Here is a 57671-nt window from a genome sequence, read left to right as displayed (position 1 = left end):
CCGAGATCCAGCGCCTGCGGCAGCGGGTACGCCGGAGCGCGGGTGATCTCCGGCAACGTCTTGAGCGACGTGACCGTCATCCACGCGTACGGCCCGAGCCACACGACCGCCACCACGACGAGCAACAGGTCCGAGGCGAGGCGCCGCGCGCCGGTGCGCCCCCTGGTCGTCATCGCCCGGGTCGTCACGACGCCCGCCTCTCCTCGCGCGGCGCGCCCGCCCGGAGCGCCCGGAGCTGCAGGACCGTCAACAGCAGGAGCAGCCCGAAGAAGATCACGATCATCGCGCTCGCCCGGCCGACCCGCAGGTTCACGAAGACGTGCTCGTAGATCGCATAGACGAACAGGGTCGTCGATCGCACCGGCCCCCCCTGCGTCATCACGCGGACCACGTCGAACGCCTGGAAGGAGAGGATGAGGCTCGTCGTCGCCACGAACGCCGCGCTCGGGCGCAGCAGCGGCCACGTCACGTGGCGGAACCGCCGCCACGGGCCCGCGCCGTCGAGCGCCGCGGCCTCGTGCAGCGCCCGCGGGATGTCCTGCAGCCCCGCCAGGAAGATCACCATGGCATAGCCGGTGATCTTCCAGACGCTCACCGCCGCCAGCGCGAGCAGCGCCGAGCGAGGGTCGCCGAGCCAGCTCATCGTCGGCAGGCCGAGGCCGCGGAGCGCCGCCGAGAAGACGCCCTCGGCGTCGAGGATCCACATCCAGAGCAGCGCCACCGCGACCCACGACACGACGTACGCGCTGAACACCGCGCCCCGCACGAACGCGTACACCGGCCCCGGGCGGTCGAGCGCCACGGCCAGCGCGAGCCCCAGCGCGCCGGAGAGCGTCACCACCACGGCGCTGTAGCCGAGCGTGCGGAGCAGCGTCCCCGCGAGCTCGCCGCTCCCGGCCAGGACCTCGTAGTTCCGGAGCCCGACGTACCGCGGCGGCGTGAGCAGGTCCCACGCGTAGAAGCTATTTTTGGCCGCGAGCAGGAGCGGGACCAGGAAGAACACGGCCAGGAAGGCCGCGGTCGGCAGGAGGAGCAGGTACGGCGAGAGGGGGTGCCTGGGCTTCATCGCTCACGCGCCGCGCGGACGGCCTCGGAGAGGGTCTCGGCGGCGTCGCGCGGGGCGAGCACCGCCTCTTCCAGCCGGGGCTGCACCGCCTCGCGCTGGACGCGGAACAGGTCCGGAGACCACGGCCAGGGCGCCGCGTGCGCGAGCTGGTCCACGGCCACGCGGTCGTTCGGGTGCGCGGCGTAATAGCCGCCCCGCGTGAGCGCCTCGAGGCCGCGGCGCGAGACCGGCATGTAGCCCGTCCGCGTCGCCCACGCGTTGGCCTGCTCCGGCTGCATCATCCAGCGCAGGAACGCGAACGCCGCCTCCTGCGCCGCGGGCGCCGCCCCCCGCGGCATCACGAACATCGTCCCGCCCGTGGGCACCGAGGCGCGCACGTCGCGCGGCAGCGGGGCCGCGCCCACCTCGAACCTCCCCGCGCCCGCCTGGGCCGCGTTCTCCTCCAGGTAGCGGAGGAACGCCGTCGAGGTCCAGATCATCGCGACCCGGCCCGCCAGAAAATCGGTGTTCGTCACCTGCCACGCGTTGTAGTCGCGCCCCGGCGGCGGCTTCATCGTGCGATCCTCGTGCACGAGCGCCTGCCAGAACCGGAGCGCGCGCACGCCCGCCTCGCCGCCGAACGCGGGCGCGCCGTCCGGCGAGAGGATCTCGCCGCCCGCCTGCCCGACGAGCGCCGCCCAGAACCACCAGTCGATCGGGCACTCGAACCCCCACCGCCGCGTGGCCCCGCCGTCGCGCACCACGAGCCGCGACGCCACGCCGCGGAGCTCGTCCCAGGTCGACGGCGGCGACAGGCCGAGCTCGCGGAACACGTCGCGGTTGTAGTAGGCGATGGGCGTCGAGCGGTTGAACGGCAGGCACACGAGCGGCCGCTCTCCTCCCCCGACGAACGTCCCCGACTGCCCGAGCGCCTCGACCACGTCGAGGTCGCCGGCGGGCCCCGCGTCCACGAAGCGCGAGAGCGGCTCGAGCGCGCCGGCCTCGGCGAGGTACGGCACCACCTCGCCGACCACGTGCGTCAGCGCGGGCGCGGCGCGCGCCGCGAGCGCGGTCCTGAGCTTGGCGAGCGCCTCGAAGTAGTCGCCCTGGTACACCGCCTCGATGCGGTAGCGGCCCTGCTCGCGGTGGAACCGGTCGACGAGCGACAGGAGCACCTCGCGGTTCTTGCCGCCGTACGCGAACCACAGCGACGCCGCGAGGCGCCCGTCCGGCGAGCGCCGCGCGCAGCCGGGCGCGCCCGCCGCGGCCGCGGCGATCGACGCCGCGAGCGCCCGGAGCGCGTCGCGCCGCGAGCAGCGCGCGCTCGCCCCGGGCCGCGCCGCACCGCGCCCCCGCCCGCTCATGGCGCGGCCCGCGGGGCGATCCGCGCGCCGGAGCCCGCGTCGAACCAGAGCACGGCGCGCGGGTCGAGGCGCGCGCGCACCGCCTCCCCCGGCGCGGGCGTCGCGAACCCGTGCGCCCGCGCCCGGAGCCGCGTCCCCGAGGCGTCGAGGTACAGGAACGTCTCGGCCCCGAGCGGCTCGGCCACGACGACGCGGGCCTCGACCACGACCTCGTCGGTCGCCCCGGCGCCCGCCCCGCCCTGCGCCCCGGCCTCCAGCCCGACGCGCAGGTGCTCGGGCCGCACGCCGGCGATCACCCGGTCGGGCAGCGCCACGCCCGGCGGGGCGGGCAGCGAGAGCGCCGCGCCCTCGTACCGCGCGCCGGCGCGCTCCAGCGCGACGAGGTTGATCGCCGGCGCGCCCAGGAAGCCGGCGACGAACGTGTTCGCCGGCGCCTCGTAGATGGCGCGCGGCGGGCCGACCTGCTGGAGCTCGCCCGCGCGGAGCACGGCGATGCGGTCGCCCATGGTCATGGCCTCGACCTGGTCGTGGGTGACGTAGACCGACGTCGTGCCCAGGCGGCGCACGAGCGCCGCGAGCTCGACCCGGAGCTCGGCGCGCAGCGCGGCGTCGAGGTTCGAGAGCGGCTCGTCGAACAGGAACGCCGCCGGGGCGCGCACGATCGCGCGGCCCATGGCCACGCGCTGCCGCTCGCCGCCCGACAGCTCGCCGGGCCGCCGGTCGAGCAGGTGGCCGATGCCGAGCAGCGTCGCCGCCTCCTCGACGCGGCGCGCCCGCGCAGCCTTCGGGACCCCGCGCATCCGGAGCGGGAACGCCATGATCTCGCGCGCGGTCATGTGCGGGTACAGCGCGTACCCCTGGAAGACCATGGCCACGTCGCGGTCCTCCGGCGCCACGCGGCTCACGTCGCGCCCGCCGATCGCGATCGCGCCGCCGTCGGGCGCGTCGAGGCCGGCGATGAGCCGGAGCGCCGTCGACTTGCCGCAGCCGGAGGGGCCGACGAGCACGAGCAGCTCGCCGTCCTCGACCTCGAGATCGAGGCCCGCGAGGGCGGGGCGCTCGGCGTTCGGGAAGCGGCGGGTCAGGCCGCGGAGCGAGAGGGTGGCCATGGCGGCGAGCTCAGGTGGCGAGCAGGACGAGCCCCGGGATCGAGTCCGCGACCGCGAGCAGCTTCGGGCTCGGGGCCACCGCGACGGGCACCCGGGCCGTCCGGAGCAGGGCGGCGTCGTAGGCGCTGTCGCCGAAGGCCGCAAGCACGGCGAGCTCCGGGAAGAGGCGCCCCAGCGCGCGGATCTTCCCGTCGCCGTAGGTCGCGGGCGCGCCGAGCTCGGGGGCGAGCCGGCCCTCGCGGACGGCCGGGCTCATGGCGGCCACCTGCGCGGGCGCGATGCCGAGCCCCGCGACGGCGCGCTCGACCGCGATGCGCGGCGAGGCGGAGACGACGTACACCGGCGCGCCGCGCGACCGCGCCCAGTCGAGGATCGGCAGGAGCGCCGGCCGGATGCGCCCCGCGTGGCCCTTCTCCTCGAGCACGCGGTCGACGAAGCCGGCGAGCTCGTCCTCGCGCCACCCGGCGAAGGCCCAGGCCATCATGGCGAAGGCCCGGTCCTCCGGGTACCGCTCGTCCAGGAACGCCGCGTGGAGCGCGCTCGCGATCGCGTGCGCGCCGCCCCCGGCGTCGACGCCGAACGCCTCGGCCTCGCGGCGCAGCGCCTCCTCGGCCTCGGGCCGCGCCGCGCGCTCGGCCAGGAACGCGTCGAACAGGTCGAAGCCGATGTCCCCTTCCCAGAGGGTGCCGTCCGCGTCGAAGGCGAGCGCGGCGCCCGCGCCGAGCGCGCCGTGCTCGGCCTCGATGCGCCGCAGGAGGTCCCCCGTGCTCTCGCGAGGGATCGGCGCGCTGCCGCCCAGGATCGCCGCTGTCATGTCTCTCCCCTCTCCCCGGCCGGGCGCGTGGGTCGTCCCGTCCGAGGCCCACGCCTACAGCGGACCTCGCGTCGCGTCACGGCCCGTCAACGTCCCGTCACCCGAACGGCGGCCGGGCGTCGTGTTCCGCAAGCGGCGTCACCGCGCCTGCTCGAAGAGCGAGCGGTGCAGCACCCCCACCGCCGAGGCGACGCTCGCGTCGTCGATGACCATGCACAGGTTCACGCTGCCCATGGCGTAGCTCAGCATCTCGACGTTCACGCCGGCCTGGCTCATCGCCTCGAGCACCTGCGCGGCGACGCCCTTCTGCCGGGGCAGGCCGTGGCCGACGATCACGAGCGTCGTGTGGTCGGGCAGCACCTCGCAGGCGCCGAACCGCTCGAGCTCGGGGAGCGCCCGGCGGAGCTTCTCGAGGCTGTCGGTGGTCATCGAGACCGAGACCTCCGACGTGGTGATCACGTCGATCACGACCTCGTGCCGCGCCAGCACGGCGAGGACCTGCGCGAGGAAGCCGACCTCGCCGAACATCCGCGTCGAGCTGAGCTTGAGCACGACCTGCTTCTCGCGGTACGCGATGCTGGTCACGGCCGGCGACGCCGCGTCGGTGTTGAAGTCGATGACCGTGCCGGGGTGATCCGGCCGGTTGGTGTTGAGCACCCGCACCGGGATGCGCTTCTCCATGGCGGGCAGGAGCGTCGAGGGGTGCAGCACGCGGGAGCCGAAGAACGCGAGCTCCGCCGCCTCCTCGAAGCGCATCGTCGGGATGTTGCGGGCCGTCTTCACCACGCTCGGGTCGGCGGTCATCACCCCGTCGGTGTCGCTCCAGATCTGGGCCTCCTCGGCGTCGAGCGCGGCGGCGAGCAGCGTGGCCGTCAGGTCGCTCCCGTTGCGGCCGACGGTCGTGATCTCGCCGGCCTCGTTGCGGCCGACGAAGCCGGTGACGACCGGGACGACGCCCTCGGGGACGTGCTCGGCGAACGCGGCCTTGACCCGGGCCTCGAAGCCGGGCAGCGGCCGCGCGCGGCCGAAGCTCGAGTCGGTGATGAAGCCGAGGTCCCAGACGTCGTAGGCGCGGGCCGGGACGCCGCTCCGGGAGAAGAAATCGGCGATGCAGCGGACGGCCATGCGCTCGCCGAAGCTCGCGATGTAGTCGAGGCTCCTCGGGCTGAGCTCCTTGACGAGGCTGATGCCGCGCAGGAGGTCCTCGATCTCCTGGTAGAACGGCGCGAGCAGGTCGGGCGCGCAGCCGAGGGACTCGGCCACGGCGCGCTGCTTGTCGATGGGCACGGCCGGGTCGAGGCGCCCCGCGGCGGCGCCCCTGGCGGCGTTGATCAGCGCGTCGGTCATGCCCTTGTGCGCGGAGCTCACGAGGACGGGGCGGCGGGCCAGGCGGGCCCTGGCGATGTGGAGAACCTTCTCGATCTGATCGCGGCTCTCGACCGAGCTGCCGCCGAACTTCATGACGATCATGCGCGTGCCTCCATGGGCCTGTCGGCCCGGTGGAGCGCGAATGATAGTCACGGCCGGCCGTGACGCGACAAGGGGGGTCGATCTCGTCCTGAGGCCCGGTCCGCCCGGCGGGAGAGCGTCAGGCCTCCGTCTCCAGCACGCCCCGGAAGCTCTCGCGCTTCGTGAGCAGGAGCCAGCGCAGGTTCTTCATGAGCCTGCCTTGCTCCGAGAGGGCGGCGTGGCTCAGGAGGACGAGCTCGGCCACGCTGATGCCCTCCCGCACGTCCTCCGCGGCGACCTGGGTCCTGCCGTCCGCCGCGGCGCGGCAGCGGGCGAAGCGGGAGATGACGGCGGTGGCGAGCGAGAGGTCGAGCACGGCCGCGAGGAGGTGCCGCGGCGCGGAGAAGATGTGCCGGCGCTGGAGCGCGAGGCGCAGGTAGTCCCGGACGAGCGCCCCCTGTTCGCCGTCGAGGAAGCGGTCGACCGTGCGCACGTGCTGGAGCTTGAACGGCCTCGGGATGAACAGCATGTCGACGGTGCCTCGCCCGAGCATCCAGGCGGCCTTGTTGCCGAGGCTGCGCAGCCCCTGGAGCTCCGCGAACGGCGCCGTTCCGACCCGGTGGGCCTGCCGGACCCGCGACGGATAGCAGAGGTTGCCGAGCAGGAAGGCGAACAGCACCCGCGCGTGGAACGAGGGGCGCCGGCGGGGCGCGAGCGGCGCGGCCTCGTGGGCGTGGGCCTGCTGGAAGGCGGCCTCCAGCGCGGCGTCCGTCGCGCGCTCGCCGCCCGCGGGGAGCGCGCGCTCGAGGGCGGTCGTCCAGTCGTAGAGCCGCGCGAGCGTCGACGCCGGCGACGCGTCGACCGCGAGCTGCTCCTCCCAGTGCCGCGCGATGCGCAGGTACTGGGGCCGGGAGAGGATGACGCCGCGCAGCGTCGCCAGCGCCGTCGACATCCGCTCCGACTCCCCCCGCTGCTGGAGCTTCGCCCGGAGCTGGCGGTCGACGGGGTCGCCGTAGTTGTCGCGGATCGAGGGGCAGAGCTGCGAGAGCTGGGCGACGACGACGTCCTCCTCGTCGCGAACGAACCCGAACGGGAACGCCTGGCACGACCGCGGGATGTACTCGTGGCCGAACCGCTTCTGCAGGCTGCAGAGCAGGTCGTCGTCGAGGAAGACGCATTGCAGCCGGCGGTCCTTCTCCAGCATGGGCAGGACGCCGCGCGCGATGACCACCGCCGCCTCGCTCCCGGCGCGCTCTCGCACCCAGGGGTCCTCGAGATAGCGCCTGGCCTCCTCGTTGCTGAAGCGGATGTTCCAGGGCATCCGGCAGCACCGCGCCGGGCAGTCGCGGCACGCGAACCGCTGGTTCGGGGGAGAGGAGAGCTTCGTCGCCGAGGAGCGCTTCGTCGCCATGGGGCGGCGGACCATACAACGCGACACCGAGCGGCGCTCACCGCCATCGTGCCGGACGGCTCCGGCCCGTCCCTGCCGCACCAGGCGGACTCGACCTGCGCGCCGTGCCAGGCGGACCCGGCCCCGATCTGCGCGTCGTGCCGGGCGGACCCGCCCCCCACCTGCGCGTCGTGCCGAACGGGCCTGGTCCGCCAGGAGCCGCGGGTCGGAAATCAGGCGCGGCAGGGGACGCGGACAAAAAGACAGCGCCGCCGGGGCCTCAGGGGGGCGAAGGCCGCGCCGGCGGCGCTGCTGTCCGTAGAAGCACCGACCGTGCCATCCGGGATCTCCCTAAAATTGCGGCGATGCGTCAGGAACGTTCCCTCCCGGGTTTCGATTCTGAAACGGCGGGGTCGCAGCATTGAACGATTGTTAGAAATATTTCTTTACTAACCAACTTTCGACTTGAACAGAATTATCCGGTCAGGTTGAGCTCCTGCATTTCTCACTTGTGACGTGTTCGTGGCGTTCTCCGTGATACGAGCACGTGAAGCGCCGGACAAAACCTCCCGTCGTCATGCAGCCGATGGCGGGCGCATCGCGTCGTTGCTCCTCGTCGCCCTGCTTCCCTGGGGCTCCTCGTCGTGCCTAGCGCTGCCCCCCTCGCTGTCTGGCTCGGTCCGTTTTTGTTCAGCGCTCATCCCCACAAGGAGAACGGGCCATGCGACCTGGTATTTCCCTGACGGCAGTGACTGCGATGTGTCTGGCGCTCGCTGCGTGCGGCGATGACGAGGGGGAGCCGCGGCCGGTGACGTCTGGCACCGGCGGAGAGGGCGGCGACCAGGGCGGCGAGGGCGGCCAGGGCGGCCAGGGCGGCCAGGGCGGCGCGATGGAGGCGAGGGCGGACGGCGAGCCCTGCACATCCGACGACGAGTGCAGCGGCGGCCTGTGCATGACCGAGGACGCGTTCGGCTGGGCGGGGGGGTACTGCTCGTCGCTCTGCGCGCAGGAGCTCATCGAGTGCGAGGCGGGCTCCGTGTGTCTGGCTGCGGGCAGCGACTTCTCGCTTTGCATCAAGACCTGTCAGGACACGGCCGACTGCACGGGCGCGGCGCAGGGCTGCGTCGAGCTGACCGAGGCGGCGGTGTGCCTCGGCGGCTGCGATAGCGACGACCAGTGCCAGGGCTTCTGCGACAGCGACTCGGCGCTCTGCTCCACCCTCGACGAGGACTGCGACAACGAGCGGGACGACGACGGGGACGGCCTGCAGGACTGCGAGGAGCTCGACTGCTCCGACGCGTGCGCGGCCAGCGTCGCCGCGGCGTGCACGGAGGCCATCGACGTGTCGGAGGGGGGCACGTTCACGGGGACCACGGAGAGCGGGACCAGCCTGTTCTCCGCGGCCTGCCCGGACATCTTCGGATCGATTTATCCCGCCGGCGTCGGCGAGAGCGAGCAGGTCTTCCAGTTCGTGGCCCCGGCCAAGGGCTCGTTCCGCGTCGTCGCGACGTCCACGGCCGGCGACTTCGACTGGTACATCCGGACGAGCTGCGACGACCCGTCGACGCTGCTCGGCTGCCTGCTCGCCTATCCCCCGGGGGAGCCCCCCCTGGAGTTCCTGGTCGAGGCCGGGGAGACCTACTTCATCTTCATCGAGGGACAGCTCGGATCGCCCGCGGAGTACGTGCTCGACGTGGATTTCAGGGAGCAGGTCTGCGGCGACGGGGCGCTCGTGGGCACGGAGCTGTGCGACGACGGCAACGAGGTGGACGACGACGTGTGCTCGAACGCGTGCGAGGTGAACCCGGCGGCCGCGTGCGCGGCGGCGGTGCCGGTGGCGGACGCGGCCGCGGCGGGCGACACGTCCGAGGGCGTGCGCGCCTTCGAGGGCTCGTGCGCGGGCGCCGGCCCGGATCTCGTGTACCGTTATTCACCCGAGGCGAGCGGCAGCGTGACCATCACCGCGACGCCGACGGGCGCGGCCGATCTCGTCCTCCACGCGCGGACCGACTGCGCCGAGGCGGCGAGCGAGCTCGATTGCACGGACGCCGGCTTCAGCGGAGAGGCCGAGTCGATCACGGTGGAGGTGACCGCGGGGACCCCGATCGACATCTTCGTCGACACCTACGATAACGTCTCCGCGGGTCCGTTCGAGCTCACCATCACGCAGGACTGACCTGCTGAGGGTCCCTCCAGCAGGGGCCGGCGCGGCGCCACCGCCCGCGCCGGCCGCCGCCGCCGCGCATCACTGCGGCGGCGCGATCGCGGGCTCCTGGTCCTTCGTGCTCGGCAGGTCGGTCACCTGCAGATCCATCGTCGTGAGCTCGCCCGGTTTCACCTGCAGGTTGCCCCCGATGTTGGTCGATTCCACGTTGATGATGTAGGGGCCGGGCAGGACCCCGGACACGCGGTACGAGCCGTCCTCCGCCGTGACGGGGTGGTACAGGCCGATCGTGCCATCGTCGCCGACCGGGGTGGCCAGCATGAGACGAGCCCCCGGGAGCGGCCTGCCGCCCACCGTGACGCGGCCCCGGATCTCCCCTGTGCCCTGGGGCGCGAGGGAGATGTCCTGCTGCGTGCTCTTCCCATCCTCGATGTCGACGCCCGCGAGCACCACCTGCTCCCCGTACCGCATCATGACGCGGAGCATGCCGGGCGGGACCTGCTCGAAGTGGAAGCGGCCCTCCGCGTCGCTCACCGTGTCCACGAAGCCGATCGGCCGGTGCAGCAGCGTGAGCCGGGCGCCCGCGATGGGCTTGCCGTCGCCGTCGCGCGCCACGCCGGAGAAGCTGCCGCCGGGCGACATCACGAGCTTCACCGGCTCCAGGTCGTCGCAGCTCGAGACCTCGACGTCGACCGAGCTCACCGCGTTGCTCCCATCGTAGCCGCGGACGGTGATCGCGCCCTTCGGCACCTGCGGCAGGCTGAACGAGCCGTCGTCCGCGGTCTCCGCCTGGGCGGCGGCCTCCAGGGCCAGGTTCGTCATCTCGCCGGCGGCGATCACCGACTCCGCGTCGACATAGACGCCAGGCAGGGGAGCGCCGGACGAGTCCACCACGCGCCCGGTCAGGACGCACCCCCTGGAGAGGGTCAGATCCATCTTCTCGACATCCCCGGCGCGCACGCCGACGATCGGCGAGAACGTGGGCGCGAAGTCCGCCGCCGTCGCCCTGACGATGACGTCCCAGGAGGGCAGTTGATCGACGCGGAACGTGCCGTCCGGGCTCTCGAACGTGCGAGAGAACAGGGCCGGGGTCGCCGGGGTCTCCGCCGTCACGACCGTGAGCACGTCGATCGAGAAGCGCCGCACGGGCTCGCCCCGCTCGTCCAGCACGCGCCCCTCGATGACGCCGCTCTTCGGCAGCACGAGGCTCACCGCGTCGCCGGGGTGCGCCGTGATCGACGTGGCCCCGTACCCCTCGGCGCTCGCGCTGATCTGATAGGTGCCGTCCGGGAGCGTGAGCTCGAACCGCCCGTCCTCGTCGCTCTTCACGGAGCCGGCCGCCGAGAGCACGTTGCCGGCGACCTCGAAGGTCGACGCCACGACCGTCACCCCCGCGATGGTGTTCCCGTCCGTGCCGTAGACATGGCCGCTGATCGTGGGCCGCGCCTCTCGCTTCGCCGCGGGCGCGGCGCGGACGATCGCCCTGTTTCGATAGCGGACGTGCCTCTCCGCCCCGGCGGCCGGGGCCCCCGCGCGGGGGGTCTGCTCGTCTTTCGGACGGAGGACGAAGAAGAGGACCACACCGGCGAGGGCTGCCAAAAGGATTCCGGCGGCGATCAACAGCGGCCGGCGAAAGGGTTTCCGTTGCGAGGTACTCGGTTGCATCATGGTTCCTCCAGACAAATGGCCCCGGCGAGCGCGCCGCGGCCGGACGCTCGGCGGCGGCAGAGAAAGAGAAGGGGCCGCCGGCGGCTGCCGGCGCCCCTCCTTCTCCGCGTGACGCGCTCGGCGAGCGCCTCCCCGTCCTGCCTGGGGCCGCGAGTGAGGCTTTCTGCAGGGAGACCCTCGCCGATCGGTCGAACGCTGGGCGTCGTCTCACCGCCCGATGGGGATCGGTCTCAACGACGCACCGGCATCACTCCGGGTACCAGGCGACCACCGAGGGCATCGACAGCGGGGAACCGGTCTGCATCACCCCCTTCACCACCCTGGTCTCACCGTCGAGCACCGCGGTGAACCTGCACAGCTGCTCCCTCTGGAACCGCGTGCTGAAGGCGGTGCTCGCGAAGGTAGGATTGAGGAAGAGGTTCGCGGTCACCGGATACAGCGACCTATCGTCGCAAGAGAAGCTCTCCCACGTCACCTCCTCGTTGATGTACACGTTGGCGGCGATGCTGGACCCGTACGGCGACGCGAGGAGCCACTTGCACGAGTAAGCGCAGTGATCGAAGAAGAGGTCGCCGCCCTGCTCCGCCAGGGCACAAATGATCTTGCCGGTCTCGACCTTCCTGAGCCCGTTGCTTTGAACGACCTTGAAAATGTTCTGAGGGATGGCCAGGGCGCTGGCCGAGAACGACATGACGGCCGCGAAGGCAAGCGACCAACGAGCAAACTTCTTCATGACAAACACCTCCGAGGAATCGAATCTGTGGTCAGGTGATGAGCAGATACCTATCCAGATTGTCACCCAAGGGATCCATGCCCCGGGGCGCGGACCAGGGGGGCGATGACCCGACGCGGGCGACGAACGTCGTCGTCGCCCGCGTCATGGCCGCGCCCCCGGAGGACCCCGCCCCGCGGTCATGACGCTAACAACAGGAGACTATTCTCCCGGCGGGATCACGCAAGCACTTTTGATTGGCAATCTCTCGCTCGAAAAAGCGACTGACACAGAACCACGGACAATACTGGCGCTCCTCGACAATGCGATCATACCCTCTGCCTCGAACGCACCCCCGGGGGCTCCCACATCCACCTGAAGCATCGCGCAACCACGCCGAGCGCGGCGCGGTGCGATGCGCTGCGAAGAGCGGTCCAGCCCCGGAGCAGCCGCGGATTCACCAGCGCGGGCGCAAACCGGCGATGTGAGGAAGGAACACAGGGATTTCGCGCGGGCCCTGTCGAGGCGACTCCCGATGTCGCCTGTGCGCCCTGCTCACCGACACGAGGCCGATGAGCACCGGGGAGCCACCCTCACACGCCTCGACGAGCAGAGGCGATGTTCGCTGCGGTGGTGCGATATCGAGAGGTCGAGTCGGCGGGCCGGCGCCAGGTCCGTCCCGGCCTCGCCCGCGGCGCCCGGAGCGGGCGCGCGGCGGTCGTCGGAGGGCGCCCGCGCCGCGCGCCGCCCGCGGGGCGCCGCCGCGCGGGTCAGCGCAGGGTGACGGCGAGCCGGTAGTCGAAGCGCGTCGAGGAGCGCGCGGCGCGCGGCGCGGCGCGGACGCGCAGGAAGTACGTTCCCGCCGGGAGCGCGTGCGCGCCGGGGTGGCGCGGGTCGCCCCCGGTGCCGTCGATCAGCGAGCAGCGGCCCCGGCCGCCGTCGTCGTCGTCCGCGATCATCTTGCCCGCTCCGTCGAGCAGCGACAGCCGGCTGTCGATCTCGAGCGACTCGCACGTCCCGGCGCCGCCCTCGACGACCTCCGCGCGGATCGACCGGCCCTCCGGGAGGTCCACGGCGAAGAAGTCGAGATCATCGCTCGTCCGCGCGCCGGCGATGAACCCATCGGAGCCGGAGAGCGGGTTCGCGGAAGACATCGTGTCGTTCGGCTCCGCCTCCACCCCGGCATCCGAGAGGATCGCCACCTCGAGCAAGTAGATCGGGATCGCCGCCCCGCCGTCGCGCGCCGCGACCTCGACGTCGTGGTCGCCTTCGGGCAGGCGCACCACGAGCGCCGAGCACCCACCGATGCCGCCCGCGTACTCGGCCCCGGAGAGCCCCTCGTCGGTCGCGATCGGCGCCCCGCCCGCGTCGAGCACGCGGAGCGCGGTGCTCAGGCCGCCCTCGCAGTCGGCGGCCGTGCCGTCGAAGACCTCGAGGCGCACGACCGAGGCGACCGGCAGGCGCAGGCGGAAGACGTCCCTGTCGCCGCCCGCGGCGAGGCTCGCCGCGAGGAGCGCGTCGCCCGCGATGACGAGCCCGCTCGCCCCGGCCTGAAGGGGGGTGTCGTTCGGCTCGACCTCGGCGGTCACCGCCTCGAGCTGGCAGGCGGCGCTGCAGCCGTCTCCGTCCGCGGCGCCGCCGTCATCGCACCCCTCCGGCGCGTCGACGAGGCCGTCCCCGCAGACCGGGATCCGGTCGCAGCCCGGATCGCAGCGCGGGCCGCCGTCGCACTCCTCCGCGCCCTCCCTCACCCCGTTGCCGCACGACGCGTCGAGCGAGATGCGCAGCGTGTAGTCCGCCCGCGGCTGCTCGGGGAAGCTGCCGACGCGGACATAGTAGGTCCCCGGCGGGAGGCGGCGCGCCGCGGCGCCGCCGGGCCCGGTCGGGTCGATCAGGGAGCAGGCGCCGGCGCCGCCGTCGTCGTCGGCGGCGAGCACGGTCGCCCCGTCCGGCGCGAGGAGCGTGAGGGCCGTGTCCACGCCTTCGGCGCACCGGCCCGGGCCGCTCGAATCGAAGGTCTCGAGTCGCAGGTCGGACACGGTCGTGAGCCGCACGGCGAAGACGTCGCTCTCGCCGGCCGGATCGAGCGCGCCGGACACGAGGCCTCCGGGCAAGAGGGCGCCGTTCGCGTCGGCCTCGGCGGGGCTCGCGTTGGGCTCGATCTCGACCGTCACCCCCTCGAGGCGACACGCGGCGTCGCAGCCGTCCCCGGCCTCGGCATTGCCGTCATCGCAGACCTCGGGCGCGTCGATGAACCCGTCGCCGCACACCGGGAGGCGCTGGCACGTCGCGTCGCACGCGGCGCCGCCGTCGCACTCCTCCTGGCCCCCGACGACGCCGTCGCCGCACACGGCCGCTGTCCGCGCGCGCAGGGTGTATCCGATGAGATCGCTGCCGCTGTAATCCTCGACGCGCACGTAATACGTGCCAGGCGCGGGGATGGCGGCGCTCACGCGGGAGCACCTGAGCTCGCCGCCGTCGTCGTCCTCGCCGATCACGACGCCGTCGGCCGACAGGACCTGCACCAGCGTGTCGACCGCATCGCAGGAGTCCGGCCCGGTCGCGTCGAAGGTCTCGACCTCGAGGTCGACCGCCCCGGGCACCTCGACGGCGAAGTAATCGACGTCGCCGGCCGGGTCGAACGACGCGGAGAACAGCACGCCGGACGCGCTCACCCGCCCCCGGGTCGCCTGCTCGGGCGCGTCGTTCGGCTCGACCTCCGGGGTCGCGCCCTCGAGCGCGCAGGCGGCGCTGCAGCCGTCCCCGCCCTCGGTGTTGCCGTCGTCGCACGCCTCGGGGCCCTCGACGAGGCCGTCGCCGCACACCACGATCCGCGCGCACGACGGGGTGCAGCGCTCGCCGCCGTCGCACTCCTCCTGGCCCTCGACCACGCCGTCGCCGCAGAGCGCGGTGAGCTCGACGAGGAGGTTGTAGCCCGGGATCGTGGCGTCGTTCGAGAACTCCTCGACGACCACATAGTACGTGCCGGGCTCGAGCCCGGCCGCCCAGCCCGCGACGCGCGGATCGATGAGCGAGCAGGCCCCGGGGCCGCTGTCGTCGTCGCTCTCCAGCACCGATTCGCCGTCCGCGGCGAGCAGCCGGACGAACGTGTCGACGCCCTGGCTGCACTCGCTCAGGCTGCCGGGGTCGTACGTGGCGATCCGGACGTCGGCGAGGGCCGGCACCTCGAAGGCGAAGACGTCCACGTCGCCGAGCGGCTCGATCGCGCCGGAGACGAGCGCGTTCGGCCGGAGCGCGCCGCGCGCGCCCGCCTCCGCCGCGGTGCCGTTCGGCTCGGCCTCGGGCCACGGCGTATCCAGCTCACACGTGGCGCTGCAGCCGTCGCCGCCGATCGTGTTCCCGTCGTCGCAGAGCTCCGGATCCTCGCGCACGCCGTCGCCGCACACCGCGGTATCCAGCGTGAGCGAGAGCGTGTAACCGAACGTCGCCGGCGTCGGCGGCTCCGCGCCCGGGGAGACGTCCACGCGGACGAGGTAATCGCCCGCGCGCAGCCGCTCCACCTCGAGGAAAGAGCAGTAGTTGTCCTCGGCGATGTCGTCATTGCCGTCGAGGGTCGCGAGGCCCGCGTCGAGGATCGTCACCCGGGTATCGATGGTGAGCCCGCCGCAGGTCGAGCCGAGCGGACCGTCGAGCGTCGCGACCCGGATCCTCCCGACCGCCCCGTCCGGGATGATCACCGAGAACATGTCCACGTCGGCGCCGGAGCCGACGATCGCGCGGACTCGTCCGTCCGGCGCGAGGGCGAAGGCGTCGTTGGCCGACGCGGGATCGTCGTTCGGCTCGACCTCGCACCCGGGCTCCACCTGACACGCGGCCGAGCAGCAATCGCCGCCCTCGTGGCCGCCGTCATCACAGGTCTCCACGCCGCTCCGTACGCCGTCGCCGCAGCCGCCCGCGCAGACGCTCGGCTCCCCGGCGCAGGCGAACCCGATCTCGACGGCGCAGCCGGGGTCGCACCCGTCGCCGGCCGCCTGATTGCCGTCGTCACACGCCTCGGCGGGCGCGCCGACCACGCCGTCGCCGCACGTCGCCTCCGGCGCGCCGCCCGCCCCGGCGCCCCCCACCCCGCCTCCCCCGCCTCCCCCGACGCCGCCACGGTCGCCGCCGCCCGCGCCGCCACGGTCGCCGCCGCCGCCCTCGCCGCCGGAGGCCGCGGCGGTGTCATCGAGCCTGCTGCGATCGGCGGAGTCGAGCGGCCCGCATCCGATCAAGGCAGGAGCCGAAAGGCCAGCGAGCCACGGGAGCGCGGCCCTGGAATGGAAAATCATGAATGTCGAGCCCTCTGCTCGGCGCCATGACAACAGACGCACTGACGCCCGCCCTGCGCCGAGCGCGGCAGAAGACCGAAGCGCCGCGGTCACGTCAAGAGACAGCGGGCGCGCGCCGCGACTCAGTAGGTCACGACCACGGTCTTGCGCAGATACTCGTCGTTCTCGAGCTGGGCGAGCATGAAATGCGCGACGTCGTCGCGCGAGAGCACGGGGCTGGCAAAGAGGTAATTTCCTGGCGGCATCAGGTCGACGCTCACCCGGTATTGACCGGTGAGCCGCCCGTCCGTGAGCCTCGGGGGCCGTACGAGGGTCCAGTCCACATCGCTGTTGCGAACGGCCTCTTCCATGCGCTCCATGTCGGAGTACGCGTTGCGGAGCAGCGGCTTGACCAGGAGGCGAAACCAGAGCGCGCCCCGCAGGTTGGCGCACAGCCCCGCCGCCGTGACCGCGATGAGGCGGCGGACGCCGTGCTCCTTCATGGCGCGGAGGATGTTGCCCGCGCCGCCGGAATAGACGCGCGTCGGGCCGAGGCCGCGCGCCCCCAGGGCGGACAGGACGGCATCGTGGCCGGCGACGGCGCGCGACACCTGCTCGCCATCCATGATGTCGCCGCGGAGCGCGCGCAGCCGCTCGTGGTGCGGGACAGGGATGGCGGAGGGATCGCGCGCGAACGCGGAGACCTCGTGGCCAGCCTCCAGCGCCTGACGGATCAGCGCGGCGCCCGTGCCCCCGGTCGCCCCCAGGACCAGCAGTCTGCTCATGAGCCCAGAGCCTACCCGGTCCGGCTCGGCGCGTTCAACCCGCGCCGTCACCCGCCGAGCCGGAGCCACGCGGCCACGCCGTGGTGATCCGACCCGGAGAACGGCGCCCGCTCGCAGCGCGTCACCGCCCACCCCTCGCCTGGTTGAACGAAGACATAATCGATGCGACGCAGCGGCAGGCCCGCGGGCCAGGTGCCGCCGGCCTTGCCGGGGTGCGCTTCCATCCACGCGTCGAGCCAGCCCGCGTCGCCGGCGGTCGCCCGGAGATAGCAGACCGCCTCCTCGCTCGGGAGCGCGTTGAGGTCGCCCATCAGCACGGCGCCGAGGCTCCCCGATCTCTGCCGCTCGCGCGCGGCGAAGCGCGCGAGCTCGCGGACCGTGCGCGCCCGCGCGCGCCTGGACAGCGACAGGTGGGTGACGAGCACGTCGATCACCTGGCCCGCGCGCCGGATCGCCGCGCGCAGGACGACGCGCTGGCTGTCGCCCTCGAACGGGTCGTCGCGATCGAGCGTGAGCGCCTCCACGGAGTGGCCGAGCACCTCGATGTCGTCCCTGCAGAGGAGCGCGACCCCCTCGCACGCGCCGCTCGCCCAGACGCGGCCCGGCGCGAACCACGCCCGGTATCCGCCGAGGAGCCCCGCGAGCTCCCCCGCCTGGCCGAGATCGCCGCTCGCCGCCTCCGCGTGCACCTCCTGGAGCCCGATGATCGCGGGGCGCAGCTCGTCCATGAGCCGGGCCAGCATCGCCCGGCGCCGCTCCCAGAGGGCGGCGCCTCCCCAGATGTTCTGCGTCAGCACGGCGAGCTCGCGGTCGTGGCTCAAATCCCTCCTCCTCGGCCTCACTCCGGGGGAGTCTTTATCAGCCGGTCGAGGAGGCTCAAGGCCCCGTGGGCGAGCCAGTCAGCGGCCTTGTCGACGAGCGACCGCCCCGCGAGCGCGCGCCGGCTGACCGGCCGCGAGTCGGCCCGGTCCCGCGCGAACAGGTCGGCCACCCGGGCCACGAACGCCGGATCGAACACGAAGAGGTTCACCTCGTTGACGGCGCTCAGGCTGGTCGGGTTCGCGTTGAAGGTGCCAATCGTGCACCAGTCGCGATCGACCAGCGCGAGCTTCGCGTGCAGGACGGCGCGCTGGAACTCGAAGAGCCGGAGGCCGCGCGCGATCCAGGCGGCGTGCGCGGCGCGCGCGGCGCGCTTGACGATCGGCAGGTCGGTCTCGCCGGGGAGGATGATCTGGACATCGACGCCGCGCGCGGCCGCGTGGACGAGATCCCGGAGCATCCCGGCGGGCGGGAAGAAATAGGCGTTCTCGATCCAGACGCGCTCCTTCGCGCGCCGGATCGCGTCGCGGTAGCGGGCGTAAACCCGCGCGTTGTCGTCGGGCGTGTCCGCGACGAGCTCGAGATCGGGGTACCTGTCCCCGGTGGCGAAGTCGCGCAGGCGGCCGGGGCCGCCGTTGGCCTCGCCCCAGCGCTGCTCGAAGAGGAACGCGAAATCGCCGACGCAGGGCCCCTCGACGCGCATACAGACGTCGTGCCACCCCTCGCCGCCGCGCCGCTTCGGGAGCCACTCGTCGCTCCACGCGGCGCCGCCGGTGTAGGCGCAGTCGTCGATCACGATCACGCGCGCGTGATCCCGCGGCAGGAGCCCACCCGCGCCGAGCAGGACGGCCAGCGGGCGGTAGGCGCGGACCTCGATGCCGCGGCGCCGGAGCGCCTCGAAGAACGGGCCGTCGGTCTCGTGCGAGCCGAGCGGATCGTAGAGCAGCCGGGTGCGCACGCCGCGCGCGGCCGCGCGGCCCATCACGTCCGCGAACGAGCGGCCGAGCAGGTCGTCGCGGTAGATGTAGGTCTCGACGTCGATCCGCCGCGTCGCGCGCTCGACGTCGCCGAAGATCGCGCGCAGCACCGCGTCCATGCCGGGCAGCAGGGTGAGGGCGTGCTGCGCCGTCTGGATGGGGCCCACGCCGGCGAGCGCGTCCGCGGGACCCGGGGGTGGAGCGCACGCCCCTGGCGCACCGCCGCTGTCGCCGACGGGGCAGCGCAGCCGGCGGTCGCCGAGGCTCATCGCCGCAGTGTGGAGGATGTGGAGGGGAAAGCGAGCGCCGCGGCGGGCCCTGGGCACGACGGGCGGGCGGGCCCGGCTCAGTTGCTCGAGAGCGGGCCCTCGGCCGCGACGCCGCCCTTGATCTCGTGCGTGTTCGGGTCGTACTTCGAGGTGCACTTGGCCATCACGAGGCTCGCCTCGAAGTTGCCCTCCGGCGTGAGCGTGCCCTCGACGGTCACCTGGACGCCGCCGCTCGGGACGTCGCGGAAGGTGTCGGGGATGACGCACTGGGCGTAGCGGACGGGCAGCGGGGCCTGGGTGCCGTGGATCTGGAAGCGGTACTCGCAGGGCTCGTCGCGCTTGACCAGCGTGCCGGGCACGAGCTCGCCCTCGACGCGGACCTTGCGGCCGGCGAGCTTGTCCTTGGCGGCGAGGAGCTGATCGACGGGCGTCGCGTAGACGGCGGCTTCCTTGAAGCCGACGAGGAACAGGGCGACCAGCGCGCCGACCATGACGAGCAGCGTGGCGAGCAGGCCGATGCTGCGCGACGGGCGCGGCTTCGGCGGAGGGCTCGCCGCGGCCGGCTTGACCACCGCCGGGGTGTCTTGCTCTGCGAGGGACAGCGCCTGGGCCAACTCTTCGTCCAGCTTCTTGCTCATCGTGGAACCCTTCACGCCCAGGCTAGCCCGCGGGCCACGACCGGTCGAGCGCCACCTGCGCGGCCCGAGGCCGTCCGGCGGCGCCCCCGCTGCGTCGAACACTTTTACCGGAGTTCTCCCTCGCGAGCGGACTGCACGAACCGGCGCGCCTGCTCGCGGACGGTGTGGACGCCGGACGTGTCCTCGGCGGTGAAGATCACGCGGATGCCGTCCGCCGCCTCGACGACCCTGGCGCTCGCGCCCATGCGGGCCATGTCGAACAGGGGGCAGCGCGAGGAGGCGTGGTACGGCGGCGGCTGCGGCTCGGCGCTGAGCTCGCCGAGGCGCGACTGGAGCTCGCGCGCGAGCAGATTGAGCGACTCCGTGTCGGTGCCGGGGGTCGGCGTCAGCACGAGCTGCACGCCGCCGGGGATGTCCTGCGCGCTGACGCTCGCCGAGTCCGCGATCACCTGGCAGATCTGCCGCTCGCTCGCGACGGACATGTCGTCGTCGTCGTAGTCGTCGTCGTCGTAGTCGCCGCGAGGTGGTTCGGCGTGGCGCCAGCCGGGCTCGCCGGGGCCGGGGATCGGGGCGCGGCGGGCGCCGGGCGGCGGCTGCCGGTCGCGCTCGTAGGGGACCTCGGACTCGAACGGCGGGGTCCGGCCGGCCGGCGGGGTGGGCGGGACCGGCTGGGCGGGCCGCCGCTCGCCGCCACACCCGGCAGTGAGCGCGAGGAGCGCGGCGGCGCCCAGGGTCACACGGAGGGGACGGTAGAATGCGGAATTCATGGAGGCCTCCTGGAGAGTGCTTGCACGGGGCGACCCGACCCAGGTTGAGCGGACCGACCCAGGTTGAGCGACCCGGCCTGAGCGGCCCGACCCAGGTTGAGCAGCGGACCGATCCAGGTTGAGCGGACCGACCCAGGTTGAGCGGACCGACCCAGGTTGAGCGGACCGACCCAGCGGACCGACCCAGGTTGAGCGGACCGACCGACCCAGGTTCTCGACCCAGGTTGACCGGGTCGCGAGCTGCAGATGCCGTGCCGGCGGGAGTGAGCATCCGCGGCGAGCCACGGCGCCTTCGCGAGGGCCCTCGGGGCGAGGGCCCTCGGGAGCTCGACGGCCGCCCCGAGCGACCGCGCTGCGAGCTGGCCCGGGCGCGCGCGCAGGAGATGCCGTCGTCGCGCGCCGGTCCTGGTGATCGCTGTGTGGCCCTCGCCGCTGGCCGCTGCGGCACGGGCGCGGGTTCCGGCCGCCCGACGGGCGGGCGTGCGCGCCTCTGGATCGGCACCGCGGTGCACGCTCTGCGCGCCTCACCGGGTGCCCACGCCCGGGGCTAACGGCGCGACTTCCGCCCGCCGACGAAGCTCATCAGCGCCACCATGCTCCCGAGCGGGAGAGCGAGGAGCCCTGCCACGCCGCAGTTGAGCACCCGTGTGAAGCTCTCGACCAGGAGGCGGGCCTTGTGCACGGGGTCGATGCTACCCGACGCGACGGCCGACGCGAGCACCGCGGGCAACACGCCGCTCGCGACGCCTCCCGCCACGGCGATGAGGCCGAGCGTCCTCCCGCGCCCCCATCGGCGCTGCAGCAGGGCGCGGAGGCCGAGCACGGCCACGCCGAAGGTGACCAGCCCGAGGAGGAGCATCGTAAGCGTTCACCGACCGGACTACGTGTGAGCGGGGGATCGTCAGGCGGTGAGCAAGGAGGGCGCCGGCCGGCCGTGGAGATTCGCTTCGCAAGCATCGGTCAGGTAGTCGAGTACATTGCGCTTCTGTATCCGCAGCGTCGTCACGACCGTCAGGATGCGCTCGACAAATCGGCTGCCGTTGGGGCTATCGGTTCCAAAGCTGGTCTTTCTCCACATCACCGCGTGGCGAATGCGCTGTTCTCCCTCGTTATTCGTCGGCTCAACACCTTCAACATCGACGAAGGTCCAGAGCGCCGGCTCGAGTTCCAGTATCTCGCGACATCGACCTGCAACGGCGCGCAGCGAGCAGCCCGCGCCCTCACGTAGGTGCGCAATGACATAGTTGCGCAGGGGCCCCATGCGCTTCTGAAACTCCCTGCGCGTCATCGTGCCGTCGCGCACTCGATGCCAGAGGTGGAACATCGTCTCGGTGAGCAACTCCAACGCGCGGCCAATGGCGCTCGCTTCAGCGCCATGAGTTTGGAACCCGAGGAACTGACGCAGCAGGTGCGCCCAGCAGAGCTGTCGCCGCTGGGTGTCGACCCACGCATAGGCGGTCCAGCGGTCCGAGATCAGAATCCTCGAAAACGCCGAACCGAGCAGCTCCTTGGCCACGTGCGCGCCGCGGCTATGGCGGATGGCGAACAACGCCATCCGGGCGGTCACCGCGATCCACAGCCAGGCCCGCTTACTCTGCTCGAGCCACCCCGTCTCGTCCATATGGACGATCGATTCTTTGGGCAGGGCTTGGGCGATCTCTTCGACCGGTGCCGCGAGGGCCTCGCTCGTCGCCTGCTCCAGGTTGGAGACGCTGCCGAGGGCGATCGGCACACCGAACGCGTCTCCCACCAGCTCGTCGATCGCGCGCTTGGACAGGCGGTAGGCGCCGCTCAAGACCGCGACCAGGGCTTGCAGGCGCGGCCCGAACGAGCTCGTCGGGACCCCAGGCGGCAACGTCGCCCGCGTCGAGATCCCGCACCTGTCGCACTTCAGTGCATGCAGCTGGAACTCTTCGACGGTCGCCTTCGCCCTCGGAATCTCGACCACCTGATGACGGTGAGGATCGGGGTCGTTTCCCGCCAGAGCCGTGCCGCGACGCCGGCACGCTTCGGGTGTTACCGCGCCTGCCTCTTCGGCCCGTGGCCCATGCTTCACCCCCCCATGGTCACCGTCCTCCTGCTGGAAGCCGGCGTCAACCGGTAATCCAGGACCCAATCATGTCCGCGCTGTCACCGCGCCTACGGCGAGCCGTGCGCTGGCCCGGAGGGGGGCTCCGACCCGAGCTTACGAGCATCGTCATGAGTTCGTTTGTCTTCGTGTGACCTCGTGTGCCCCGACGTCAGGACACGAGACTTCACGAGAGAGCACGAGAGGGCACGGGAGGAATCGAACCCTCGATGGCCTCTGACACCGCTCCGACGCGTCCGACGCGGCGTCTGCCGTGTCTCTCGCGCAGGCTGCTCATCGGTTCAGATCCGGGTTCGATTCCCGGCGCCTCCACCACAGAGACACGGCGAGAGCCGTGTCTTTTTTGGCGTGTGACCTGCTTGTGACCTGACGAAGTTCCGCGACCCTGGGTTGCTGTCGGTGATCACCAGGTCCCGCGTCCGATCGGTGAAGGGCGCCGCCGCGGCGCCCGCGCCGCTGGCGCTCACAGCACCCGCGCGAACGCGCTCTCCAGCGCGGCCCGCCCGCCGCGCTCGACGACATCGCCGTGCGCCACCACGATGCGCTCCGGCGCCCACGCGAGCATCCGCTCCACCGCCGCGCCCACCGCCGCGCGATCGCGCATCAGCGAGCGCGCGACGCGCGACGGCCCGAACCGGCCATATGCCCCGTTGAGGCGCATGAGGAGGCGCGTCGGGAAGTGGTCGCTCTGCGTGATGTGAAAGCAGAGATCCCAGAGGAACAGCGTCTTCGTTGGCCGGTGGAAGAAGGCCACCTCGTCGAGCCTGGGCATCCCGCCGACCGCCACCTGGTCGATCTCCGCGGACCAGAGCGGGTCCGGCGCGTCGTCGAGCGCGCCGGTGAACGTCACGTCAGGGCGCTTGTCGCGGAGCCCGCGCGGGCCGTACAGCCGCGCCCCCGGGAACAGCCGCGCCGCCGGCGCCAGGCCGAGGTGGTGCATCAGGTTCGGCGCCACGATCGCCCGCACCTCGCCGAGCGCGCGGATCTCGCCGGCCGCCTGCTCCACGCTCGGGAGCGGCGAGAAGAGGACCAGCCCGCCGCCCTGAAGGCGCACGACCGGAGATCGCACGGGGAAGTGAATTCCGGGCAGCTTCAACGTGTCTTCGGCGGCCCAGAGGGCTTGATCGAGCTGTTTCAGCATGCTCCAATTGGTAAAGCTGCTTGACCATTTAGTCAAGCAACTTGACCATCATGACGAAGAACGACCTCGATCCCAGCGACGTCGCCGAGCTCGAGCGGCGCAAGCGCGCGAGCCTCGGGCAGCTCCTCCTTCGCTCGGCGCGGCTGCTCGACGAGCGGGCGGTGGCGCGCGTGGCCCGGCGCGGCGCGCCCGGGGTGCGCCGGGCGCACACCGCGCTGATGCCGTACATCGATCTCGAGGGGACGCGGCTGACGGACCTGGCGGAGCGCGCCCGGGTGACGAAGCAGGCGGTGGGGCAGCTCGTCGAGGAGCTGGAGGCGATGGGCGTCGTGGAGCGGACGCCGGACCCGGACGACCGGCGGGCGAAGCGGGTGCGGTTCACGCCCCAGGGCCTCAAGGCGCTCCTCCACGGGCTCGGGGTGCTGCAGGAGCTCGAGGAGGAGCTCACGCGGTCGCTGGGTCAGAAGCAGATGGCCTCGCTGAAGAAGGGGCTCGCCGCGCTGCTCGCGGCGCTGGAGGCGCCGGAGCCGCCGGAAGCGCCGGAGCGCGAGGGGGCGCCGCCGGAGCGCCGGTGACGGGCGGCGCCGCTCACGGCGTGGTCACGGCAGGACGGCGTGGTCACGGCAGGACGGCGTGGTCTTGAGGTTCTGGTGCTCGCGGCCGAAGGGCAGCGCCACGCCGTGGCGGCGGGCGTCGCGCTCGAGCTGCCGCCTGTCGTCATCGCCCCAGGAGCAGAAGAGCGCCTGTTTGCCGCGCACCAGCTCTCTCAGCCGGGCGACGGCCGAGGGCAGGCGCGGCGCGGCGTCGACGTCGGCCTGGCGGATGCTGGTCAGCCGCGTGCAAAAAGGGGTGAGGCGCGGGTGGCGGATCGGGCGCACGAAGCGCTGCAGCTCTGCGGCGGGCCGCAGCGTCCCGGCGTCGACGAGCACGGCGCCGACCTCGATGATCTCCATCTCGTCTCGGGGGAATGCGGGGTCATCGCTGCACGTCGCCTCGAGGTCCACGACGAGGTAGTGGGTGGGGGAAGACATCGGCTTTCTCCTTGAATTCGTTGCGGGTAGTCTGGGGCTGCGATGGCCCGAGCACCCGGACACGAATCCGGACACGCCGCCCCCGCGGGGTTCTCCTGGGGGGATCACGTGGCGTGCCTCGTCGCCGAGCACGGCTCGCTCGCGGCGGTGGCGCAGAAGGTCGCGCGCCTCTCGACCACGACGGACGACGTCGCGTCGATCGAGCCGCATCGGCCGCCGTGCCGGAGCCGATCGAGATCGCGCTGCCCAACGGGCGGGTGGTGCGGGTCCGGCCGGGCTTCGACCCGGCCACGCTCGAGCAGGTACCGGCGCTCGCGGCCGAGGAGACGCCATGCTGACGCTGCCGCCGTCGGTGCGGGTGTACGTCGCAGCCGAGCCCACGGACCTGCGCAAGAGCTTTGATGGGCTGTCGGTCTTGGTTTCTCAGCGCTTCGGAGCCGGCCCGCTCTGCGGGCGTGTCCGTCCGGGCGTTGGTCTGGCCCGGGAGGCGCGTCGCGAGACGCTATGCGGCGTCACCGGGCGCCTTGCGGCGCAGAACGGCGCTTTTCCAGTGCGGTGGCCCTCGGTTGGGACGGCGTGCTGGAACATCGGTCGGCTCGCCGAGCGGAAGCCGCGTCGTGCTGCCATTCGTCTTCGATACCAGGCGAGGTGATTGCGCCGGGGCGAACCAATCGCCGGGGTTACGCCGCGAGCTCCTCGATTTCGGCGCGAACGGCGTGCTCCGCGAATCTGCTCGAGCGTTGGTGGCGTTCGCCTTTCGATTTCAGCGGAGGTACGGACTCAACGCCTGGAACCAAACCTCGGCCATGCGGTTATACCCTGCCTGGTTCGGGTGGAGATTGTCGGCGAGGAGGGACTGCTTGTAGTTCGTGTCGTCGGTGAACGCTGTGTACATGTCCACCAGCACGATGTGCTGCCCCTTGCCGACGCGCGTCGAAACCAGGTCGGGCATGGCCGCGTTGTAGGCCTTGATGGCGTTGTTCGTGCCGTCCGTTCTCGACGGCACGATCTGCGCGAGCACCACGAGGATGTTCGGATCACGCATGAAAATCGAGTCGAGCAGCTTGCCCAGGCGATTCGGTGCATCCGCAACGTTGATGTTGCCGTTGATGTCGTTCGTTCCGATCATCAACGTAATGATGTTGGGCTGGTAATTCGGAATGCTGGTGTCCACGAGCTTCGCGATGCCGTTGTTGCCCTCGATCGTCCAGCCGCCGTGCCCCTCGTGGTTCCTCGGGAACGGCACTCCGTCCACCATGGGCACGCTGTAATCACTGGCGGAACCGACGAAGGTGATGTCGCGGTTCGCTTCGAGCGCGAGGTGGAACAGCGGGGCGCGGTAGCCGCCGGCGACGTTGAAACCCTGCGTGATTGAATCGCCGAAGGGCATGATCTTACAGGGGCCGCTCTCCGGGCAGGGCTGGAATGCCGGGCCGCCGCTCGCGCCAGCGCTGCCCCCTGCGGCACCTCCGTCGCCCGCGGTACCTCCGACCCCGTCGGATGCGCCGCCCATGCCACCTACGCCGCCCATGCCACCCGAGCCCGCTCCGCCGGCGCCCCCGGTGCCGCCGCCGGCCGTGCCTCCTGCACCGCCGTCCGCCGCGCCGCCCCCGCTGGTTGCGCTCGAGCCGGAACTGCCGGGCGAGCCGCCGCCACCCGCCGCTGTCCCGCTGCCGCTCGTGGTCCCGGAGCTGGCCGTGCTCGCGGTTCCGCCCGTCGTCGTGCCCGGCGAGTCGTCACCCTCACCGCACGCTGCGACGAGCAGCACCACACACGCGAGGACGGCGGAAGAAGAGAATTTTAGGCGGTGTACGAGCATTTGCTACGCATAGCACAATCGCGTGCTCCACCGCGATTGTGAAGCGCAGCTTATCGAAGCTCCGCTGTCGTTGAACGATTTTATCGCGAGAGGAAGTGCGTCTGGACGGCGGCGCTCTTCGCGGCCACGCAGCGCCCGAGCGCGAACGGCGGTTACACCGTAACCACCCGACCATCGCCGTGGGCACGGCCCCTTGCGGCTCTCGCCGGGGTCGACGATGTTGGGCGCGGGGCGGCATCGGCCCACGACTCGGCGCGGGCACAGGCGGTCCTGAAAGAGGGCCCGGTGAGGTGGCCTTTACGTGTGTCGCCGACCAAAGCGCGCGTGGTTCAGGTCGCGTCGGCGTCGCCGGCGCTCGGAGCAGCGAGCAACGAGTTCGCCCAGGCGTCGGGCAGCAGTTCGTCTAGCCGTCCGCGCGGCCAGCCCGCCTGCAACTTGCCGATGACGTCCGTCGCCCAGGCGAGCGGGTTGACTCCGTGCGTCCGGCACGAGCCGAAGATCGTGTAGCCGATGGCCAGGCGCTGAGCGCCCTTGTCGGAGCCTGTGTAGTGGCCTCGGAGATCCGCAGGAATCTAACGGCGACAATCCGCGGAGACGTGACCCTCGCGTCCGCAGAGAAATGACCGCGGCGCCCACGGGAATCTGCCCCTCGGGCGCCGCGGGGATCTGACCCGATCTCGCCCGGGTCAGCGCCGCTTCGCTGCCGCGGGCGCAGGCGGCTCGGCGACCTCCGCCCTCGGCCTGGTGCGCGCCTCGCTCATGGCCAGCGACTCCTTCTACCGCCACGAGCCGGCATCGATGTCGAGGATATGGCAGTGCTGGACGAAGCGGTCGATCAGCGCCGAGACGCACGCCGCGCCCGGAAATGCCATGCTGCACGTGGTCTTCCTAGGGCGATAAACGGGTTGAAACCATCTGAAAAGTGCAAAAACACGAACCACCAAGACACCAAGGACGCCAAGGAGAGAATCAAATCTTGGCGTCCTTGGTGTCTTGGCGGTTGAGCTCTCGCTTGTTCAACGTGATCGGTGCTCTAGACGGGGCTTATTTCTCCGAGCGCGCTCGCATACGACAAGCCGCTGTGCGCGGCGCTCGATGGCTTCACCTTGCACGCAGCGACGCGCGCCGGTGCGCACCATGCCGCGGCGAGGGAGGCGCTGCTGCGTTACGTGCTGCGACCCCCGATCGCAAAGGAGCGCGTCGAGCCGCAGCAGGACGGCCTGGTGCGACGCTCGCTCAAGCGCGCCTTCGCTGACGGGACGGTCGCGGTGGACATGGATCCGCTCTCGCTCCTGTGCCGCCTCGCGGCCAGCGTCCCGCCGCCGCGCTTTCACACCGTCAAGTACGCTGGCGTGCTCGCCTCGGCAAGTCCATGGCGCAAGCGCATCGGACCGCGCCCTGCGAAGCCAGAAGAGCCTATGAAGGCGGACGATGACGCCGCTCCGAAACGCAAGCGTGGCGGCCATCGACCGTGGGCCGAGCTCTTGCGCCGCACATTTGCGATCGATGTCCTCGAGTGCCCAGCTTGCAACGGGCGGATGAAGCTCGTCGCCATGGTGACCGAGCCCCGGAACATCGTCCGCTTCCTCTCCGCGCTCGGCGAGCCGACCATGTTCCAGCACGCTCTCCCAACCGGGGGCCACCGTACTGGAAATGCACCGTTCTGCGCCGCAAGTCGCCCGGTGACGCCGACCGATGTTCCAGCACGCTCTCCCAACTGGGGGCCACCGTCCTGGAAAAGCACCGTTCTGCGCCGCAAGGCGCCCGGTGACGCCGCATAGCGTCTCGCGACGCGCCTCCCGGGCCAGACCAACGCCCGGACGGACGAACGAGTCGGCCTGTTGCTCGGAACCCTCGGGCCTGCCGAGCTCCGATCCGCTCGAATGCGGAGGCTTCAATGGTGATCCCATCGCGGAGCACTGCACGACGGACTTCGGCGGGTACGACGATGGGCACGCGCTCGCTGCCGACCCGGACGCGTGGGCCGCCTTCGACATCCTCGGGACCCACCAAGTTGACACTCAGGTCGCCTACCCCTGGCCGGACGATGTCCCGCCTCGGGGCGACAAGGAAGTCTGGCAGACCGAGATGTCCGGCGTGAAGTGGTGGCCGGAACAGGGACCGAGCAACACCATCGAGGACGGCGTGGCCATCGCCCGTTGGGTGCACAGCGCGCTCGTGGTCGGCGAAGCCAACGCCTGGCTCTGGTGGTGGTACTCGGGCAACACCGCGAACGAAGGCTTGATTCAGCAGTCAGGCAGCGTCACCACCAAGCGCTTCTACACGTTCGGAAACTTCACCCGCTACATTCGCCCCGGCTACCACCGCGTCGCCGTCACCGGCGTCTTCCCGGAAAAGGTCCTCGTCAGCGCCTACACAAACGACAGCGGCAAAGTCGTCGTCGTCGTCGCCATCAACGAGACAACCTCCGCCCAGACCGTTCCCCTCGCCTTCGCAGGCGGCACCGCGCCAAGCGCGATGGTCCCCTTCGTGACCGCCGCTTCGAAGAACTGGGCCGAAGGAACTCCCGTCACCGTAACGGACGCCACGCTCCCGATGGCCCTCGAAGCCATGAGCGTGACGACGTTCGTGAGTCAGTGAAGCCTAGCCAGATCGGCCCCGTCGCTCAGGGGACCTTCATCAGGGCGTTCTGCTCTGCTTGCACGCGGCCATCGGTGCAGAACTTGCAGTTGTCGCCGTAGAAGAAGTTCCTGTTCGCTGTGTCATCCATCAGATGAACGCGGAACCAGGCCGCGGCCGACGACAGGGACACGCCATTTGCGCCCTGATAGACCCAGCTACCGTGATCCGCGTTGAGCTCGTTGAGGAAAAACGCGGGCTGATCGGTGACCGTCTTGAAGACATCGTGGACCCCGCTGCATTTCACCGTGGAGTCGTTCCCCCCGCAGAAGAACAACATGGGGGTGTGCACTCCCTCGAGGGCACTGGTGCCGCAAATCGTGCCGAGGGCCGAGAAACGGGGATCGGAGGCCGTCTTGCAAGTCGACATGCCCCCATAGGAATGGCCAAGCTGGCCGATCTTCGTGGTGTCGAGGGCGTGATAGTACGGGCTGCTCGCATCCTCGGCTTGTTCCAAGATCCAGTCGAGGCCCGCGGTCGTGGGAAGAGGATTGCCTTCGGCGGTCGCGGTGCTGAGAGAAGCCACCACGACGAAACCGTGGGACGCGAGATGGTTGACGATCGGTCCGTACTGTCCGCACCACTGATTGCTGCCGGCGTTGACGACGCATTTCGGCGGTTTTTGCTCCGGATTGTCCCGGTAGCCATTGGCCCAGATCAGGATCGGATGGCAGTGGCCGCTGGTTGCGATATTGCTCGGGCGGTACACGTTGAAGCGCTGTTGCTCGTCCCCATAGATCGGATCGGGAACGACGCCGGCGAGGGGGCCGACGTTCTTGTCTGCGGTGACCGAGAAGGGGCCCGTCTTGGTAGGATCGGCCGTGGGGAACGGGTCGCCGACGCAGCTACCGGTCGAGCCGCCGCTTCCGGTCGAGCCGCCGCTTCCGGTCGTGCCGCCGCTTCCGGCATTTCCTTGGCCGCCGCTGCCCGGTTGCCCGCCCGAAGCCGCGCCACCCGTGGCCCCACTCGAGCCGCCCGACGCCGAGCCGCCAGCCCCACCACTGGATACGCCGCCGCTGGATGCGCCGCCGCTTTCGGCCGTTCCCCCAGAGCCCGTCGCACCACCGGAGGCCGTGCCCCCGCTGCCCGTCCCACCGCTGTCCGTGCCAACCGCGCCCCCGCTCGCGGCAGCGTCCCCATTCGATCCGTTACCACACGCCACGGTGGAAACGTACACGCCCAAAGCCAGTAGCCAACGCCTCATGGTGACTCTGTCCTCGCCCAGCCGCTCAGCGTCGTCAAGCGCTTTGGCGGATAGGACGAGCAAACGCGTTCCGCAAAGTCAAGATTCTCGGAGCCGCTCCTGGCTCGTGCAGTCCGACTGTACGAGCTTATCGACAGAACGGGCCTTATGCGATCAGACAGGCCTTCCACTCGTGAAACGCCTGCGATTACCGCGACGTCGCACCAAGAAGGCATCCTACCGTATGGCTGTACACTACTGGCACCAAGCGGAAGGCATCTTGCCGTATAGCTGTACACTACTGAGCTCGTCCAAACGGCCGCCGTCGCGGTTCGCGGCGCGGCGTGATGGCCGGCGCACGCACCTCAGGTGCAGACCTCCCCCCGGCCACGTCGTCGAGCAGCGTCCCTCCCCTTTCAGTTTCGTCACGCGGGGTCCGCCGGGTACCGCGCGCGGCACTCCAGCGGCTCGGCGAACAGACCGAGGTGGCTCAAGATCTTCCTCGCCGTCGCCTTGTCCGTGATCGCGGCCACGAGTCGCATCCGCCCGCTGCATCGCGGGCACGCGAGAACATCTACTGCGTAAGTCCGCCGCAAAAGCTTCGCCCATTCGACGCGAGGCGACGTCGCCAGAAGGAGCCCATCCAGCAGCCGATCAAGATGCCGGACCGAGATCCCCTCCGACACGAATCCAACATCTTGTCATCGCTGCCCGCGCTATCAGCTCCGGCGCGCTGCTCGCCCTTACGCGCCTTCCCCGTCGCCTTCGGCACCACGAGGCTGCGTTGCTTCGCATGCGGCGCGAGCACACCGTGGTAGCGCACCAGCGGATGGCGCGGCGGCGGCACCAGCGCGGCGAGCCTCGCGAAAAACACAATCGGCGTCATCACCCGATGCGTTCCTTTTCGCCGCGGGTATTTCACCTGATAGGCCACCCGACCGTCGCGGAGGATGCTGAGCCGCTCCAAAGCGAAGCAGGGACGCGCGCAATACCGGACGAGCCGCTCGCGCCCCTCGTCGTCGTAGCCCTCGATGCTCACCGCTCCGCGCTCGGCGAGCCGACCGATGTTCCAGCACGCTCTCCCAACCGGGGGCCACCGTCCTGGAAAAGCACCGTTCTGCGCCGCAAGGCGCCCGGTGACGCCGCAGAGCGTCTCGCGACGCGCCTCCCGGGCCAGACCAACGCCCGGACGGACACGTGTGCCACGGCACGCCGACGCGCCCCCGCAGCGCGCTCGGCGCCGCCCGGACCACGCTCTTTCGACCCAGGACCGAGCCATCACGACGCTCGTGGTCCCACCCTTTCGGTTGGCTGCGCTCCCCTTCTTCGCGCTGCGATCCGGCTTCTTTTACCTGCGCGCCGATGTGCAGCTCCGCGCTCCTGAGCAGCCCGCTCACCCGACCCCCCCTCACTTTCCGACGTCCATCGACGTCACCCAGAAAGCGTCCGGCGCCTTCGCTGCGGCGCCCCGCAGCAGCCGGTCGCGCAGGCGTGCCTCGGTGATCCATACCCGGCCATTCGCTTCCACCGTGAGGTTGACGGGGGACTCCAATCCGGAGGCGAGCACCTCGATGGCCCTGGGCCCGGGTGCCTCCCCGAGCACGTCGATGCGGACGACGCGCCCGTCGCCGCTGTCCGTCGCTCCCTCCAGCACGAGGAGCCGTCCATCGGGCGCGAAGCGCATCCCGTCCGGGTTCTCCAGCCGGCGCGGCAGCGGGACCTCGCTCACGGCGGGGGCCGCGCCCGCCGCACCCGCGCGCACGAGGAAGAGCCGCCCGGGCCCGTGGGTGTTGATGGCCAGCGCCCGCCCGTCCGGCGAGAGGGCGATGCCGGCCGGTCCGACGCTGGCCATCCCTGCCCCCTGGGCCTTGAAGCGCGCGTCGGACACGTACGTCTCCCATCGCTCACCTCCGGGACGCAGGTAGAGCACCGAGGCCCGGGAGCTGTCCGTTACATACAGCCCGCCGTCCGGCGCGATGGCGATGTCGTTGGCCATGGCCCCCTCCGGCAGGCGGACGATCCGCCGCACCGCGCCGGTGCGCGCATCCAGCGAGAAGAGTCGCGGAGCGCGCCGCCCCAGCGAGCCGTCCGGGCGCAGCAGGCCCATGACGTCAGGAGACGTGCCCCACAGGAGCCCGCGTGGCGCATCCAGGCGAAGGCTGGTGGCGGAGAAGATCTCCTCGGAACCGGGAAACAGCGCCGACCATCCGCCCCCCGGGGCACGGCGCAGGATGCGGCCGCTCGCGATCGAGCCGACGAAGAGCGTCCCATCCTCCGCGTGGGCGATGCCGTTCGGGTACGTGAAGCCCGCGGGCAGGGGCACGCGCTCGCGGTGAGCCTTCGCCTGGGCGAGGGGCGCGATCGCGATCCGGAAGGGGCCGGCGGCCTCCCCCTCGCGCGCGCCAGACAGCCAGGCGACGGCGAAGAGGAGCCCGAGGAGGGCTCCGGCGAGGAGCAGCGCGCGCATGGGGCGGGTCGTACCCGGGTGAAGGCGGCTCATCGGTCCGACGCCGCGCCGGGGGTGGACAGGATCGCTTGAGCGCCCGGGGGACGGTGACCAGCGATGGCGTATGCGCCGTCGACGAGGAGGTTCTGTCCGGTGACGAAGCGCGCCCCGTCGGAGCACAACCAGAGCACCACGTCGGCCACCTCCTCCGGGCTGCCGAGCCGGCGCGCAGGCGAGTGCGCGAGGAAGGGCCCGAGCGCCTCATCCGTCAGGAGGCGGCGCAGCATGGGCGTGTCGATGATGCCGGGGTTGACGTTGTTGACGCGCACGCCCCGGGCCATTCCCTCCAGCGCGACCGCGCGGATCATCCCGTCGAGCGCCGCCTTGCTCGCCGAGTAGATGGAGGCCCCCGGGAGGGCGCCGTGCGCGAGCCATGAAGAGTTGTTGACGATGGCCCCGCCGCGGCCCGAGCGCAGCATGGCGTCCATTTCGTACTTCATGCACAGCCACACGCCTCGAACATTGATGTTGAAGGTGTGATCGAAGTCCTCGGGCGCGAGCTCGTGAATGGGGGCGAAGGCGCCCTCTACCCCCGCGTTATTGAAGGCCGCGTCCAGCCGATCGAAGCGCTCGAGCGTCGCCCGCACGAGCCGCTCGACCTCCTCGACCTTCGAGACGTCCGTGGGCACGGCGAGCGCCCGCGCGCCGGCGGCTTCCACCTCCGCGGCGACCGACTCGAGCTCCGCCCGCCGCCGCCCGGCGAGGACGACCGCGGCCCCCGCGCGCGCGAACGTCACGGCCGCGGCGCGGCCCATTCCGCTCCCGGCCCCCGTGACGAGGGCGACCTTCCCCCGAAATGTCGTGGAGACATCCGTATCCGCCATGGTGTATCGAGCTCCCGAAGTGAAGGAGGACGTGCGCGGCCCGGACGGCCGTCGCGTCCCCGGTGCATGGTGGCACTCGTAACCCGCGCGTTGCGTCTCATCATCGCGGGGCGCTGCACTAGACTCTTGCGCCGCGTGCAACGATCGGGAGGCGCATGGATCGAGCGGCGATGCGGGATCGGCTGGAGGACATGCTCTGCTTCTCCGCGGTGGCGCGCGCCTTGAGCTTCGCGGCCGCGGCGCAGGAGCTCGGCATCAGCGCCTCCGCGTTGAGCCGGCGCGTCGCCCGGCTGGAGGCCGCGCTGGGCACCGCGCTCCTCAGGCGCACCACCCGCCGCGTGTCGCTCACGGAGGCCGGGGCGCTCTACCTGGAGCGGTGCACGGACGTGCTCGCCCGCGTCGAGGACGCCGATGCGCTCGTCTCTGGCCTGGCCGCCGAGCCGCGGGGCAGGCTGCGCGTGGCCGTGCCCAACCTCTTCGGGCAGTCCCAGGTGGCTCCGCTGCTCCCGGACTTCCTGCGCCGCTACCCGCGCATCGGGCTGGAGTGCTCGTTCATGGACCGCTACGTGGACCTGGTCCAGGAGGGCTTCGATGTCGCCATCCGGATCGGCGCCCTGACGGACTCCAGCCTCGTGGTCCGCCGGCTCGCCACGAACCGTCGCTTCCTGTGCGCGGCCCCGTCGTACCTCCGCGGCCGGAAGCACGTGACGAAGCCCGAGGACCTGGCCCAGCACGCGTGCCTCTATTTCAGCTTCTCCGCGGAGGGGCAGCAGTGGACGCTCCACCGCGGCGAGGAGCAGGTGCAGGCGCGCGGCCGCCCGGCGCTCGTCGCGGACAACGCCGAGGCGCTGCGGCTGGCCGCGGTGGGGGGCGCCGGCGTCACCGTGCTGGCCACGTTCCTGATCGCGGAGGACCTGCGCGCCGGGCGGCTCGTCCGGCTGCTCGACGACTGGTCGGTCCCCGATACGGGCATCTTCGCCGTACATCCACCGGGGCGCCTCGTCCCGTCGAAGGTGAAGGCGTTCGTCTCGTTCCTCGCAGAGCGTTATGCGGGCACGCCGTGGGAGCGGGCCGGCGCGCGTTCGTCGTGATCGGCTCCCGGCCAGGCTCGATGTCGACGCGCCGCCGAGCGAGGTCCTGCCGGACCAGCCGCCCTCGGAGCACTCCAGATCGGGACCCCCGAACCGCGGGGCGCGCGCCCTCGCGAGTCGCCCGGGCGCGGCTCCGGCCAGCATCGCCCGACCGGGAGCGCGGGGCCCCGGAGGCCGGAGAAGCTCCCGCGCGCGCACGGCGTCGAGCCGGCAGGGCTTCGGCCATGTGATCCATGAACGCGCGGATGCGGTTCACGTTCTTCAGCTCGGGGAGCGTGAGCAGCCAGAGGTCGCGGTCGAAGGCGGGGTCGATCGGGCCGATGCGCGCGAGCCGCGGGTCGCCGTCCGCCGCGATGCAGGCGAGGAAGTGCGCGCCGATCCCCGCGGCGACGGCCTCCTGGAGCGCCAGCGAGCTCGCTCCTGTGCCGCCTCGCGGCCAGCGTCCCGCCGCCGCGCTTTCACACCGTCAAGGACGCTGGCGTGCTCGCCTCGGCAAGTCCATGGCGCAAGCGCATCGGACCGCGCCCTGCGAAGCCAGAAGAGCCTATGAAGGCGGACGATGACGCCGCTCCGAAACGCAAGCGTGGCGGCCATCGACCGTGGGCCGAGCTCTTGCGCCGCACATTTGCGATCGATGTCCTCGAGTGCCCAGCTTGCAAGGGGCGGATGAAGCTCGTCGCCATGGTGACCGAGCCCCGGAACATCGTCCGCTTCCTCTCCGCGCTCGGCGAGCCGACCATGTTCCAGCACGCTCTCCCAACCGGGGGCCACCGTACTGGAAATGCACCGTTCTGCGCCGCAAGGCGCCCGGTGACGCCGCAGAGCGTCTCGCGACGCGCCTCCCGGGCCAGACCAACGCCCGGACGGACACGTGTGCCACGGCACGCCGACGCGCCCCCGTAGCGCGCTCGGCGCCGCCCGGACCACGCTCTTTCGACCCAGGACCGAGCCATCACGACGCTCGTGGTCCCACCCTTTCGGGTTGCTGCGCTACACTTCTTCGCGCTGCGATCCGGCTTCTTTTACCTACGCGCCATGATCTTGGATATGACCCCGGTGAACTCCTGACGGATGTAGTCGTGGGCCCCCGCGAAGCTCCATTCGTCCAGCGCTCCCCCGCTGCACCTCCAGAACTCCAGGCTCTCGGCGTGGAGCGTCGTGTCGTCTCGACCGCAAGGAACGACGACAGGGCAGGAGACCCTCCAGCGCAGATCGAAGTCGTAGGTCCACGCGAGCTGGTCTCCGAACGTCTTCAAGAAGCGGCGCGTGGCCTCGCCCTCGGCCGCCTTCGCGGTCGATGGAGATCCCGATCGACCTGGCCAGCCACGTCAGGAACTCCTTGTCACGGAGCTGCTCCCGCGTGAGATCCCGCTGGACGGTGATCACGTTGGCGGGGTTGGACAGGACCACGCGGGTGGGGCCCAGGGCGTGCCGCTCCAGCTCCACCGCCGTCGCGTGCGCGATGAGGGCGCCCAGGCTGTGCCCGAAGAGCACGAGCCGCGCCGTCGTGCCCGAACGGGTCGACCCCGCCGAGCTGGCTCGCGACGAGCTCCCGGAGGCTCGGCTCCTCGGGGCACCCCTCGGTGCCAGGCCCCCGCGTGTAGGACAGGCGCGCGCCGCCCGGCGCGACCTGCGCGAGCGCCCCGGGCGCCGCCAGGAAGAGCGATGCGGCGAGCGGCAGCGCGGCGCGCCTCATCCTCCGGATCCGGTGACGGACGAGGAGCGGGCCGGACATGAACAGGACTCCGTCATCCGTCCTGGTTCCGGGAAGGTCCCCCGGATTGTTGCAGAATCGTGCGCTGGAGCCGAAAAAAGGATGCACGAGGTTCACCGGCGACGTTTCCCTCGAACCCGAGAGAGATGTCACCTGGGATCGTGGCTGCAACGGCAGGACTGCAGCGGCGGGACTGCAACGGTGTCACGAGGCGACCGGCGAACGGCGTCGTCCTCGCGCGATGGGTGGGATTCCCGGCCGCCTGCCGGCGGGCAGGCGCCGAGCAGCGCTATCCGATCGGCTCGGACTCGGACTCGGACTCGGCCTCGGTCTTCTTCCTGGCGTTGGCGGCGCGGGCCCGCGGCTCGGCGCGCCGCGCTTCTTCCGCCGCGTCCTCGTACGGAGAGAGCAGCCGGTCGCGGAGGAGCGCATGGGTCTCGTCCTTGTCGTCGTCGTACTCGGCATGGACCTGGACCAGGAGATTTCAACGCCTCCCGGTGAGCGGCGAGCTTGGTACCTGCAACAATGCACCCGCTCGGCGTGAGCCGGCGGGCGAGAAATGCGGCTTTTCCCATCAGACCCGGCTATCGAGATCGCGATGACCCGGCAATGCGGCAGCACGTTTTCCACACGCCGCTGCAACTCGGCGCGCGTCCCCTCACGCCCCGCTGCACACCGGCCGGCGCCCCCCACGCCCCGCTGCACACCGGCCGGCGTCCCTCCACGCGCCGCCGCACGCCGGCCGGCGCATTCCAGCGGTGACATATCCGGGGTTGCTCAGGAGAGCGTCGAGACAGCGAGATCTCCGTCGCTCCTCCCAGATTCCCAGCCTTCCCGCTGATTTTCCTGGGGTTTCTGCCTGCCCACCGTTCTATAGCGGTCCCGACCCGCCTCCCCGGCCGCGCGGGCAGGGAGGCCCGAGCGCGTGCGAAGGATGCGTCGTCCCCGATCCCCCCTCTCCGTGGTCCCTGCCCTGCTCGTGCCGCTCGCCTGCGGCGCGGGGGCGTGCTCCGGCGGCTCCCTGCGGGACGCGCCCGCACAGACCGGCACCGCGGTGCACGCTCCCGGCAGCAGCCCGGCCACGGCTCCGGGGGGAGCGCGCCCGACCGGCGCCGCCGCGGCCACGCTCGCCGGCGCGGCGCTCCCCGGCCGCACGCCGCTCGGCACGCCGACGGTGCCGCCGCTCCCGTTCACGATCGAGCCGTCGCTCGACCGCCGCTCGGTGCTCTTCGTCTCCAGGCTGTCGTCGGATCGCGCCGGCTGGGTCAGGCACCTCGACGCCCGAACCGGCGAGCTCGGACCGCCGCACCCGCTCGTCGACGAGGACCTCGCCGGCGCCCTCTCCTCCCCCGACGGCACCACCACGCTGCTCACCTCGCAGGACGGCGAGCTCTGCGTGACGGCGCTCTCCCCCGGCGAGGCCTCGGCCATGTCGCGCACGTGCGCCCCGTCCACAAGGCGTCTGCTGGGCGGGCAGGTGCGAGGAGGCCTCGTGCGCCGATAGGCGTCAAGAACGCCGGAGAGGACGGCATGGACTGCGGCGGCGACCGCACGCCGTGTCTTTGACGCTGCCGCCCTGTGGTGCACGCCGAACGCCCCTGCTACCCTTGCGGCCGATGCCGCGTATCTACCGAGCGATGACGCCTGATGCGGATAATCCAGCGCTCCCGGCCATCGGCCAGACGGCACGGACCTTGGGGGTTCGCCCTCCTCCTGCGAAGGACGTCGTTCCAGACGCCCAGGGAAACGTCGGACCCATCTGCAAGGGCATGTCCGTGGCGCCTTCGCTCGGGATGCTGCCAGCTCACCGTTGCCCCCCTCGTCTGCGGCACCTGCGTCCAGGAGCATCCGGGAAGGACGAGGATCGAGTGTTCTGCATGGGTGATGGCGAGTTTCGTGCGGCGGCCGTCGCGCCAGGGCTGAGGCTCTGTCCTGACAAGGAGCCGAACCCGTTATCAGGAGTCGTTTCGCATGGCGTCGTCGAGCCGGACGTTGCGATGCCGCTCTCGGAATACGAGCAGAGGCTGGCGGACACTCAAGAGAAGTGGTTCATTGACGAGGCGTAGGGGAGATGGCGCAGCAAACAGAAGCGGCACGACGTTACGAGCGGCTGGTCGTAGAGCTCCATCGCGAAATCCGGGCGGAGCACGACGAGGGCGCCGACGCGATCCGCGACGCGATGGACGAGCCGTGGAGCGAGCTCACGACCGAGGAGCGCGGCCGGCTCGGATGGCTCTCCGAAGATCTCTACGAGATCGGAGGCGCGCGCCGCCCCCGCGGCCGCGTCGACGCGACGAGGCAGGAGAGAGTCGAGCTCCTCAAAGAGGCGAAGGTTGCGCTGCTCAAGCGCCGTTTCGCGCGCTGCGCCGAGCTCCTCAGGGAAATCGAGCCAGCTACGATGCCCCAGTACATTCGTATCTACATGCTCGGCCGTTGCTGGCAGGAGCTGGGTTTCCCGTACGCAGGAGCGGAGTTCTTCGACCATGCGTACGAGCTGGGACGGCGTGCCAATTACGCGGCGATGGCGATGTCCGCGCTCGCAGAAGCCGGGGAGCGCGAGCGGCTGTACAGCCGCATCGAGGAGATCGAGCGGCGCGAGGATGCAGAGCCCACCCTGCTGCTACACGCTGCAGCGTTATTGTTCTCCGGAGCGGAAGGAGCGCCGCCGAGCGACGCTCCTGCGCTCTTCCAGCGCGTGATCGCCCTCGTCGAAAGAGGCGCCGCCTGCGAGGAGGTCCTGCCATCTGTACGCGCCGCGGCCCTGATCGCCGGCGGTTTCTCTTACGAACGCCTCGGCGACCTGGAAAAGGCGATCGCGGCTTTCGACATGGCCGTCCGCGTCCACGAGCACGATGCTGCCCTCGTGGCCCGTGGCATGGCCCAGCTGCTCACGAATCGCAACGCCGCGCTGGCGGATTTCCAGCGGGCGACGGACGTGGGCACGACGCTGCCATGGCCGTATCTCTATCTGGCGCATGACGCGCTCCTCAGCCGCCGGTTCGAGCGGCTTGAGCAGCTCTGTGCCGAAGGTGTGTCGCGCGCGTCGACCGCGACGACGCGGGCTCAGTTCTTCGAGTGGTCGGCCATCGCCGCTGCAGAGCTAGGGAAGCGTCCAGCGGTCGTGCTCGAACGCTTCAGCCGGGCCATCGCCGAGGACCCGCTGGAGCCTCGAATCATGAAGAATTTGAACGCCTACAAGGCAACCTCGGCCACTCCCGAGGAGACGCCAAAATCCATTCGCATGCCGTCATGGGAGCCACCTCGCGAGCCTCCCGCCAGGCGGGTTCGCCGCTCCATGGCCAAGCACACCATTCGGACACTCGCAGCCGCCTGATCTGGGGTCAATTTCGCCGAGGACAGCCCGCGCAAAGCCATTCACGCGGATCTCACCTGTTGCGAACGGCGTACAACGCGGCAACGCAACGACAGCGACGGGCCGCAACGCCGGCGGAGGCCCGGTGCCGCGGTTTCGGCCGCGTGGAAGCTCACACAGCGGAGCGCCCCGCGCGAGCTCCCCCCCACGCGCCGTCGCTCCCCCGGGCGCGTCCCCCCCTCACGGCGGTGAATCGGCAGCCTGCCGCAGGGGTGGCGAGGCCGGCCGCTCGTCTCTGCCCCTCCCCTCTTCCCAGCCTCCGCGTTGATTTTCCTGGGGTTTCTGCCTGCCCACCGTTCTATAGCGGTCCCGACTCGCCTCCCCGTCCGCGCGTGCGCGGGCAGGGAGGCCCGAACGCGTGCGAAGGATGCCCCGTCTCCGATCCCCCCTCTCCGTGATCCCTGCCCTGCTCGTGCCGCTCGCCTGCGGCGCGGGGGCGTGCTCCGGCGGCTCCCTGCGGGACGCGCCCGCACAGACCGGCACCGCGGTGCACGCTCCCGGCAGCAGCCCGGCCCCGGCCCCGGTGGGAGCGCGCCCGACCGGCGCCGCCGCGGCCACGCTCGCCGGCGCGGCGCTCCCCGGCCGCACGCCCCTCGGCACGCCGGCGGTGCAGCCGCTCCCGTTCACGATCGAGCCGTCGCTCGACCGCCGCTCGGTGCTCTTCGTCTCCAGGCTGTCGTCGGATCGCGCCGGCTGGGTCAGGCGCCTCGACGCCGGGACCGGCGAGCTCGGACCGCCGCACCCGCTCGTCGACGAGGACCTCGCCGGCGCCCTCTCCTCCCCCGACGGCACCACCACGCTGCTCACCTCGCAGGACGGCGAGCTCTGCGTGACGGCGCTCCCCCCCGGCGAGGCCTCGGCCACGTCGCGCACGTGCGCTCCGACCCGCGCGCGCGCCATGGCCGCCGTGGGCGATCGCGTCGCGCTCCTCGAGCTCGTCGAGACCGCGCCGCGCGGCAAGGCCGCGGCCCCGGCGAAGCGCCCCGCGCGCAAGGCCTCCGCCGCCGCGAAGCCCGCGCGCAAGGCCTCCGCCGCCGCGAAGCCCGCGCGCAAGGCCCCCACCCGCAAGTCGACCGTCGCGAAGTCGAAGCGGCCGGCCAGGGACTCCGGCGCGAGCGGCAAGGCGCCCAGGAAGAAGCGCGGCGAGGATCGCGGGCGCGAGGCCAGGCCCAGGAAGAAGGCCCCGCGCAAGGCGCCCCGGCCGCGGCGGCCGGACCCGCTGCCCGAGGTCGAGGTGCGCGTCCGCTGGCTCTCGCCGTCCGACGGGATCGCGGCCGCGTCGTCCCCCACGGGGCTGCGGTTCCGGCCGCCGCTCCACGGCATGGACCTCATCGACGCGGGCGGCCGGCCCGGCGCGATCGACGTGCTCTACTACGCGGCGAGCCGGAAGAAATCGCGCACGTCGTGGCTCGGCACCGCGCAGATCGCCTTCGCCTCCCTCGGGGAGGACGGCAAGCTCGACCCGGGCCGGCGCGCCGTCGTCGTCGAAGGCGACCTCGAGTACGGCTTCCTCCGCGGCCACCAGGATCCGCGCCTCGTGACGACCAGCGCGGGCTCGGTCCACGTCGACGTCACCGGCCGCAACGGCGCCTGCCAGGCGGTGCGCGTCGCGCCCGCGCTGGAGCGTCTCCTCGCGGGCGCCGTCCCCAGGGCGGCCTGCGCCGTGGACCCGGCGCGCCTCGTGGACGCGACCCCGCTCGCCCCGGCCGAGATCGGGGCGCTCGAGCGCATCGCCGCGAGCGGCGCGCGGCGCGCCGTGGGGCAGCCGGCGTACGATCCCGGGCTCGCCGCGTGGGCGGGCGATCGGGCGTACTTCCAGACGACCTCCGGCGAGCTCTTCTCGGCCTCGCGGGCCGACGGGCAGCCGCGCCGCGAGCCGGATCCGTTCCCGGCGCGGCGCGCGCGCATCGCGTGGGGCGCGCTCGCGACCGACGGCGAGGGCCTCGCCTTCGCCGCGGGGCAGCTCCACCGGCTCGACCCGCGCGGGCAGGTCGCCGCCGTCGCGGCGCCGGCGCCGGCGGACCTCGGCCCCGGGCGGCCGGGAGGACCGCCGGGCCCACCGATCGGCGAGCCGGAGCGCCCGGCGGAGCGGCGGCGCGTCGCGCGCATCGGCGCGTCCTGGTGGCTGGCCAGGACCGACGTGGTGCGGCTCCTGCCCGGGCCGCTCGTGGTGCCCGCGCTGCGCGGGCGCGCCCACGACGGCGGCGCGGTGCTCGTCGGCGGCCGCGAGCGGGGGCTCTTCCTCGAGGTGCTCGGCGAGCGGCTCCAGATCACCGCGCTCGACGCCTCGGGCGCGCTCTCCGCGCCCGGCGTTCCGGGCGGGGCGCCCGCGCAGGCCACGCCTGTGCAGGCCGCGCCCGCGCAGGCCACGCCCGTGCAGGCCGCGCCCGCGCAGGCCACGCCCGTGCAGGCCGCGTCCCTCGCCGGCGCCCCCCTCGCGATCGCGTCGCCGGTGCGCCCGGGGTTCGACGCGTGCGAGCGCCGGGGCGGCGGGGCCATCGTCGCCGGCGTGAGCGCGGAGCATCCAGGTCAGGTCGTGGCGCTCTCGATCGACGCGCTCGGCCGGCCCGGCGCGGTGCGCGAGACCTCGCTGCCGCTCGTCGAGGGCGACTTCGCGGTGCGGCTGGTCGCCCTGCCCGAGGGGGGCGCGCTGCTCAGCGACGCGGCCCGGCGGCACGTGGTCTGGCTGGACGATGACGGCGCGGAGCTCGCCTCCCGGCCGTGGCCGGCGGACGACACCGGCGCGCTGTGCGTCGACGGGCAGCCCGCGCGGCGCGCGATCCCGGCCCCCTCGCCGGGGGTCTTCGTGACCATCCCGGAGCTCGCGGCCCCCGGCACCTGCGTCGTGGGTGACCCCGCGTGGGCCGCCGACGGCAGCCTGCGGTGGTTCGGGAGCGCGGTGCGCGACCTCGACGCGCAGGCCGAGGCGGGCATCGCGCGCCCCGCGCTGCCCGCGAGCGCACGCGCCCCCTCCGCCGCCACCCCCTCCGCCGCCGGCGCCCCTTCCGGCGCCGGCGCCCCCTCCGCCGCTGCCGCGCCCTCCTCCGCCGCGGCAGCGCCCGTCGCGGCGCTCGCCGGCCCGCCGCCGGGCGCGCCCGCGTGCCCCTCGGACATGGTCGCCGTCGACGGGGGCCGCTTCTGCATCGATCGCTTCGAGGCGATGCTCGTCGACGGCGTCACCGGAGAGGCGCTCTCGCCCGATTACCCGTCGACCCCGAACCTCCTCGAGCTCACCCTCGCCGAATGGTCGACCGGCGGGCGGCGCGCGGGCGACATCCATGCGCGCGCGTTCCCGCTGCCGCTGCTCCCCGGCTGGCAGCGCGGCCGGACCATCGCCGCCGCGGCCCGCTCCCGGTTCGGGGTGCGACCGAGCGGCTATGTGACCGGCCTCGTCGCCGAGAGCGCCTGCGCCGCCGTCGGCAAGCGGCTCTGCTCGGCCTCCGAGTTCGTCACCGCCTGCCGCGGCGAGGACGACACCCTGTTTCCCTACGGCGAGACGTTCGAGGAGGGCGCGTGCAACGTCTTCCGCGCAGGCCACCCCGCGGCCATCCTCCACGGCAATGCCTCGACGGGCCACCTGGACCCCCGCCTGAACCGCGTGCGCAGCGCCCGGGAGCCCTTGCTCCGGGAGACGGGCACGAGCCCGCGGTGCGCGAGCCGCTGGGGCAACGACGCGGTCTACGATCTCGTCGGCAACCTGGATGAATGGGTCGACGAGCCGGGCGGGGCGTTCGCGGGCGGCTTCTACGCGCGCTCGACGCGCGCCGGCTGCGAGGCCCTCATCTCGTCTCACCCGAGGAGCTACCTCGATTACTCGACCGGCATTCGCTGCTGCCAGGACGGGATCCCGGAAGCGGCGAGCGCGCCGGAAGCGGCGAGCGCGCCGGAGACCACGCCGCCTCAGGGCGCCCCCGCGGACCCCGCCGGCTCAGCGCGACGGTCGCCTGGGCATCTGCCGGAGCAGCCCGGTCAGGGCGAAGGAGGCAGCGATCACCAGGAGGACATGGATCCAGCCGCCCACGGACAGCACGCCGAGGACGGCGAGCAGCCACATCAGCAACGAGACTAGCACCACGCCCCAGAGCACCCCATCGGTCCAGACGTTCATGCGGCCCCCTTCTTTCGAGCGTGCGGAACGAAGCGAGCCGCGTGCCACGCTGTCGGGCGCGCGCGGGCGCGTGCTAGGTTGGGCCGTGATGAGCGCGTCATCCACCGCCATGGAAAGCGACCTGGAAAACCCGACGGAAGAGCACCGGATGCTGCGGCAGATGGTGCGCGATTTCACCCGCGAGGTCGTCGAGCCGCAGGCCGACGAGCACGACCGGAAGGCCACCCTCAACCTCGATCTCATGCAGCGGGTGGGCGAGCTCGGCCTGCTCGGCGTGACCGTGCCCTCGGAGTACGGGGGCGCGGGCATGGACGCGGTCGCCGCCGTCATCGTCCACCACGAGCTCGCGAAGAGCGATCCCGGCTTCACGCTCGCGTACCTCGCCCACGCGATGCTGTTCGTGAACAACTTCTTCCACGCCGGCAACGACGAGCAGCGCGCGCGCTACCTGCCGAAGGTGCTCTCCGGCGAGTGGATAGGCGCCATGGGCATGACCGAGCCCACGAGCGGGACCGACGTGCTCGGCATGAAGACGTTCGCCCGCCGCGACGGGGATCGGTACATCCTGAAAGGGCGCAAGGCGCTCATCACCAACGCCCCCGAGGCCCAGGTCTTCCTGGTCTACGCGACCATCGACGGCAGGATCACGAGCTTCGTGGTGGAGCGGGGATTCCCGGGATTCTCGACCGACGAGAAGACCCCGAAGATGGGCATGCGCGGGAGCACGATGAGCGAGCTCCTCTTCGACGATTGCGTCGTCCCCGCCCGGAACGTCCTCGGCCAGGAGGGCGGCGGGATCCGCAACATGATGCGGAACCTGGAGCTGGAGCGCCTGACGCTGGCCGCGATGAGCCTCGGGATCGCGGATCGCTGCCTGGACATCATGATCCGGTACGCGGCGGAGCGGAGGAGCTTCGGCAAGCCCATCGCCGAGCACGGCCAGATCCAGCGCTACATCGCGGAGAGCTACGCCAAGACCGAGGCGGCGCGCGCGCTCATCTACTCGGTGGCGCGCAACGTCAGCCCCGACCGCAGGAACCGGCTCGGGACCGACGCGGCGAAGCTCTTCGCGGCGCCGGTCGGCAAGGAGGTGGCCGACAACGCCATGCAGGTGCTCGGCGGCTGGGGGTACTGCACCGAGTACAAGGTCGAGCGGTTCTTCCGGGACGCCAAGCTGCTCGAGATCGGCGGCGGCACGCTGGAGTCGCACCAGAAGAACATCACGCGCGAGCTCATCGGTCGATTGAGCTGAGTATGGCAAGGACGTGATCGCAGGGCGCGGGGCGAGTTGCCTTGCTGTCCTGTCACTGCGCGGTCGCACAAAGGAAGCGTCGGGTTTGCGGTCCGGCCATCGGGCCGCCACGCGATTCGGGCAGCATCGCACTCCATGGACTGGGGAGCACTGGCCACGATCGCGCCGGCGGCGCTGTCGTCCACCATTTACGCGACCATCCAGGCGGCATTTCTCCTCAGGGTCGGCCGGCATCGGCTCCGGGCGGGGCGCGACGCGCCGGGGGCGCCGCGCGCGACGCCGCTCGTCAGCATCCTCAAGCCGGTCGCGGGCGTCGACGACGAGCTCGAGGAGAACCTCGAGTCGTTCGCGCACATCGATTATCCCCGCTACGAGATCGTCTTCGGCGTCGCGTCGCGGGAGGACCCGGCGGTGCCGGTGATCCAGGCCTTCATCGCGGCGCACCCCGAGGTGAGGGCGCGGCTCTGCCTGACCGACCCGGGCGAGGCGCTCAACCCGAAGGTGGCGCAGCTCCTCGAGCTCACGCGCAGGGCCGAGGGCAGCGTGCTCGTCATCTCCGACGCGAACGTGCGTGTCCGCCCGGGCTACCTGAACGCGCTGCTCTCGGTGCTGATGCGGCCCGGGGTGGGGCTCGTCTCGAGCCTGTTCGCGGGGACGGGGGAGCGCACGCTGGGCGCGGTGATCGAGAACGCGCAGCTCGGGGCGTTCATCGCGCCAGGGGTGGTCGCGGCCGCCGAGCTCGCGGGGCGCTCCATCAGCGTGGGCAAATCGATGGCGATGAGGCGGGTCGATCTCGAGCGGGTGGGCGGGTTCGAGGGCGTGGCCGGGGTCCTCGCGGAGGACGACATGCTGGGGCGGCGGTTCAGCGAGCGCGGGTACGTGGTGGAGCTCTGCCTGGATCCGGTCGAGAACCGGAACACGAGCTGCTCGCTGACGCGCACGCTGGACCGGCACACCCGGTGGGCGAAGATGCGGCGCGCGCTGGTGCCGCGTTGCTTCGCGGTGGAGCCGTTCAACTCACCGCTGCTCATCGCCTGGCTGACGGTGCTGCTGAGCCCGACGCGCCTCGCGCTGGAGGTCTGGCTGTTCGCCTGGGCGCTCCAGAGCCTGGGGGCGTTCCTGGCGCTCAGGATGCTGCGGCCGGAGCGCTCCAACCTGCTGCTCCTGGCCGCCGAGCCGCTGCGGACGCTCTGCTGGTTCTTCTGCTGGCTGAACGCGTATGCGAGCCGGCGCGTGACGTGGCGGGGCAATGCGTTCTCCATCGGGGCCGGGACGGCGCTGAGCGCGGTGGTGGAGCCGTCCTCGGTGGGGTCTCCGGCCAGGTAGCCCGATCCGGACTACAACGGCTGTCCTGGTGGCTCGGGGATCGCGCAATCGTCAACGTCCACGTTCATGTTCATGTCCATGTTGGTGATCGCGCGACCCGCGAATCCAGGACAGCTTTCCGGATCGAATCGGGCGCCGTGCGGCCGTCATTTGATGACGGGGGGCTCCGGGATCTCCGGCGGGACGAGGAAGAAGACCCTGCGGGTGCTGAGCGTGGCCACGCCGTCGCCGGTGACGGCGATGTTCGCGGTGAAGACCTGCGGCGCCGTCGTCGGAGGCACCGAGACGTTCTCGCGCGGGATCACGTCGAAGCAAACCGTCGGCCCCGGGAAGACGTTGGGATAGGTGTCCACGACGCCGTCCTGGTTCCTGTCGACGACCCTGAGCCCGGCGGCGCACGGCGCCGGCGCCCCGTTGTTCGCGACGATCCCGTCGATGAACGCGCTCACGGCGTCGATCGAATCGCCGTCGTCGTCCTCCGCCGCCGCCGAGACGTCGAGCGAGACATACGTCGTGAGCACCTCGATCGCCCGCACGATGGCGTGGTTCAGGCCATCGCCGTCCTCGGAGACCCGGAACACGAGCGGACACTTGTCGTTGACCGCGGGCACTCCGCCCCCGTTCGTCCCGGTGCAGCACGCGCCCTCCGCGCACGCCGCCGGACGAACGGCCGCCGGCCCCCACGCCGTCGGCGGAACCACCGAGCCGGTCGCCAGCACGCCCGCCGTGAGGTCCGCCCTGGCCTCGTCCCCCTCGTCCTCGGTCGTCACCACGCCGATGACGCGGCCGCCCAGGCGCGTCATCGCGCGCAGCGCCTCGCCGTGATCCGGCGACGCGATGTCCGGATAACGGTACGCCGGAATCGTCCCGTTGTGGTTCGGCACGTCCGTGATCATCACGACGATGGGCAGCGAGCCGGCGCGGAAGCCCACCCCACCAAGGAGCCCCACCGACTCGCCCACCGGGATCACGCTGGGCGGCGCGGTCGCCGGATCGAACGCCGGCACGCGGGCGCTGCCCTCGGTCGTGCCCTCCCCCGTGGCGATCTGATAAAGCGCCTCCCAGCCGCTCTCCGGGGTGTCGTTGCCGCCCTCCGCGACGAGGCGATCCACCGCGCTCTGCACCGAGGCGCGCCCCTCCAGCGAGCTCACGCTCATCACCCGGTGCTCCAGGACGAACGGCTCGTCGCCGGCGACCCCGTAAGGCGACTTCGGGAAGTCCCTGTACTGCGTCACCCCGATACCGATGCTCGGGATCGCCGCCGCGAGCTCCTCGATCATCCCCTGGAGCGCCTCGGTCAGATTCCTGATCTCGCCGTCCATCGAGGCCGTGGTGTCCATCGCGAAGACCACGTCGGCCTGCGAGATGCTGGTCGAGAAATCGAGCGTGTCCTGCGCCGGATCCGGGGCGGCCCGGTAAGGCATGATGAACACGAAATCCCCGTTGGCCTGCGGGTTGTCCAGATCGTCGTCCGGGTCCGTCCCGGCGGCCGCCTCGACGAGATCGGTCACCCCATCCTCGTCCGTGTCCGCGCTCGCGACGCTGGATTCCCCCGGATCGAGCACGCCATCGCAATCGGCATCCTCGAGCGCGTCGAGCAGTCCGTCGTTGTCGCTGTCCAGGTCGAGGAAATCGCCCCCGCCGTCCCCGTCGCTGTCGAGGGGCGCGCGGGCGGGGTCGCCATCGCCTCGCTCGACGGAATCAGGCCGGCAATCGCCGTCCGAGTCGAGGTCGCGGTACGCCGGCAATCCGTCGAAGTCGGGGTCGAGATCGCGCTCGAAGCCGTCCCGGATGCCGTCGCCGTCGGCGTCGGGGTCGCGGAAATCGGGCAAGGTGTCGCCGTCGGTGTCCGGCGGGTGGCTCGGATCCGCGCCCAGCTCGACCCGATCCGGGAGGCCGTCGCCGTCGTCGTCCAGGTCCGCGCGATCGGGCACTCCATCGCCATCGCTGTCGCCGTCCCCCTCGATCGCATCGGGACGCCCGTTGTTGTCGGAGTCGGTGTCGAGGTAATCCGGCTGGCCATCACCATCCGAGTCGACCGCGTCGGCGCGCCCCTCGTCCTCGTCGCGGATGCCGTCGGCGTCCGCGTCCCGGACCGTCGCCCCCGCCCCGCCCGAACCCTCCGACGGGGCCGCCGTGCAGCCGACCGGCAGGAAGAGCAAGAGGCAATGGAGCAGAGGGCAAAGCCTGCGACGCATGGGGACTCCGGCGCGGAGGTGGGAGTGAATCCTAGACGCCCCGCGCAAGCCGGATCAACCGGCATTCCTGGCGAGCTCGCGCGCTCCTGCCGTCGAGATCCCGAAATCGTGTCGACCAGGGGTCATCGCACACCGGAGAGGTGCAGGGCGCCACGGCAATCCAGCAATGCCCGTCATGCGCTGACCTCCGAGAGCCGGAGAACCGTTTGCTCGGGCCGATCGCGGGCAGCCGGCGCCTGCCGTCTCGTCCAGAAGAGAGCGAGACGCGACGTCAGAGGAGCTTGAGGCGCGGCACCGCGACCTGCACCGACTCCGCCGCCGGCGCCTTCTCCCGGTATGGGCAGTGACGGCACCTGGAATTGCAGCAGTATCCGCGCTTCAGGTGATAGGTCTCCGTGAAGACCAGCCGGCCTGCCTCGAGGTAGTAATCCTCGCCTTCGATCGGCTTGGGAGGCTTGGGCCCGCGCATCTGCCAAAGGCCAAGGTACCCCGAAATCCGCGCGGGGGCCATCCGGGCGCGCCGCCCGCCGGCGCGCTGTCGCCTCGCGCCGCGCTACGTCGCCGCCCGCGCGCCGTGCTACGCCTGCGCCACCCGCCGACATCGCCTGCTCCGGCCGGGCCGCCCGCGATGCACGATCGATCCCGCTCGAAGCTCCTCCGCGCCGTCCTGCTCCCGCTCCTCGCAGCGACCGGCTGCGACGGCTGCCCGAGCTCCAGGCCGTACACGCCCTACACCCTCGGCTCGGCGGCGCCCTCCGGCGCCCCGTCCTCGCCGGGCGGCGCCCTCCCCGACGAGGTCGGCGCGGCGGACGCCGGCGCGGTTGACGGCGACGACGCCGGCGCGGCGGACGCGGCGGCCCCGGCCCGGTTCACCGCCGTGCCGAGCGTCCCGGCGCCCGACGGCGGCAAGCGCTGGCCCCTCGACGGCGGCGCCGCGGTCGCCGCGCCGACCGGGCGCACCTTCGAGACCGGGCTCCTGCTCGACGTCGACGGCGACGGCGCGCGCGACCTCGTCGCCTGGGCGCGGTCGCCCGACGGCCTGCGCGGCGAGCTCCTGTTCGCCCCGGCGGCGCGCCCCGGGGCGCCGCGCACGCTCGCCGCGCTGCCCGGCGATCTCGCCGCGCAGGGGTGCGCGCCGCGCGTCGGCCTCAGCCAGATCGGCCCCGCGATGCTCGCCCTCGATTTCGACCCGCAGTGCGGCGCGCACCTGCCCGCGCGCGCGGCGCGCTGGATCGCCGTGATCCGCCTCCCCGGCGCCGCATCCGGCGCGGGCGCGCTGCCGGAGCTCGCCCTGGAGCTCCGCCTGCGCACGCCGCCGCCGGACGAGGCGCTCTCCGCCGCCCTGGAGGTCGCCGATCGCGACGCGGACGGCCGCGACGACCTCGTCGTCTCGGTCGGCCTCGCCGGCGCGCTCCGCCCGTTCCCCGCCCCGGCGGCGGGCTCGCCCGAGCTCCGCGTGCCGCTGGTCTTCCTCGATCGCCCCGCCGGCCTGTCGCGCGACGCCGCGCAGCCCGGCGAGGCGTTGCGCGGCCTCGTCGCCTCCGCGCTCCGCGACGCGCGCGGCAAGGCCACCGCGCCCGCCGCCGCCGCGGCCGCGCACCGGCTGCGCCGGCTCCACGCCGCGCTCTGCGCCGACGCCGCGGGCGCCGGCGCGAGCGCCGGCCGCGACGCCGCCCGCGCCGGCGAGGCCCTCGTCTGGGTGGGCCCAAGCCCCGTGCGCTGCAACGAGCCGGGGCTCGCCGCCTCGATCGACCACGCCGAGGCGGTCGCGGCCGCGACCCGTGGCGCGCCGCTCGCGGCCATCGCCGCGCTCGACCGCGGCGACGCCGAGGCGCGCTCCCGGGAGGGCAGCAAGCTCCTCGCGAAGCTCGCGCCCCAGGTGACCGCGGCCGCCGTGTACCGCTCCATCGCCGCCCCGCAGCCGAGCCGCCCCGGCAGCCTCGGCCCGCTCGCGTTCGAGGCGAACGGCGACCTGCTCATCCGGACGGCGCGGGGCGTCGTCCGCGTGGATCACGCGACGCTCGGCGAGTCCGCGGCGGACGTCCCGCCCTGGTCCGCGGCGGTGCTCGCCGGGCCCGCGGAGCTGGTCGGCGTCGAGCGGCGCTGCGACGCGCCCACGCTGCTCGCGCTCTTCCGTAGCTCCCCCGACGCGGTCGGCGCGATGGAGGTGCCGCTCCCGCTGCTCCGCGACCAGGGGCCCCGCGCCCGCGGGGGCGCGGCCTCGCCCGAGCGCTGCGCCGGGACCGAGCGCGTGCCGTTCTCCCCGCTCGCCGCGTCCGAGCGCGGCTTCGACATCGCCCTCGGCGCCGCGCTGGTCTCGATCGACCTGCGGTCGGCCGCGCCGACCTCGGCGGCGCTGTCGTTCCCGCTCGCCACGCCCGCCCCACGGGGCGCGGCGCGGTCGCCCGACGGCAAGACGCTCGCGGTCCCCGCGGCCGGCGGGCTCCTCGTCGCGACCGCGGGCGGCGCCACGCGCCTCTGGGGCGGGGACACCGCGCTCGGGTCGGCGTGTGTGCCGGCCAATGGCGGGGCGCGCGTCGCGTGCGTCGGCGGCGCGGCGGCGGTGATCTACGAGGCAAGGTGACCCCGGGGGGCCCGGGGGCCGGCCCGAGGGTCAGCCGACGGCTAGCGCTTGTTGACGCGCTCCAGGTACTTGCCGTCGGTCGTGTCGATCTTGATCCACTCGCCCTCCTGCACGAAGAGCGGGACGTTGACGGTCGCGCCGGTCGACACCGTGGCCGGCTTGGTGGCGCCGCTCGCCGTGTCGCCCTTCACGCCCGGCTCGCTGCTCACGATCTGCAGCACCACGTGCGGGGGCATGTTGACGCCGATCGGCTGGCCGTTGAACAGCGTGACGTCGAGGGACATCCCGTCGCTCAGCCACTTGGCGTCATCGCCGATCTTGTCGCCGGGCACCGTGAGCTGCTCGCCGGTCGCCGCGTCCATGAACACGAAGTCGCTGCCCTCGGGATAGATGTACTGGAGGCTGCGCTCCTCCACGTCCGCCGGCTCGAGCTTCTCGCCCGATTTGTAGGTGCGCTCGAGCACCGCGCCCGTCGCCATGTTCCGGATCTTGACGCGGGTGAACGCCTGCCCCTTCCCCGGCTTGACGAACTGGAAATCGATGACCGAGTAGGGCTGGCCATCGACCATCATCTTGAGGCCTTTTCGGATGTCGCTTGTGTCCATAGGCAGAGCTTCCTGATAGCGTAGGGGCGGCTTGTCGGCGCAGCCGGGGTCAGCGTTCGCGGCACCCTGGCGCGGCCTGGGGTCCGCGTCCGCGGCCCCCTTTAGCATGGGTCGGGGGCTCGCGTCCGCGGCCCCATCGGGTATGGGTCAGGGGGCCGGCGTCCGCGGCCTCCTCTACCATGGGTCGGGGATCGCGTCCGCGGCCCCCTTAGCACGGGCAGGACCTCCTGCACAGGGAGCGGTTTCAGGACCTGAAATGCACGACTTCGACGACGAGCTCCGGGAGATCAAGCGTGAGATCGTGGAATCCCGGGGGCTCATCATCAAGACCAACAATCTCACGAATGCGCTCGCGGCGGATCTGAAGAGCATTTCCAAGCGGCAGATGGCCTACGAACGGCGGGCTTTCTGGAACAGCGCGAGCGCGAACCTGCTCTTCGTCGTCGTGGTGATCGGCGTGGTGAAGCTCGCCTGGGACGCGCGCGTCGACGCCGTCCAGGCCGAGACCAAGGGCGCGCGCGACCGCATCGCCAAGCACGAGGCCGACCTCAAGGAGATGCAGCAGCGGAGCGACGCGCGGGCCAAGGCCGAGAGCGACGCCGCGGCGTTCTACGAGCTCATCCGCGCCGAGCGGCGGCAGGAGGTGATCGAGGGGTTCGAGGCGCTACGGAAGGCGCCGCTCACCCGGGCCGAGCTCGCGTTCTTCACGGACGCGGTCGACAAGGCGCGGTCGGAGCTCTCGATCAAGTCGTACCAGACCGGGCTCGATCACATGCGGACCGGCCGCTGGCACGAGGCCGCGGTCGCCTTCGAGGACGCGATCCGGCAGAAGGAGACGGCGTCGCACACCCCCTCGGCCCGCCTCAACCTGGCGCGCGCCTACCGGCGGCTGAACCGGCAGCGCGACGCGATCCCGCTGCTCATGACGCTCTCGGAGGCGTCGCCCGACCGCGAGGTCATGGACGACGCGACCTTCCTCCTCGCCGAGTGCCTCCTCGACATCCAGGCCTGGAACGACGCGAAGACGACCCTGAGGTCGTTCATCCGGCGCTTCCCGGACAGCGCGTTCATCAACGACGCGCGCATGGCGCTCGCCGACGTCTCGCTCCGGCACTGACGCGGCCTCGAGCGGCCTCGGTGGCGTCCCGGGAGGAGGGGCGGGCCGGGGGGCTCTCCTCCGGGGCTTGCGTTCCGGCGAGCCCCTGTCGTGGCTCGCCTGCACTCCAGCCCCTCCGGTGAGCCCCCCGGCCCGCCCCTCCTCCCGGGACGCAGCGACGCCTTGCGGTGTGAGGGACGGGCGGGCTCAGGAAGATGTGCGCACGTCGATCTTGCGCGGCTCGTTCTTCTTCTTGAACCAGCCGGAACGGAGCTGGCGGCGGAGGCACGACGCGAACAGGCAGTCGCGGAACGCGTTCTGCTGGAAGGTCACCGCGCCGTGGGCGACCGGGGCCTCGATGAAGATCGCGCGGCCGGTGAGGAGCTGCGCGCGGGTCAGCTCGCCCGGGCGACGCTCGTGCAGGCACTTGACCCCGCGCGCCTCGAGCGCGCGCTCGAGCTCGAGGTTGTGCCGCCGCACGTCGCCGCCGACGAAGTGGCTGATCAGCTTGTGCCGGTCCCGCCCCGACTTGCCCTTCCGCTCGAGCACCCAGTCGCGGAACGCGTCGACCTCGCCGTACAGCGCGTCGAACAGGTACACCTCGTTCACGTTGCAGCCCCCGTGGCGCAGGCACGCGGCCGCCACGCGGTACCCGCCCGAGTGCGCCGACAGGCAGAGCACCCCGAGCTTCGCCCGCCTCGGGATCGCGCTGTCGCCCAGCGCCCGCCGCGCCGAGGGGCTCGAGAGCGCCGCCGCGACCTCGCCGCACAGGCGCCGGAGGCCGCCCCTCTTCTCCAGCTTGCCCGGGGGCGACTCGGCCGCGTTCACCGCGCCCTGCGGCACGACGAGCACCGCGTTCTGCTTGCTCTCGTGGAGCTGCTCGCGGAGCTTGTGCGCGGCCATCGCCCGCTCCGCGGTCGTGAGGTGGCCGTGGAAGTGCACGACGAGATCGAGCTCGTCGTTCTCCGGCGCGCGGTAATGCGCCGGCACGAAGACCATCACCGTCGCGTCCTGGTACGGGGACCCGTCGCACGGGAACGGGGCGTGCGACAGCTCGAGCTTCATCGTCACGCCGAGGCGCGAGGCGTCGACCCGCCGCACCTTGGAGGCCGCCTTGGCCATCGCGGGCGCCGGATCCCAGAGCCCCGGCGCGGCCACGACCCCGCCCGCCACGCCGAGCGCCTGGAGAAAGGCCCGACGGCCGAGCGCGGGGATTGCGATACGGGACATCCTGGCGACCTCGTCGGGGGACCTCGACGCGCGTACCACGGGCGCTCGACCCGGGACAAGAAACGGGGACGGGCGCCGGGAAGGGCTCCCCGGCGCCCTCCTGGCGCCGGGTCAGGCGGCGCGCGGCCTCATGGCTGGGTCCCAACGGCGGCCGAGCTCACCTGCGCGAGCAGGTCCTGGATGCGCCGGACCAGCTTCGCGGGCTCCTGCACCACGCCCTCGACGAGGAGGGCCTGGTCGAGCAGCAGCTCGGACCACTGCTTCACCCGCTCCGAGTCGGGCTCGCGCCCCGCGAGGATGTTGAGGTTCTTCACCACCGGGTGGCCCGGGTTGAGCTCCAGGATGCGCTTGGACTCCTGGGCGTTCTGATCGATGAGCTTCATGATCCGCTCGAGGTTCGCCCCGGGGTCGCCCTCGTCGGCGACGAGGCAGCTCGCGCTGTCGGTCAGGCGCCGCGAGACGCGCACGTCCTTCACCCGGTCGCCCAGCGCGGCCTTGACCGCCGAGACGGCCGCGTCCACCGACCCCTCCGCCTGATCCTTCTTCTCCGGCTCGCCGCCGAGGTCGACGTCGCCGTGCGTCACGCTCTTGAGCCGTCGCTTGTCGAACTCGTTCAGCGCCTTCACCACCCACTCGTCGACCGGATCGACGAGGAACAGCACGTCGTACCCGCGCTTCCTGAACGCCTCGAGGTGCGGGCTCTGCTCGACCGCGTGGCGGCCGATCCCCGTCACGTAATAGATCTCCTTCTGCTCCTCGGGCATCTTCTCCACGTACGCGCGGAGCGAGATGACCTTGCCGGCCTCCGTGTTCATCGACTCGAACCGGCAGAGCTCGGCGATCGCATCCTTGTTCTTCCAGTCGAGGGTGATCCCCTCCTTGAGGACCCGGCCGAACTCCCCCCAGAAGGTCGCGTAGCGCTCGGGGTCCGACTCGGACAGGTCCTTCAGCGACTTGAGCACCTGCTTGACGATCTGCTGCTCGATCTGCGAGAGCGTGCGGTTCTCCTGGAGCATCTCGCGCGAGACGTTCAGCGAGAGATCCTCGGAGTCGACGACGCCGCGCAGGAAGCGCAGGTACATCGGCGTGAGCTTGTCGCACTCCTCGACGATGAGGACCCGCTTGGCGTACAGGCGGATCGCCCTGCGATCCTTGTGGAACATGTCCGCCGACGCCTTCTCGGGCACGTAGAGCAGGGCGTGGAACTGCACGGGCGCGTCGATCGACAGGTGGACGGTGAGCAGCGGCTTCTCGCCCTCGTAGCCGCCGGTCACGTGCCGGAAGAACTCCGCGTGCTGCTCCTCGGTGATCTGCGGCTTGGGGAGCGTCCAGAGGGCGGCCGAGCGGTTCGCGACCTCGTCATTGACCTTGATGGGGAAGTGGACGAAGTCCGAGTACTTGCGGATGATCTCCTTGACGCGCCACGCCTTCGTGTACTCGCGCGCGTCCTCCTTCAGGTGCAGGACGATCTTCGTGCCGGGGTGCGCGCGGTCGCCCGGGGCCACGGTGAAGGAGCCCGAGCCGGACGAGCGCCACAGGACGGGCTCGGCGCCCGGCAGCATCGAGCGGGTGTGCACGTCGACGCGCGAGGCGACCATGAACGCGGCGTAGAAGCCGACGCCGAACTGGCCGATGAGCTGGAGCTTGCCGCCCTCCTTCTTCTGCTTCGCGGCCTCGGCGTTGGCCTTCAGGAACTCCAGCGACCCCGACCGGGCGATGGTGCCGAGGTTCTGCACCACCTCGTCCCGGGTCATGCCGACGCCGTTGTCCTCGATGGTGAGGGTCCGCGCGGCGTCGTCGAGCGTGATGGTGATCCCGGGCTCGCCCGCCTGCTCGGCGGCGTCCTCGCGCGTGAGGGCCAAGAAGCGCGCCTTGTCGAGGGCGTCCGACGCGTTCGAGATGAGCTCGCGGAGGAAGACCTCCTGGTTCGCGTAGAGCGAGTTGATGACCAGCGCGAGGACCTGCTGCACCTCGGCCTGGAACGGGAGCTCGACGGCGCCGGCCGCCGCGGCCTCCTCCGACGCGGGCGACGCGGGCGACGCGGGCGGCTGGGGGCCCGCGCCGGCGTCCGGGGGCTCGGCGGCGGGCGTGGAAACGCTGATGTCGGGGTTCTGGCTTTCCGTATTCATCTCGGCGACCAAATGGATCCGATTTTCGAAAGGGCAATCCCCTGACGTACCGCGCGGCGGCGAGAGGCCCCGCGGCGCCCCGCCGCGGCGAGAGGCCCCGCGGCGCCCCGCCGCGGCTCGCCGCTCCGGGGTCGCCCCGGCGCGAGGAGAGGGCACCCGGGGCCACAGGGTGCGATCTGCGTTCAGGTCGGGCGCTGCGCGCTCCGGTCCTGCCGTTCACGCAGCTCCGTAAATCCCCTGCCCTGCGTCGGTTTTCCCGAGTGCAAGGGTTTCTTCACCACGCCGACGGCGCTAGATTCTCCGATCTCGCACGCACGCCGTTCGGGAGATCCATTGTGGCAGCATCCCTCCGCGCACTGCTCCGCGCTGTCCCGATCCTCGGGCTCGGCGTGCTCGCAGGGTGCGGTGAGCGGGACAAGACGACGGCCGCGGCGGACGCGAGGCGTCCGCCCGTTCTGCTCCAGTTCGACGGCTACGTCTACGTTCCCGTCAACACGAGCGATTTCAAGCTCCTCGAGCGGGTGCGGGCGCAGACGCGCTCGGTGTTCACCGGGCTGCGCCGGTCCCGGGTGATGGTGAGCCGGCGCGAGGTCCAGAGCCCGAGCGCCGAGAGCTTCACCCGGGAGGCGGTGACGGTCGTCGACGCGGCGACCGGGAAGCGCGACCTCGCGCTCCGCGTGCGGTACCGCTACGTCGCCCGGCCCGAGATCGCGAACCGGATCGGCGACCGCGAGGAGCTCGCGCTGGCGCTCCTGCACCGCGAGGACGACACCGTCGCGGAGCGCGTGATGGAGGAGTGCGCGGCGACCCCGGAGCGGAGCCGGGGGAACACCAGCGCCATCAGCATCGACTTCGACCCGTCGCTGCCGCGCTGCAAGGCGGCGATCGGGGCCGAGCAGGCGGCGATCGACGCCGCGCGCGCGAAGGTCCTGGAGCTCGCGGGCGCGGCGCCGGACGCGGCCGAGGGCGCCGTGGTCCCGGTCGAGGAGGCGCGGCGCGTCTACATCCCGGTCACGGTGACGCTCGAGCGCCGCGCGCGGCAGCGGAGGGAGATCGCGCCGCGCTACGTGCCGCTGGACCGCCCGGAGGAGGCGCCGGCGGTCGCCGGGGCCGAGGGCGCCGGGGCGGACGAGGAGCTCGCGCCGGCCAGGGTGATCATCGACCCGGATCTCTCGAGCCAGAGGACGCCCGAGGAGCAGGCGCTCAAGGCCGAGGGCGCCCTGCTGCCGGAGAGCGCCGCGGGCGCGGGCCAGGGGCGCGGCGCCTCCCGCGCGGAGCGCCGGCCCGAGGCCGACGTCGCGGTCATGAGCCCCGCGGTGCTGCAGGCGCAGCAGCGCAAGGCGGAGCCGACGAACGAGCGCTTCGAGATCCCGTTCGAGACGCTGGCCGATCCGAAGTTCCTGGTGGTGTGGCTGAGCCTGCTCATGGCCTACCCCATCCTCCGGGGCGATCCGCGCGGCCGGAAGCGGGGCTGACGCGGGGCGCGGCGCGCCG

General features: G+C 72.1%; 45 protein-coding genes and 2 pseudogenes (1 of these 47 only partly in view). 15 read left to right on the top strand and 32 right to left on the bottom strand.

Going from position 1 to position 57671, the window contains the following annotated elements:
• The 7 genes from WMF31_RS42565 to WMF31_RS42535 all read right to left on the bottom strand — a co-directional run.
• Window positions 1-188: the start of a carbohydrate ABC transporter permease gene (locus tag WMF31_RS42565; protein ID WP_436607574.1), read on the bottom strand. It extends 655 nt beyond the left edge of the window; the window shows 188 of its 843 coding nt (coding positions 1-188); its start codon is at window positions 186-188; the stop codon falls past the left edge of the window.
• Entirely contained in the window at window positions 185-1066 is an 882-nt protein-coding gene (locus tag WMF31_RS42560) for a carbohydrate ABC transporter permease (protein ID WP_436607573.1), read from the bottom strand. Before WMF31_RS42560 ends, WMF31_RS42565 begins: the two co-directional genes overlap by 4 nt.
• Window positions 1063-2409 (bottom strand): ABC transporter substrate-binding protein, encoded by a 1347-nt coding sequence (locus WMF31_RS42555; protein ID WP_436607572.1) that lies wholly within the window; start codon window positions 2407-2409, stop codon window positions 1063-1065. The genes WMF31_RS42560 and WMF31_RS42555 overlap by 4 nt, the downstream gene beginning before the upstream one ends.
• Window positions 2406-3518 (bottom strand): ABC transporter ATP-binding protein, encoded by a 1113-nt coding sequence (locus WMF31_RS42550; RefSeq protein WP_436607571.1) that lies wholly within the window; start codon window positions 3516-3518, stop codon window positions 2406-2408. Before WMF31_RS42550 ends, WMF31_RS42555 begins: the two co-directional genes overlap by 4 nt.
• Window positions 3519-3528: 10 nt before the next feature.
• Window positions 3529-4332 (bottom strand): HAD family hydrolase, encoded by an 804-nt coding sequence (locus WMF31_RS42545; RefSeq protein ID WP_436607570.1) that lies wholly within the window; start codon window positions 4330-4332, stop codon window positions 3529-3531.
• A gap of 138 nt (window positions 4333-4470) precedes the next feature.
• On the bottom strand, window positions 4471-5802 hold the full coding sequence (locus WMF31_RS42540; RefSeq protein WP_436607569.1) for an aspartate kinase: 1332 nt from the start codon (window positions 5800-5802) through the stop codon (window positions 4471-4473).
• A gap of 118 nt (window positions 5803-5920) precedes the next feature.
• Window positions 5921-7192, bottom strand: a complete 1272-nt coding sequence (locus WMF31_RS42535; RefSeq protein ID WP_436607568.1) for a YkgJ family cysteine cluster protein — start codon at window positions 7190-7192, stop codon at window positions 5921-5923.
• Window positions 7193-7979: 787 nt separating this feature from the next.
• Between WMF31_RS42535 and WMF31_RS42530 the strand changes: the two genes are divergently transcribed.
• The gene (locus WMF31_RS42530) at window positions 7980-9347 is read left to right on the top strand and encodes a DUF4215 domain-containing protein (protein WP_436607567.1); all 1368 of its coding nucleotides are present in this window, start codon (window positions 7980-7982) and stop codon (window positions 9345-9347) included.
• A 69-nt stretch (window positions 9348-9416) separates the two neighbouring features.
• Here the strand turns inward: WMF31_RS42530 and WMF31_RS42525 are convergent, their stop codons facing one another.
• The 11 genes from WMF31_RS42525 to WMF31_RS42475 form a co-directional block, all read right to left on the bottom strand.
• Entirely contained in the window at window positions 9417-10934 is a 1518-nt protein-coding gene (locus WMF31_RS42525; RefSeq protein WP_436607566.1) for a carboxypeptidase regulatory-like domain-containing protein, read from the bottom strand.
• A gap of 316 nt (window positions 10935-11250) precedes the next feature.
• Window positions 11251-11736 carry a hypothetical protein gene (locus tag WMF31_RS42520; protein WP_436607565.1) on the bottom strand — a complete coding sequence of 162 codons (486 nt, stop codon included), beginning with the start codon at window positions 11734-11736 and terminating at the stop codon, window positions 11251-11253.
• Window positions 11737-12485: 749 nt separating this feature from the next.
• Window positions 12486-15947 carry a DUF4215 domain-containing protein gene (locus tag WMF31_RS42515; protein ID WP_436607564.1) on the bottom strand — a complete coding sequence of 1154 codons (3462 nt, stop codon included), beginning with the start codon at window positions 15945-15947 and terminating at the stop codon, window positions 12486-12488.
• Window positions 15948-16126: 179 nt separating this feature from the next.
• Window positions 16127-16768, bottom strand: a complete 642-nt coding sequence (locus WMF31_RS42510; RefSeq protein ID WP_129356262.1) for an NAD(P)-dependent oxidoreductase — start codon at window positions 16766-16768, stop codon at window positions 16127-16129.
• Between the two features lie 47 nt (window positions 16769-16815).
• Window positions 16816-17589, bottom strand: coding sequence for an endonuclease/exonuclease/phosphatase family protein (locus WMF31_RS42505; RefSeq protein WP_436607563.1), 774 nt, complete (start codon window positions 17587-17589; stop codon window positions 16816-16818).
• Between the two features lie 17 nt (window positions 17590-17606).
• Window positions 17607-18833: a phospholipase D-like domain-containing protein gene (locus WMF31_RS42500; RefSeq protein ID WP_436607562.1), complete on the bottom strand. Its 1227-nt coding sequence runs from the start codon at window positions 18831-18833 to the stop codon at window positions 17607-17609.
• 77 nt (window positions 18834-18910) lie between these two features.
• A complete protein-coding gene (locus WMF31_RS42495; RefSeq protein ID WP_436607561.1) occupies window positions 18911-19471 on the bottom strand; it encodes a cytochrome c maturation protein CcmE in 561 nt (186 codons plus the stop codon).
• Window positions 19472-19575: 104 nt separating this feature from the next.
• Window positions 19576-20238 carry a hypothetical protein gene (locus WMF31_RS42490; protein WP_436607560.1) on the bottom strand — a complete coding sequence of 221 codons (663 nt, stop codon included), beginning with the start codon at window positions 20236-20238 and terminating at the stop codon, window positions 19576-19578.
• A 547-nt stretch (window positions 20239-20785) separates the two neighbouring features.
• Window positions 20786-21097, bottom strand: coding sequence for a hypothetical protein (locus WMF31_RS42485; RefSeq protein WP_436607559.1), 312 nt, complete (start codon window positions 21095-21097; stop codon window positions 20786-20788).
• Between the two features lie 42 nt (window positions 21098-21139).
• Window positions 21140-22294, bottom strand: coding sequence for an IS66 family transposase (gene tnpC / locus WMF31_RS42480; protein ID WP_436607558.1), 1155 nt, complete (start codon window positions 22292-22294; stop codon window positions 21140-21142).
• 496 nt (window positions 22295-22790) lie between these two features.
• On the bottom strand, window positions 22791-23468 hold the full coding sequence (locus tag WMF31_RS42475; RefSeq protein WP_436607557.1) for a DUF4336 domain-containing protein: 678 nt from the start codon (window positions 23466-23468) through the stop codon (window positions 22791-22793).
• Window positions 23469-23518: 50 nt separating this feature from the next.
• Between WMF31_RS42475 and WMF31_RS42470 the strand changes: the two genes are divergently transcribed.
• Entirely contained in the window at window positions 23519-24043 is a 525-nt protein-coding gene (locus WMF31_RS42470; protein ID WP_436607556.1) for a MarR family winged helix-turn-helix transcriptional regulator, read from the top strand.
• 24 nt (window positions 24044-24067) lie between these two features.
• Here the strand turns inward: WMF31_RS42470 and WMF31_RS42465 are convergent, their stop codons facing one another.
• Window positions 24068-24499, bottom strand: coding sequence for an exonuclease domain-containing protein (locus WMF31_RS42465; RefSeq protein WP_436607555.1), 432 nt, complete (start codon window positions 24497-24499; stop codon window positions 24068-24070).
• A 331-nt stretch (window positions 24500-24830) separates the two neighbouring features.
• Between WMF31_RS42465 and tnpB the strand changes: the two genes are divergently transcribed.
• On the top strand, window positions 24831-25151 hold the full coding sequence (gene tnpB / locus WMF31_RS42460; protein WP_436607554.1) for an IS66 family insertion sequence element accessory protein TnpB: 321 nt from the start codon (window positions 24831-24833) through the stop codon (window positions 25149-25151).
• A 111-nt stretch (window positions 25152-25262) separates the two neighbouring features.
• Here the strand turns inward: tnpB and WMF31_RS42455 are convergent, their stop codons facing one another.
• Window positions 25263-26318 carry an SGNH/GDSL hydrolase family protein gene (locus WMF31_RS42455; protein WP_436607553.1) on the bottom strand — a complete coding sequence of 352 codons (1056 nt, stop codon included), beginning with the start codon at window positions 26316-26318 and terminating at the stop codon, window positions 25263-25265.
• A 329-nt stretch (window positions 26319-26647) separates the two neighbouring features.
• Window positions 26648-26866: pseudogene (locus tag WMF31_RS42450) on the bottom strand (transposase domain-containing protein); the annotation flags it as partial.
• Window positions 26867-27364: 498 nt separating this feature from the next.
• On the opposite strand from WMF31_RS42450, the gene WMF31_RS42445 reads away from it, so the two are divergent.
• Window positions 27365-28099: a transposase gene (locus tag WMF31_RS42445; protein WP_436607603.1), complete on the top strand. Its 735-nt coding sequence runs from the start codon at window positions 27365-27367 to the stop codon at window positions 28097-28099.
• Window positions 28086-28919, top strand: coding sequence for a hypothetical protein (locus tag WMF31_RS42440; RefSeq protein WP_436607552.1), 834 nt, complete (start codon window positions 28086-28088; stop codon window positions 28917-28919). The genes WMF31_RS42445 and WMF31_RS42440 overlap by 14 nt, the downstream gene beginning before the upstream one ends.
• A 25-nt stretch (window positions 28920-28944) precedes the next feature.
• On the opposite strand, the gene WMF31_RS42435 is transcribed toward WMF31_RS42440, so the two are convergent.
• The 4 genes from WMF31_RS42435 to WMF31_RS42420 all read right to left on the bottom strand — a co-directional run bounded on the left by WMF31_RS42435 (window position 28945) and on the right by WMF31_RS42420 (window position 33471).
• Window positions 28945-30135: a poly(ethylene terephthalate) hydrolase family protein gene (locus WMF31_RS42435; RefSeq protein WP_436607551.1), complete on the bottom strand. Its 1191-nt coding sequence runs from the start codon at window positions 30133-30135 to the stop codon at window positions 28945-28947.
• A gap of 580 nt (window positions 30136-30715) precedes the next feature.
• Window positions 30716-31180, bottom strand: a complete 465-nt coding sequence (locus WMF31_RS42430) for a transposase (RefSeq protein ID WP_436607550.1) — start codon at window positions 31178-31180, stop codon at window positions 30716-30718.
• Between the two features lie 369 nt (window positions 31181-31549).
• Window positions 31550-32608: a Vgb family protein gene (locus tag WMF31_RS42425; RefSeq protein ID WP_436607549.1), complete on the bottom strand. Its 1059-nt coding sequence runs from the start codon at window positions 32606-32608 to the stop codon at window positions 31550-31552.
• Between the two features lie 29 nt (window positions 32609-32637).
• Complete coding sequence (locus WMF31_RS42420) at window positions 32638-33471, bottom strand: SDR family NAD(P)-dependent oxidoreductase (RefSeq protein WP_436607548.1); 834 nt, start codon at window positions 33469-33471, stop codon at window positions 32638-32640.
• A gap of 170 nt (window positions 33472-33641) precedes the next feature.
• On the opposite strand from WMF31_RS42420, the gene WMF31_RS42415 reads away from it, so the two are divergent.
• On the top strand, window positions 33642-34562 hold the full coding sequence (locus WMF31_RS42415; protein WP_436607547.1) for a LysR substrate-binding domain-containing protein: 921 nt from the start codon (window positions 33642-33644) through the stop codon (window positions 34560-34562).
• Window positions 34563-35584: 1022 nt separating this feature from the next.
• Here the strand turns inward: WMF31_RS42415 and WMF31_RS42410 are convergent.
• Complete coding sequence (locus WMF31_RS42410; RefSeq protein ID WP_436607609.1) at window positions 35585-35818, bottom strand: hypothetical protein; 234 nt, start codon at window positions 35816-35818, stop codon at window positions 35585-35587.
• Between the two features lie 103 nt (window positions 35819-35921).
• Window positions 35922-36056 (bottom strand): annotated as a pseudogene (locus WMF31_RS42405) (thioesterase domain-containing protein); the annotation flags it as partial.
• A gap of 1181 nt (window positions 36057-37237) precedes the next feature.
• Between WMF31_RS42405 and WMF31_RS42400 the strand changes: the two are divergent.
• The 6 genes from WMF31_RS42400 (at window position 37238) to WMF31_RS42375 (ending at window position 46335) form a co-directional block, all read left to right on the top strand.
• Window positions 37238-37780, top strand: a complete 543-nt coding sequence (locus WMF31_RS42400; RefSeq protein WP_436607546.1) for a hypothetical protein — start codon at window positions 37238-37240, stop codon at window positions 37778-37780.
• Window positions 37781-38153: 373 nt separating this feature from the next.
• Window positions 38154-38342, top strand: a complete 189-nt coding sequence (locus tag WMF31_RS42395) for a hypothetical protein (protein WP_436607545.1) — start codon at window positions 38154-38156, stop codon at window positions 38340-38342.
• Between the two features lie 5 nt (window positions 38343-38347).
• Window positions 38348-39610 (top strand): tetratricopeptide repeat protein, encoded by a 1263-nt coding sequence (locus tag WMF31_RS42390; protein ID WP_436607544.1) that lies wholly within the window; start codon window positions 38348-38350, stop codon window positions 39608-39610.
• A gap of 433 nt (window positions 39611-40043) precedes the next feature.
• Entirely contained in the window at window positions 40044-43718 is a 3675-nt protein-coding gene (locus WMF31_RS42385) for a hypothetical protein (protein ID WP_436607543.1), read from the top strand.
• Between the two features lie 127 nt (window positions 43719-43845).
• Window positions 43846-45009 carry an acyl-CoA dehydrogenase family protein gene (locus tag WMF31_RS42380; RefSeq protein WP_436607542.1) on the top strand — a complete coding sequence of 388 codons (1164 nt, stop codon included), beginning with the start codon at window positions 43846-43848 and terminating at the stop codon, window positions 45007-45009.
• A gap of 135 nt (window positions 45010-45144) precedes the next feature.
• Window positions 45145-46335 (top strand): glycosyltransferase, encoded by a 1191-nt coding sequence (locus WMF31_RS42375; RefSeq protein WP_436607541.1) that lies wholly within the window; start codon window positions 45145-45147, stop codon window positions 46333-46335.
• Window positions 46336-46481: 146 nt separating this feature from the next.
• Here the strand turns inward: WMF31_RS42375 and WMF31_RS42370 are convergent, their stop codons facing one another.
• Window positions 46482-48533 (bottom strand): VWA domain-containing protein, encoded by a 2052-nt coding sequence (locus WMF31_RS42370; RefSeq protein ID WP_436607540.1) that lies wholly within the window; start codon window positions 48531-48533, stop codon window positions 46482-46484.
• Window positions 48534-48804: 271 nt separating this feature from the next.
• Window positions 48805-49002 carry a DUF5522 domain-containing protein gene (locus WMF31_RS42365; protein ID WP_129356251.1) on the bottom strand — a complete coding sequence of 66 codons (198 nt, stop codon included), beginning with the start codon at window positions 49000-49002 and terminating at the stop codon, window positions 48805-48807.
• A 159-nt stretch (window positions 49003-49161) separates the two neighbouring features.
• On the opposite strand from WMF31_RS42365, the gene WMF31_RS42360 reads away from it, so the two are divergent.
• Window positions 49162-51117, top strand: a complete 1956-nt coding sequence (locus tag WMF31_RS42360) for a hypothetical protein (protein WP_436607539.1) — start codon at window positions 49162-49164, stop codon at window positions 51115-51117.
• Window positions 51118-51158: 41 nt separating this feature from the next.
• Here WMF31_RS42360 and efp read toward each other — a convergent pair whose 3' ends face one another.
• A complete protein-coding gene (gene efp, locus WMF31_RS42355) occupies window positions 51159-51722 on the bottom strand; it encodes an elongation factor P (protein WP_436607538.1) in 564 nt (187 codons plus the stop codon).
• Between the two features lie 256 nt (window positions 51723-51978).
• Between efp and WMF31_RS42350 the strand changes: the two genes are divergently transcribed.
• A complete protein-coding gene (locus tag WMF31_RS42350) occupies window positions 51979-52839 on the top strand; it encodes a tetratricopeptide repeat protein (protein ID WP_129356248.1) in 861 nt (286 codons plus the stop codon).
• A gap of 186 nt (window positions 52840-53025) precedes the next feature.
• Here the strand turns inward: WMF31_RS42350 and WMF31_RS42345 are convergent, their stop codons facing one another.
• Both WMF31_RS42345 and htpG read right to left on the bottom strand, forming a co-directional pair.
• Window positions 53026-54048 carry a hypothetical protein gene (locus WMF31_RS42345; RefSeq protein WP_436607537.1) on the bottom strand — a complete coding sequence of 341 codons (1023 nt, stop codon included), beginning with the start codon at window positions 54046-54048 and terminating at the stop codon, window positions 53026-53028.
• 128 nt (window positions 54049-54176) lie between these two features.
• On the bottom strand, window positions 54177-56177 hold the full coding sequence (gene htpG, locus WMF31_RS42340; RefSeq protein WP_436607536.1) for a molecular chaperone HtpG: 2001 nt from the start codon (window positions 56175-56177) through the stop codon (window positions 54177-54179).
• Window positions 56178-56512: 335 nt separating this feature from the next.
• Between htpG and WMF31_RS42335 the strand changes: the two genes are divergently transcribed.
• Window positions 56513-57652 carry a hypothetical protein gene (locus WMF31_RS42335; protein WP_436607535.1) on the top strand — a complete coding sequence of 380 codons (1140 nt, stop codon included), beginning with the start codon at window positions 56513-56515 and terminating at the stop codon, window positions 57650-57652.
• Window positions 57653-57671 lie beyond the last annotated feature (19 nt).

Source organism: Sorangium sp. So ce1036 (genome assembly GCF_051369805.1).
In the GTDB taxonomy this organism is placed as follows: Bacteria; Myxococcota_A; Polyangia; order Polyangiales; family Polyangiaceae; genus Sorangium; species Sorangium cellulosum_F.
This window is presented reverse-complemented; position numbering and strand designations above follow the sequence as displayed.

Excerpts from the sequence above, each read along its gene's own strand:
- WMF31_RS42390 (WP_436607544.1), top strand. The coding sequence starts at position 38,348 with ATGGCGCAGCAAACAGAAGCGGCACGACGTTACGAGCGGCTGGTCGTA.
- WMF31_RS42380 (WP_436607542.1), top strand. The coding sequence starts at position 43,846 with ATGAGCGCGTCATCCACCGCCATGGAAAGCGACCTGGAAAACCCGACG.
- WMF31_RS42360 (WP_436607539.1), top strand. The coding sequence starts at position 49,162 with ATGCACGATCGATCCCGCTCGAAGCTCCTCCGCGCCGTCCTGCTCCCG.
- WMF31_RS42415 (WP_436607547.1), top strand. The coding sequence starts at position 33,642 with ATGCGGGATCGGCTGGAGGACATGCTCTGCTTCTCCGCGGTGGCGCGC.
- WMF31_RS42465 (WP_436607555.1), bottom strand. The coding sequence starts at position 24,499 with ATGTCTTCCCCCACCCACTACCTCGTCGTGGACCTCGAGGCGACGTGC.
- WMF31_RS42510 (WP_129356262.1), bottom strand. The coding sequence starts at position 16,768 with ATGAGCAGACTGCTGGTCCTGGGGGCGACCGGGGGCACGGGCGCCGCG.
- WMF31_RS42535 (WP_436607568.1), bottom strand. The coding sequence starts at position 7,192 with ATGGCGACGAAGCGCTCCTCGGCGACGAAGCTCTCCTCTCCCCCGAAC.
- WMF31_RS42345 (WP_436607537.1), bottom strand. The coding sequence starts at position 54,048 with ATGTCCCGTATCGCAATCCCCGCGCTCGGCCGTCGGGCCTTTCTCCAG.
- WMF31_RS42370 (WP_436607540.1), bottom strand. The coding sequence starts at position 48,533 with ATGCGTCGCAGGCTTTGCCCTCTGCTCCATTGCCTCTTGCTCTTCCTG.
- WMF31_RS42425 (WP_436607549.1), bottom strand. The coding sequence starts at position 32,608 with ATGCGCGCGCTGCTCCTCGCCGGAGCCCTCCTCGGGCTCCTCTTCGCC.
- WMF31_RS42495 (WP_436607561.1), bottom strand. The coding sequence starts at position 19,471 with ATGAGCAAGAAGCTGGACGAAGAGTTGGCCCAGGCGCTGTCCCTCGCA.
- WMF31_RS42395 (WP_436607545.1), top strand. The coding sequence starts at position 38,154 with ATGGGTGATGGCGAGTTTCGTGCGGCGGCCGTCGCGCCAGGGCTGAGG.
- WMF31_RS42420 (WP_436607548.1), bottom strand. The coding sequence starts at position 33,471 with ATGGCGGATACGGATGTCTCCACGACATTTCGGGGGAAGGTCGCCCTC.
- WMF31_RS42455 (WP_436607553.1), bottom strand. The coding sequence starts at position 26,318 with ATGCTCGTACACCGCCTAAAATTCTCTTCTTCCGCCGTCCTCGCGTGT.
- htpG (WP_436607536.1), bottom strand. The coding sequence starts at position 56,177 with ATGAATACGGAAAGCCAGAACCCCGACATCAGCGTTTCCACGCCCGCC.
- WMF31_RS42375 (WP_436607541.1), top strand. The coding sequence starts at position 45,145 with ATGGACTGGGGAGCACTGGCCACGATCGCGCCGGCGGCGCTGTCGTCC.
- WMF31_RS42550 (WP_436607571.1), bottom strand. The coding sequence starts at position 3,518 with ATGGCCACCCTCTCGCTCCGCGGCCTGACCCGCCGCTTCCCGAACGCC.
- WMF31_RS42540 (WP_436607569.1), bottom strand. The coding sequence starts at position 5,802 with ATGATCGTCATGAAGTTCGGCGGCAGCTCGGTCGAGAGCCGCGATCAG.
- WMF31_RS42365 (WP_129356251.1), bottom strand. The coding sequence starts at position 49,002 with ATGCGCGGGCCCAAGCCTCCCAAGCCGATCGAAGGCGAGGATTACTAC.
- WMF31_RS42490 (WP_436607560.1), bottom strand. The coding sequence starts at position 20,238 with ATGAATTCCGCATTCTACCGTCCCCTCCGTGTGACCCTGGGCGCCGCC.
- WMF31_RS42545 (WP_436607570.1), bottom strand. The coding sequence starts at position 4,332 with ATGACAGCGGCGATCCTGGGCGGCAGCGCGCCGATCCCTCGCGAGAGC.
- WMF31_RS42555 (WP_436607572.1), bottom strand. The coding sequence starts at position 2,409 with ATGAGCGGGCGGGGGCGCGGTGCGGCGCGGCCCGGGGCGAGCGCGCGC.
- WMF31_RS42475 (WP_436607557.1), bottom strand. The coding sequence starts at position 23,468 with ATGCTGAAACAGCTCGATCAAGCCCTCTGGGCCGCCGAAGACACGTTG.
- tnpB (WP_436607554.1), top strand. The coding sequence starts at position 24,831 with ATGCTGACGCTGCCGCCGTCGGTGCGGGTGTACGTCGCAGCCGAGCCC.
- WMF31_RS42485 (WP_436607559.1), bottom strand. The coding sequence starts at position 21,097 with ATGCTCCTCCTCGGGCTGGTCACCTTCGGCGTGGCCGTGCTCGGCCTC.
- efp (WP_436607538.1), bottom strand. The coding sequence starts at position 51,722 with ATGGACACAAGCGACATCCGAAAAGGCCTCAAGATGATGGTCGATGGC.
- WMF31_RS42500 (WP_436607562.1), bottom strand. The coding sequence starts at position 18,833 with ATGAGCCTCGGCGACCGCCGGCTGCGCTGCCCCGTCGGCGACAGCGGC.
- WMF31_RS42470 (WP_436607556.1), top strand. The coding sequence starts at position 23,519 with ATGACGAAGAACGACCTCGATCCCAGCGACGTCGCCGAGCTCGAGCGG.
- WMF31_RS42520 (WP_436607565.1), bottom strand. The coding sequence starts at position 11,736 with ATGAAGAAGTTTGCTCGTTGGTCGCTTGCCTTCGCGGCCGTCATGTCG.
- WMF31_RS42350 (WP_129356248.1), top strand. The coding sequence starts at position 51,979 with ATGCACGACTTCGACGACGAGCTCCGGGAGATCAAGCGTGAGATCGTG.
- WMF31_RS42560 (WP_436607573.1), bottom strand. The coding sequence starts at position 1,066 with ATGAAGCCCAGGCACCCCCTCTCGCCGTACCTGCTCCTCCTGCCGACC.